Genomic DNA, 56237 nt, shown 5'->3' with positions numbered 1-56237 from the left:
TCGAGTTCTACCCGTTGGAGGTCGGGGCTCAGCACGTCGGCGCCACCTCCTTCTCGGTGTACAACACGCTGCCCGCCGACCAGCTCGGTCACCTGTTCGCCAACGCGGGCACCAAGGTGGTGATCTGCGAGCCGGCCTATGTCGAGACCATTCGTGCCAGTGGAGCGTCCATCGAACACATCGTGTGCCTCGACGGGCGCCCGGTCGGCACCCTGTCGATGGAGGATCTGCTGGCTGCTGCCGACGACGACTTCGACTTCGAATCCTCCTGGCGGGCAGTGCAACCCGATGACGTCGTCACGCTGATCTATACCTCGGGGACCACCGGACCGCCCAAAGGGGTGGAGATGACGCACACCAACCTGCTGTTCGAGGCGGCCGCCCTCGACGCGGTGCTCGGGGTGCGCTTCGGCGACCGGATCACCTCGTATCTGCCCTCGGCGCACATCGCCGACCGGGCGATGGCGCTCTACAACTCCGAGACCGCCGGCGTACAGGTCACGGTGGTGCCCGACGCCCGCCAGATCGGCGCGGCCCTGCCCGACGTGCGACCCACGATCTGGGCCGCGGTTCCGCGGATATGGGAGAAGCTGAAGGCCGCAATCGAATTCACCGTCGCGGGGGAGCCCGACGAGAACCGCCGTGCCGCCCTGCAATGGGCGCTGGCGGTCGGAGCGAAGCGTTCGGCGGCACTGATGGCCGGCGAACCGATTCCCGACGACGTGGCCTCGGAGTGGGCACAGGCCGATGAGCTGGTGCTCTCCAAGCTGCGGGCCAAGGTCGGGCTGGACGAATTGCGGTGGGCGGTGTCGGGCGCAGCGCCGATTCCCAAGGAGACGCTCGGTTTCTTCGCCGGGATCGGCGTTCCGATCTGTGAGGTCTGGGGTATGTCGGAGCTGAGCTGTGTCGCCTCGACTGCGCATCCGCGCGACGCCCGGCTGGGGACCGTAGGAAAGTTGTTGCCGGGACTGGAAAGTCGTATCGCCTCTGACGGTGAGTTCTTGGTGCGGGGGCCGCTGGTGATGCGCGGCTACCGCAGGGATCCGGCAAAGACCGCCGAGGCGATCGACCCCGACGGCTGGCTGCACACCGGCGACATCCTCGAAGAAGACGCCGACGGCTACCTGCGGGTGGTCGACCGCAAGAAGGAGCTGATCATCAACGCCGCGGGCAAGAACATGTCGCCGGCGAACATCGAGAACGCCATCCTCGCATCCTGCCCGATGATCGGGGCGATGGTCACCATCGGTGAGGCGCGGCCCTACAACACCGCGCTGATGGTGTTCGACGCCGACTCGGTCGGACCGTATGCCGCCGCGCACGGATTGGCCGAGGCGACACCGGCCGCGCTGGCCGCCGACCCGGGCGTGATCGGACAGATCGCCACCGGAGTGAGCGCCGGCAACGCCAGACTCTCCCGCGTCGAGCAGATCAAGCGTTTCCGGGTGCTGCCTACGCTGTGGGAACCCGGCGGCGACGAGGTGACGCTCACCATGAAACTGAAACGGCGGCCGATCGCCGCGAAGTACGCCGACGAGATCGACGCGCTCTACGCCGACCAGCCCGGACCGCACATCCACCAGCCGGCACCTTAGGGGAGAGGGCCACGACACCAACGGTTTTCACCTTCGGCCATGGCACCGCGGACGCAGCGGAGATCACGGCCCTGCTGACCGGTGCCGGGGTGGGACATCTCGTCGACGTGCGCACCGCGCCGGGCAGCCGGCACAATCCCGACACCGCCCGCGAGGCGATGCAGCACTGGCTGCCCGAAGCCGGCGTCGGCTACCGGTGGGAGCCGCGCCTCGGCGGTTGGCGACGGGTCCAAGGAGACAGTCCCGACGTCGGGCTGCGCAACGACTCGTTCCGCTCGTACGCCGGTTACATGCGTTCCGACGACTTCCGGGCCGGAATCGACGAGCTGCTGGCCGATGCGGCCCGTCAGCAGGTCGCGGTGATGTGCGCAGAGACCGTGTGGTGGCGTTGCCACCGCAAATTGATCGCGGACTACCTCACCCTGGTGCGCCAGGTGCCGGTACGTCACCTGATGCACGACGGGAAGCTGCGGGAGCATCGGCCGACAGCCGAAGCACGGATCGACGGAGACGTGCTGGTGTATGACGGCCCACCGCCCGAAACCGGCTGACCCCCGATCAGCGGCGCGACGGGAGCAGCGGGCCCAGGATCAGCCACACCGCGGTGCACACGGCGGCCGCGCTCAAGACAGCGGCCGCGGCACTGGCGGTGGCGGCGCCGACGCCCACCAGGGTCACCAGCCCGATTGCCAGCGCGACCACCTTGTAAGCCGGCCAGGGCACACCCGCGATCACTACCTGCTGCGGGGGACGCTCGGCGGTGGTCATAGCGTTAACGGTACGCGATAACCAATTGTTGGGCTAGCCGAAATCTCATGGTCGGGGCGTCGTGTCGGGGCATCCCGCTAGGCTGACGGCATGCCATTGAGCGGAGAATACGCACCCAGCCCGTGGGATTGGTCCCGGGAGAACGCCGAGCAGTACATGAACTCCGGCGGCACCGAGGGCACCACGATGAAAGGCATGCCCGTCGTGCTGCTGACCACGGTCGGCGCCAAGACCGGCAAGCTGCGCAAGACCCCGCTGATGCGGGTGGAACACGAGGGCCAGTACGCGATCGTCGCCTCACTCGGCGGCGCCCCGAAACACCCGGTCTGGTACCACAACGTCACCAAGAATCCGCGGGTCGAACTGCAGGACGGCACGGTCAGCGGGGACTACGACGCCCGTGAGGTGTTCGGCGATGAGAAAGCGCAGTGGTGGGAGCGTGCGGTGGCCGCCTACCCCGACTACGCCGACTATCAGAAGAAGACCAACCGCCAGATCCCGGTGTTCGTCCTGACCCCGGTGGGCTGAAGCCGCTGCTGGGTGGCACCATATTGCGGTGTCCGCCGAACTGCGCCAGAACCGCAATGGTCCCCACTCCGGCCCCTTGAAGGCGGCCGATGTCGACGCGGCGGCCAAGCGAATCGCCGGCGTGGTCGCACCCACCCCGCTGCAGTACAGCGACCGGTTGTCGAGCATCACCGGCGCGAACGTCTACCTCAAGCGCGAAGACCTGATGTCGGTGCGGTCCTACAAGCTGCGCGGCGCCTACAACCTACTGGTCCAGCTGACCGAGGCGGAGCTGGCCGCAGGCGTGGTGTGCTCGTCGGCCGGCAACCATGCGCAGGGGTTCGCCTACGCCTGCCGCTCGCTGGGCATCCGCGGCCGGGTCTATGTTCCCGCCAAGACGCCGAAGCAGAAGCGTGACCGGATCCGCTATCACGGCGGCGATTTCATCGAGCTGATCGTCGGAGGGGCGACCTACGACCTGGCCGCCGAGGCGGCACTGGCCGATGTGGCCCGCACCGGCGCCACCCTGGTGCCGCCCTACGACGACCTGCGGACGATGGCCGGTCAGGGCACCATCGCCGTCGAGATCCTCGACCAACTCGGCGGCGAACCGGATCTGGTGGTGGTTCCGGTCGGCGGCGGCGGCTGCATCGCCGGCATCACCACCTACCTGGCGGAGCGGACCACCGACAGCGCGGTGCTGGGCATCGAGCCCGCCGGAGCCGCCGCGATGATGGCCGCGCTGGCGGCCGGAGAATTGGTGACCCTCGACCACGTCGACCAATTCGTCGACGGCGCCGCCGTCAAGCGGGCCGGGGCACTGCCCTATGCCGCGCTGGCCGCCGCCGGCGACATGGTCTCGGTCACCACCGTCGACGAGGGCGCGGTCTGCACCGCCATGCTCGACCTCTATCAGAACGAGGGGATCATCGCCGAACCGGCGGGCGCGCTCTCGGTCGCCGGCCTGTTGGAGGCCGATATCACCCCCGGTTCCACGGTGGTGTGCCTGATCTCCGGCGGCAACAACGACGTCTCGCGTTACGGCGAGATCTTGGAACGCTCCCTGGTGCACCAGGGCCTCAAGCACTATTTCCTGGTCGACTTTCCCCAGGAGCCGGGTGCACTGCGGCGGTTCCTCGATGAGGTGCTCGGTCCCGGCGACGACGTCACCCTGTTCGAGTACGTCAAACGCAACAACCGCGAGACCGGCGAGGCCCTGGTCGGGATTCAGCTGGGGTCGGCGGCGGATCTGGACGGGCTGCTGGCCCGGATGCGCTCCTCGCAGGTCCACGTCGAGCCCCTGGAGCCGGGGTCGCCGGCGTATCGCTACCTGCTCTGAGCCCGGTTCGGCGCAACTGCACGGCGACGTGGCTCACCGGCTCTTGCACAAGATGATCAGCGAGCGTGCCGTCACGGTCACGGCCTGACCGGCTTCGACCTCGAGTTCGGTGCTGCCGGTGGGATCGGCGGTGTCGATCACCGCCTGCCAGCCTTGGGCGTATTCGGCGTTGGGGGTGACGAAGTCCAGCGGTGTCTCCCCGGCGTTGAAGCACAGCAGAAACGAGTCGTCGATGATGCGCCGGCCGTGGGCATCGGGTTCGGGCAGTGCCTCGCCGTTGAGGAAAACCATGACGCACCTGCCGAATTCGCTGTCCCAGTCCTGCCGGGTCATCTCCTGGGCGGCCGGCGTCAGCCAGGCGATGTCGCGCACTTCGTCGCCGCCGCGGATCGGCCGGCCGTCGAAGAACCGGCGCCGGCGGAACACCGGGTGTGCGGTGCGCAGGGCGGTCAGCGTCCGGGTGAACGCCAGCAGGTCGGCGTTCTTGTCGCTCAGCGACCAGTCCATCCAGGACAGCTCGGAGTCCTGGCAGTAGACGTTGTTGTTGCCGCGCTGGCTGCGGCCCATCTCGTCGCCGTGCGCGATCATCGGGGTGCCCTGGCTGATCAGCAGGGTGGCCATGATGTTGCGGACCTGGTGCGCGCGCAACGCCAGGATGGCGGGATCGTCGGTCGGCCCCTCGACACCGCAGTTCCACGACCGGTTGTAGCTTTCGCCGTCGCGGTTGTCCTCACCGTTGGCTTCGTTGTGTTTCTCGTTGTAGGACACCAGATCTGCCAGCGTGAAACCGTCATGGCAGGTGACGAAGTTGATGCTGGCGCTGGGCCGCCGGCCGGTCGCCTCGTACAAATCCGAGGAACCGGTCAACCGGGAGGCGAACTCGCCCAGGGTCTCCGGTTCGCCGCGCCAATAGTCGCGGACGGTGTCGCGGTACTTGCCGTTCCACTCTGTCCACAGGCCGGGGAAATTGCCCACCTGATAGCCGCCTTCACCGACATCCCACGGCTCGGCGATCAGCTTGACCTGGCTGACCACCGGATCCTGCTGCACCAGATCGAAGAACGCGGAGAGGCGATCGACGTCGTGCAGTTCCCGGGCCAGCGTCGAGGCGAGGTCGAAACGGAATCCGTCGACGTGCATCTCGGTCACCCAGTAGCGCAGTGAGTCCATGATCAGCTGCAGGGTGTGCGGGTGGCGGGCGTTGAGGCTGTTGCCGGTGCCCGTGTAGTCGGTGTAGTGCCGTAGATCGTCCTCATCGAGCCGGTAGTAGGCGGCGTTGTCGATGCCGCGGAAGTTGATCGTGGGGCCCAGGTGGTTGCCTTCGGCGGTGTGGTTGTAGACCACGTCGAGGATGACCTCGATGCCCGCCTGGTGGAAGGTTCGCACCATCGCCTTGAACTCTGCCACCGCCCCGCCGGCCTGGCGGCTGGCAGCGTAGGAGCTGTGCGGCGCGAAGAATCCGAATGTGTTGTAGCCCCAGTAGTTCCGCAGCCCCAACTGCAGCAGACGGTGATCGTGCAGGAACTGGTGCACCGGCATGAGCTCGATCGCGGTCACGCTCAGCGATTTCAGATGCTCGATGATCACCGGATGCGCCAGCCCGGCGTAGGTGCCGCGCAACTCTTCCGGTATCCCGGGGTGGGTCTGGGTCATGCCCTTGACGTGGGCCTCGTAGATGATCGTCTCGTGGTAGGGGGTGCGCGGCGAGCGGTCGGAGGCCCAGTCGAAGAACGGGTTGATCACCACGCTGGTCATGGTGTGCCCCACTGAATCGAGCGCCGGGGGAGGGCCGGAACTCTCGGGGTCGTTCAGGTCGTAGGAGAACAGCTCCGGACCGAAATCGAAATCGCCGTTGAAGGCCTTGCCGTACGGGTCCAGCAGCAGCTTGCCGGGGTCGCAGCGGTGCCCCGCGGCAGGGTCGAACGGCCCATGCACCCGGAACCCGTAATGCTGGCCCGGCCCGACACCGGGCAGATAAGCGTGCCAGATATAGCCGTCCACCTCGTCGAGACCGATCCGGGTCTCGGTGTTGTCGGTGTCGTCGATCAGGCACAGCTCGACGCGCTCGGCGACCTCGGAGAACACCGCGAAGTTGGTTCCGGCTCCGTCGTAGACAGCGCCAAGGGGGTAACTGTGGCCGGGCCAGACCGCGGGGACCGGGCTCACCACCATCCGGTGGCCGGACCCATCTGCCGGCCGAGTTCGCCGGTCATCGTGCGCATGTAGGTGGCCGACAGGTGGTGGGAATCGTGATAGATCAACACATTGCCCTCCACGGCGCGACAGATCTCTTTGTCGCACACCGCATCGGACAGATCCAGCGGCTTGAGCAGCGGGAACCGCTCGACGAAATCGAGGGTGGGATTGCGGTCGACGAGAACCTCGGAGCGTTTGATGCCGCAGGACACCGCGTCACCCCCGGAGGCCAGACAGTCCGCGGGCTGGAACGGTTGACCGTCACGCACCAGCCACGGTGTGTCACGCACCCCGAGAATCGGGATCTTGTGCTCCGACAACTTTTTCCAGATACCGATGTAGGTTCCCGGCATCACGTCGCCGGGTTTGATGTTCCACGGCCGGGTGGCGGTGGTGAACACGAAGTCCGGGTGGTCGGCGATCAACCTGTCCATCGTCTTGCCCACCCACTCGTAGCACTGCGGATAGGGCGCGTTGTTGCCCATGATCAGCGGCACCTTCTCGGTGGACAACGGGCAGCCCATCTTGAGGTAGGTCACCACCTTGAAGTGATGCTTCTGGCCCAGGATGTCCAGGGCGGGCAGCCAGTGTTCGGCATGCGATCCGCCGGCCAGCGCGACGGTTCGGGTGGCCTCCGGGTCACCGTAGGTGCAGTTGATCAAGGCCGGGTTGGTGAAGGTGCTGATGCACCCGTCCCGGGTGGAGCGCGGCAGATCCTTCTTGGCCTCCAGGATGGTGGGCCGCATCCGCAGCTTGGGCACTCGCTGATGCTTGATCAGAGCGCGGGCACCCGGGTAGTCGTCCTTGCTGAGCTTGGCCAGCTCCGTGCCGCTGGCGCGCTGAACGGTGACGTGTTCGCGCCAGGTGAACGAGGTTGCGGTCAGGGCCACACCCAGCAGCACCACCGTCGAACCCAGCGCCAGAGTCGGCCGTTTCCACCAGCCCGCCGACGGCTTGCGCCACGGAATGGTCAGCACCGGAGTCGGGCCGGCTCCGGCCGGCGCACGGTAGCGCAACGGGTCCTCGACCAGCCGGGTGGTCAGGTAGGCCAGCACGCCGGATAGCAGCAAAATGCCCGCGCCTTCGAGCACCGAGGCATGCCGGTGGCCGGTGTAGGACAACCAGAAGATCAGCAACGGCCAGTGCCACAGGTACAGCGAGTACGCCATCGCCCCCAGCGTCACCAGCGGCCCGGCGGCCAGCCACCGGTTGGGCCACGGCAGTTTTCCGTTGGTGCTCGGGTGGGCGTGCCGGTTGGCCCCGGCCAGGATGAGTGCCACCGTGGCGCCGACCGGCACCAGCGCCCAGGGGCCGGGGAACTCCTGCACGCCTTCGATCAGCGCGCCGCAGCTCAGGATCGCCGCCAGCGCCAGGGTGGCCACCGCGGTTCGCAGCCACATCGGCCAGCGGATGTAGGGGATGAGCGCCCCGGCCAGCACGCCCAGCAGCAGTTCCCAGGCGCGGGCGAAGCTGTTGTAGTAAGCCAGGGCCTGGTTGGACTGGTGCGCGACGATCGCGTACCAGAACGACGCCACGGTCAGCGCGGTGAGCAGCACCACGAAGGCGGAGCGCAGGCGGGTGCGCAGCAGGCGCCGGAAGGCGTACGCGAAGCCGAAGATCAGCAGCAGGAAGCTGAGGTAGAACTGGCCCTGCACCGACATCGACCAGATGTGCTGCAGCGGACTGACCGCCTCACCGGCGCGCAGGTAATCCGAGGCGGTGCGGGCCAATTCCCAGTTCTGGTAGTAGCCGAGGCTGGCCAGGCTCTGGTCGGCGAAGGTCTCCCAGCGGGTCTGCGGCTGAATCCAGATGGTCAGCGCCGCGCAGCCGGCCAGCACCACCACCAGGGCGGGCAGCAGCCGGCGAACCAGCCGGATCAGGTCCGGCACCGGTGACAGCGACGAGGACGGGTTCAGCGCGACCCGCAGCAGCTTGCCGCCGAAGAAGAATCCGGACAGCGCCAGGAAGACATCCACCCCGCCGGACACCCGCCCGAACCAGACATGGAACACCGCCACCAACGCGATCGCGATGCCACGCAGCCCGTCGAGGTCGTGGCGGTAGAACCCCGTTTTACGGGTTCCCATCGCGGCGACCGACCCCGGCGCCGGACCGGATCCGGAAGCGGGTGCCGCAGCAGGTGTTGCCGCCGGTCGCGGCGGGGACAGGGCAATCATGATCGCCCGATAATCTACCTAACGGGACTGGCGAAACCGCATTCCAATCGCTGTGACGTCGACCGGGTGTCTAGGGAATCACCCGGGTCAAATAGGGAACCATGTTGGAGGTGCGGGCCGGCGAGACCGTGACCGCGGGGCTGGTGCCCTCGATCATCTGGTTGTTGCCGAGGTACAGCGCGACACTCTGGCTGCCGCCCGGCCCGTAGCAGAGCAGGTCACCGGGACGGGCCTGCGCCGGCGGGACCTTCTGCCCGACGCTGCACTGCTCGCCGGAGGTGCGCGGCATCTTGATCCCGGCGCCGGCGAACGCGTACTGGATCAGGCCGGAGGCGTCGAATCCGACGGTGGTGGTGTCCGGGATGTCCGCGGTGGGCGCCATCGGCATTCCCGGCAGACCGGGAGCGGCGGCGGTGCCGCCCGGGAGGCCGGTGCGGCCCGAGACATCGGTCAGGGCGCTGCGGGTGGTGGCGGCCCTGGCCCGGGCACTGTTGGTGGGGCCGGAGACGTCCCCGCCGCCGTAGACGTAGGGCACCCCGCGCTGCGACAGCGCGCGCTGGATCACCCGGTCGATGAGTGGGCTTTGACCGGATTGCGAGATCGGGTCGGCGCCGGCGGGTCCGGCGGCGCTCAGCGCCGGGGCCAAGGCCGCAGCCAGTGCGATCGCGGTGGCACAGACGCGTTTCATCGGAACCCCCTTCTCGGGTCGTTTACCACAGCAGCATCATTCGCCACTTCTGTCACATAGCCTACCGGCGCTTACGCTGCTTGCGCCGCGGCTGGTGAGAAATTCCGCAACCTGTGACCGAACGGTTACGCCGTACCCGCCGGCATTACTGTCGTCAGTCATGGCCGCGTTGACTCCCGAGCAGATCAGCGCCATCGACACCGCCCACCTGTGGCACCCCTACAGCACGATCGGCACCCAGACGCTCGCCCCGACGGTGGCGGTGGCCGCCCGCGGCACATACCTGACCCTGATCGTCGACGACGCACCGGTCGACGTGATCGATGCCATGAGCTCCTGGTGGACCGCGATCCACGGCCACGGTCACCCGAGCCTGGACGCCGCGATGACCGCGCAACTGGCCACCATGAACCACGTCATGTTCGGCGGGCTCACCCACGAACCCGCCGCGCGGCTGGCCCGGCTGCTGGTCGACATCACCCCATCCGGGCTCGACACGGTGTTCTTCTCCGACTCCGGTTCGGTGGCGGTGGAGGTCGCGGTGAAGATGGCGCTGCAGTACTGGCGCGCCCGCGGACGTCCCGGCAAGCACCGGCTGATGACCTGGCGCGGCGGCTACCACGGCGACACGTTCACCCCGATGAGCATCTGCGACCCCGAGGGCGGCATGCATTCGCTGTGGCGCGACGTCTTGACCGCGCAGGTGTTCGCCCCGCAGGTGCCCCGCGACTACGACCCGGCCTACAGCGCCGCGTTCGAGGCGCAGCTGGAACAGCACCGCGATGAGCTGGCGGCGGTGGTCGTGGAGCCGGTGGTGCAGGGCGCCGGCGGGATGCGCTTTCATGACCCGCGCTACCTGGCGGATCTGCGCGAGGCCTGCACCCGCCACGGCGTGCTGCTGGTCTTCGACGAGATCGCCACCGGGTTCGGCCGCACCGGTGAGCTCTTCGCCGCAGACCATGTGGGCGTCAGCCCCGACATCATGTGCGTCGGCAAGGCCATGACCGGTGGCTACCTCAGCCTGGCCGCCACCCTGTGCAGCACCGAGATCGCCCACACCATCAGCGGCGGGGAGGCCGGCGCACTGATGCACGGCCCCACCTTCATGGCCAACCCGCTGGCCTGCGCGGTCTCGGTGGCCAGCACCGAACTGCTGCTGGGCCAGGACTGGCGCTCCTGCGTGGCCGGGATCGGTTCCGGGCTGGCCGCCGCCCTGGAGCCGGCCCGTGACCTGCCCGGCGTCGCCGACGTGCGAGTGTGCGGCGCCATCGGGGTCATCGAGTGCGACCGGCCGGTGGACCTGGCAGTGGCCACGCCCGCCGCGCTGGCGCAGGGGGTATGGCTGCGCCCGTTCCGCAACCTGGTTTATGCGATGCCGCCTTACATCTGTACCGCCGACGAGATCGCCCGGATCGGCGCCGCGATGGTCGGTGTGGTGCGTGCCTTAACCTGAACGGTGTTCAACCGTCGTCGAAGGAGCACAGCGTGACCCGCACGGAGCTGTCGCCGCTGGCCTGGCTGGCCGAGGTGGAACAGCGGCGTCTGCAGGCCGGGCTGCGGCGTTCACTGCGGGTGCGGCCGGCCGTCGCCACCGAGCTGGATCTGGCCTCCAACGACTACCTCGGCCTGTCGACACACCCCGCCGTCATCGCCGGTGGAGTCGAGGCGTTGCACACCTGGGGTGGCGGTGCCGGTGGTTCCCGGTTGGTGACCGGCAACACCGAGCTGCACCAGCACTTCGAGCAGCAGCTGGCCGACTTTGTCGGTGCCCCAGCCGGTTTGGTGTTCTCCTCGGGGTACACCGCCAACTTGGGTGCGGTCGTCAGCCTGTCCGGTCCGGGCTCGCTGCTGGTCTCCGACGCCTACTCCCACGCATCGCTGGTCGACGCCTGCCGGCTGTCCCGGGCGCGGGTGGTTATCACGCCGCACCGAGACCTCGACGCGGTCGCAGCGGCCTTGGCCGACCGCGATGAGGAGCGCGCCGTCGTACTCACCGAATCGGTGTTCAGCGCGGACGGCGCGCTGGCCCCGCTGCGCGAGCTGCACCAGGTGTGCCGCCGCCACGGTGCGCTGCTGATCGTCGATGAGGCGCACGGGCTCGGGGTGCGCGGTCAGGGCGGCCGCGGGCTGCTGCACGAGGCCGGGCTGGCCGGGGCCCCCGATGTGGTGATGACGACGACGTTGTCCAAGGCGCTGGGCAGCCAGGGCGGCGCGGTTCTGGGGCCGGCCGCGGTACGCGACCACCTGATCGACTCCGCACGGACCTTCATCTTCGACACCGGGCTGGCCCCCGCGGCCCTCGGCGCCGCGTCGGCCGCCCTAAACGTGCTGGCCAGCGAGCCGTCGCGCGCCACCGACGTGTTGCGCCATGCCCGCACGCTGGCCGGGATCTGCGGTGTGTCCGAACGGCCGGAGTCCGCTGTGGTCTCGGTGATCCTCGGCGACGCCGAGGTGGCGGTGGCCGCCGCGACCGCCTGCCTGGACGCCGGGGTGCGGGTGGGCTGCTTCCGGCCGCCCACGGTGCCAGCCGGAACGTCGCGCCTGCGCCTGACCGCGCGCGCGTCGCTGACCGCCGACGACCTCGAGCTGGCCGGCCGGGTGCTGACCGGGGTGTTGCGCGAGCACCGCGGCGCGGTCCGATGACCGTCCTGGTCATCACCGGCACCTGCACCGGTGTCGGTAAGACCATCGCCACCGCGGCGTTGGCCTGCTGCGCCCGGCAGGCCGGCCTGGACGTGGCGGTATGCAAGCCGGTGCAGACCGGCACCGCCGACGGCGACGACGACCTGGCCGAGATCGGCCGGCTCTCGGGGGTGACCGAGTTGTGCGGGGCGGCCCGCTACCCGGCGCCGCTGGCCCCGGCCGCCGCCGCCGAAGAGGCCGGGACGGTGTTGCCCTCCGGCGCCGAGCTGCTCGCGGCGATTCGCGCCGCAGACCGGCCCGGCCGGCTGACCCTGGTCGAGGGGGCCGGCGGGCTGCTGGTCGAGCTGGCCGCCGACGGTGTCACGCTGCGCGACCTGGCGGTCGCCCTGGACGCCGCCGTGCTGGTGGTGGTGAACGCCGAGCTGGGCACCCTCAACCACACCGCCCTGACCCTGGAATCACTTGGCGGGCAAGGGTTATCGTGCGCCGGGCTGGTGATCGGCAGCTGGCCCGGGCAGCCGGGTCGCGCCGCCGTCGGTAATCGGCCGGCATTGGCCCGGCTGGCGCCACTGCGCGCTGCGCTGCCGGCCGGTGCTGCGGCCCTGGACGGTGCGGCGTTCGCCGAGATGAGCCGCACCGCCTTCGACGACGGCTGGGTGCGCACACTGGTGGGCTGAGCGATGGTGCACTCGATCGAGCTGGTCTTCGACGCCGAGACCGAGACGACGATCCGGCGGATCTGGGCGGACCTGGCCGCGGCCGGCGTGCCCAGCCAGGCGCCGGCCAGCCGCCCGCACGTCACCCTGGTCGTCGCCCAGCGCATCGATCCCCGGGTCGACGCTGAGCTGGCCGCGGTCGCCGAGCGGCTGCCGCTGAGCTGCCTGCTGGGCGGAACGCTGATCTTCGGGCGTTCACACGGTGTGCTGGCCCGGCTGGTGGTGCCGACCATCGACTTACTGGAGTTGCATGCGCAGGTGCACCGGGCGTGTGCGCCGCACCTGATCCCCGGGCCGATGCCCAACGTGCTGCCCGGCCAGTGGACCGGCCACGTCACGCTGGCGCGCCGGGTGGGTCCGGCTCAGTTGGGCCGCGCCCAGCGCATCGCCGGGCGCTCCGATATCGTCGGCCGGTTTGTCGGCCTGCGCCGCTGGGATGGCAACGCCCGCAACGAATACCCGATCTAGACCGCGAGACCGGCTCGCACCGCCAGGCCGTCGATGAGCAGTCCCAGCCCGAAGGCGAAGGCGCCGCCCGGGTCGGTGTCGGGCGTTATCTCGGCTGCCCCGGCGGCGTCCCACTGCAGCCGGGATTGCTCGTCGGCGGTGAATCCCAGCACGTAGTACACGACGGTGCGCGCCACCTGTTGGGCCTGATCCGGGTGCACGCCCGCCGCGGTGGCGGCCTCTGCCAGCAGCGCGAGCACGTCCGCGGCGGCCTGCGATTGGCCCGCGGCCAGGCTGGCCGACACCAGCTCGGCGCCGTCGGTGTGGGACAGCAGCGCATTGCGTAGGCGTTCGCACACCGTCCGGATGCGCCACTGCCAGCTGCCCGGTCCCGGGTCCGCGCAGGCCGGCGCCAGCACCCGGTCGGCGACCGCTCCGAGCAGCTGCTGCTTGTTGGCGAAATGCCAGTACAGTGCGCTGGGGCTGACGTTCAGCTCGCGCGCCAAACGGCGCATCGTCAGGTCGGCGATGCCGTAGTTGTCCAAGATGGTGGCCGCCGCGGCGACCACGTCAGGTTTGTGCAGCTGCACCCCGCTAGCCTAACCTGAACACCGTTCAAGTCTTGAGGGGAGCACGTGTGACCGACGACATCCTGGCGCTGGCCCGTGAACAGGTACTGGAGCGCGGCGAGGCGTTGCGGCAGGAACAGGTTCTCGAGGTGCTGCAACTACCCGACGACCGGCTCGAGGAGTTGCTGGCGCTGGCCCACGACGTGCGGATGCGCTGGTGTGGTCCCGAGATCGAGGTCGAGGGCATCATCAGCCTGAAAACCGGTGGCTGCCCGGAGGATTGCCACTTCTGCTCGCAGTCCGGGCTGTTCTCCTCGCCGGTGCGCAGCGCCTGGCTGGACATTCCCAGCCTGGTCGAGGCGGCCAAGCAGACCGCCAAGACCGGCGCCACCGAATTCTGCATCGTCGCCGCGGTGCGCGGGCCCGACGAGCGGCTGCTCGCCCAGGTCGCCGCCGGTATCGAGGCGATCCGCAACGAGGTCGACATCCAGATCGCCTGCTCGCTGGGCATGCTGACCCAGGAGCAGGTGGATCAGCTGGCCGCCATGGGCGTGCACCGCTACAACCACAACCTGGAGACCGCCCGGTCGCACTTCCCCAATGTCGTGACCACCCACACCTGGGAGGAGCGCTGGGAGACCCTGCGGATGATCGGCGAAGCGGGCATGGAGGTGTGCTGCGGCGGCATCCTCGGCATGGGGGAGACGCTGGAGCAGCGCGCGGAGTTCGCCGCCGAGTTGGCCGAGCTCGGGCCCGACGAGGTGCCGCTGAACTTCCTGAACCCGCGCCCGGGCACGCCGTTCGGGGATCTGGAGGTGCTGCCGGCCGCCGACGCGCTGCGTGCCGTGGCCGCGTTCCGGCTGGCGCTGCCGCGCACCATGCTGCGGTTCGCCGGGGGCCGCGAGATCACGCTGGGCGACCTGGGTGCCAAGCAGGGCATCCTGGGCGGCATCAACGCCATCATCGTGGGCAACTATCTGACCACGCTGGGTCGTCCCGCCGAGACCGACCTGGAACTGCTGGACGATCTGCAGATGCCGATCAAGGCACTCAACGCCTCGCTGTAATGGTCCGCGATCTGCCGGTTGTCGGGGCCGGCGTCTACAACGTCTACACCGGCGTGCAGATCGAGGACCCCGCCGGTGAATCGGTCCCGACGGCCGCCCAGTTGGGCCTGGAGCCGCCACGGTTCTGCGCATCGTGCGGGCGCCGGATGACGGTGCAGGTCCGGCCGGATGGCTGGTGGGCCAAGTGTTCTCGGCACGGGCTGGTGGATTCGACGGATCTGGACACCCAGCGATGACGGCCACCGGAGCACGCGCAGAGCCGGCCGCCCCCCGGGTGACGCGGCGCCGCGCAGCCATGATCGTCGCCGGCGGTCTGGCCGCGGCCGGGCTACCGATCGGGGCGTTGTGGGCCTGGATCGCGCCCCCGATCCACGGCGTGGTGGCCCTGACCCGCGGTGGTGAGCGGGTGCAGGCCTACCTGGGCAACGAAGCCGACCATTTCTTCGTCGCACCTTTTCTGCTGCTGGGCATTCTGGGCGTGGTGGCGGTGGTGTCGGCCGCGCTGGCTTGGCAGTGGCGGGCACACCGGGGCCCGGGCATGGTCGCCGCCCTGTCGGTGGGCCTGACCGCCGGCGCGGGGCTGGCGGCGCTGACCGGCGCCGCGCTGGTGTATCGCCGCTACGGCACGATCGATGTGGACGGCGCGCCGGTGTCTCCCGAGCACCGGGTCCACTACGTCGCCGAGGGGCCGCCGGTGTTCTTCGGGCACACCCCGTTGCAGATCGCCGCCACGTTGCTGTTACCGGCGGCGACGGCAGCGCTGGTCTACGGCCTCTGCGCCACCTGGAGCAGCCACGATGACTTGGGCGGCTATCCGCCAGAGCCCGCCGACCGCCGAAACAATCCGGCGGTTCAGCGAGGCTCGACGGAGGAGAGCCGAAGCTGGGACCGCCGAAACAATCCGGCGGTTCAGCGAGGCTCGACGTAGGAGAGGCGAAGCTGGGACCGCCGAAACAATCCGGCGGTTCAGCGAGGCTCGACGGAGGAGAGCCGAAGCTGGGACGGCCGAATCGATCCGGCCGTCACAGCGGAAGACGGCGCATCGCCCCGCCGGTGAGGACCCGCGCGGCCACCAGGCCCAGCCGGGCCAGGCCCAGGTAGGTCTTGGGGTTCAGCAGTGCCGGCCACTGGCTCTGCACCGCGCCGTCGGGCAGCGGCCGGTCGGCGAAGCGGTCCCGCAACCAGTCCAGCACCATCGGAGTCGACAGCGGGTGCAGCAGGATGTGCTCGCTGAGCAGGTCGCGGTGATAGGTCAGCCGGGCGCCACCGGTCGCGTAGGTCTCGGCGAGCGTGTCGATGTCGTTGACGGAGATCACCTGGTCGTGGATGGCCTGCACCATCAGCACCGGGGGAGCCGGCACCGCGGTTCCCAACCGGGTGTCGTCGAACACGTGCTGCACCGCGGGGTGCTCGATGAGCTCGTCCAGCGGCCTGTCGATGTAGGAGTCCAGGGAGCGGTAGCGCAGGCGCAGCACCGCCGCGGCGGTCGACGCAGACTCCAAGGAGTGCAGCAGCGCACGGCCGCTGACCGTGGCGTGTTCCTCGATGACCTTGTCGAGTTCGGGATAGACCCGCGCCAGCGCGGCGATCATGATGGCCGGCAGGCCTGACCAGAACGAGCCGTTCAGCCGTTGCAGGGTGTTGCCTAGATCGCCCACCGGTGAGCCGAGCGCGACGCCGACGAGGTTGAGTTCGGGGGCATAACCGCCGGAGACCTCGGCAGCCCAGGCGGTGGCCAGGCCGCCGCCGGAGTAACCCCACAGTGCGACCGGGTCCGCGGGGGACAGGTCCAGCTGTTCGGCGCCCTGCGCGGCGCGCACCCCGTCGAGCACGTAGTAACCCGGCTCGTAGGGCGCCCCCCAGTGCCCGTCTCGGCCCTCGTGGTCGGGGATCGACACCGCCCAGCCCTGCGCCAGGATGGCGGCGATCAGGACGAATTCGAGCTGGGTGAACGAGCCGTGCGCCTTGGCGCGTCGGCGCAGTGCGTAGGACGGGAAGCAGCGGCCGTCCACCGCGTCGATCGCGCACTGGTAGGACACGATCGGGCACGGGCGGCTGCGGTCACGGTCGCCGGGGGCCAGCACCGTCGTCACCGCCGCCTGCGGCACGTTGTTGCGGTCGACGGTGCGGTACAGCAGCTGGGTGGCGACCAGCTGCTGGGGAATCAGCCCCAAAAAGGCCAGTTCGACCTCGCGAGAGCGCAGCACGGTGCCCGGAACGGCGTGCTGGAAGCCGGCCGGCGGCTCATAGAACGGGTCCTCGGCCGGCTGCAGCGGGCGCTGGCCGGATTGCAGTGGCTGGTGGGGGGCTTGCCCGATCCACTCGACAGAGGTTTCGCGGGCCAAGCTGTCCAGGTCCATCCAGGCATTGTGGCTTAAGAAGGCGTTAAGAATCCAGTCCGACTCACCCTGGAGGCCGCAGCGCCGCGAATTCGTCGGTGACCCGCAGTTCGGCGTCGGTGAACCGGTAGCGGGCAGCCGGGCGCCCCCCACTGCGTCCGGAGCGGGCGGTGGTGCCGGTGCGGGTGATCACGCCGCGCCGAACCAGGACCCGCTGCAGGTTGGTGGCATCGACCTGGTACCCGAGTACCACGCTGTAGATGTCGCGCAGCGTGGAGAGAACGAATTCCGTTGGTGCTAAGGCGAACCCGATATTCGTATAGGACATCTTGGCGACCAGCCGGCTGTGGGCGTGCGCCACCATGGTTGCGTGATCGAACGCCATCTCGGGGAGATCGTCGACCGGATGCCAGTGGGTGTCGGCCGGCAGCTCGGGATCGGCCGGGGAGGGCACCAGGCCCAGAAACGTGGAGGCGATGGTGCGCACCCCCGGAACCCGGCCTGGGTCGGAGAACACAGCCAGTTGCTCAAGGTGGGCGATCTCACGTAGGTCGACCTTCTCGGCCAGCTGGCGGCGGGCGGACGCCGTCACATCCTCGTCGTTCCGCAACAGTCCACCCGGAAGGGACCATCTTCCGAGCTGGGGTTCTCGCGCGCGCTGCCAGAGCAAGACATTGAGCCGGGGGTGGCGCCGGTCGAGGCCGCCAACCTGGAAGACCGCGGTGAGTACCTCGTGCGCGGTGCTAGTATGAACCATGTTTTCGATTGTAAGTCGAAAACCTAATCCGCGAGAGGAGTCGCGCATGACCACCCTCACCGACACCGGTGTGCAGGCGGGCAGCCTGGCCGACCGGATCATCAATTCCCCGGCCGGCTACAGCGGTATCGAGCCCGACGAAGAGTGGGTGGCCGAGATCCTCCGGCTCAAAAAGGAACGCAACGCCACGATCCTGGCGCACAACTACCAACTGCCGCCGATCCAGGACATCGCCGACCACGTCGGGGACTCCCTGGGCCTGGCCCGCATCGCCGCCGACACCGACGCGGACACCATCGTGTTCTGCGGCGTGCACTTCATGGCCGAGACCGCCAAGATCCTCTCCCCGGACAAGACGGTGTTGATCCCCGACGCGCGAGCCGGCTGCTCGCTGGCGGACTCGATCTCCGCCGAGGACTTGCAGGCCTGGCGCGACGACCACCCCGGCGCGGTGGTGGTGTCCTACGTGAACACCACCGCGGCGGTCAAAGCGCTCACCGATTACTGCTGCACCTCGTCGAACGCCGTCGACGTGGTCAACGCGATCGACCCGGACCGCGAGGTGCTTTTCTTGCCCGACCAGTTCCTGGGTCAGCACGTCCAGCGGGTCACCGGACGCAAGAACATGCACGTCTGGGCTGGCGAGTGCCACGTGCACGCGGCGATTAACGGTGACGAGCTCGAGGAGAAGGCGCGGGCGAATCCGGATGCCGAGCTGTTCGTGCACCCCGAGTGTGGATGTGCGACGTCGGCGCTGTACCTGGTCGGCGAGGGCCACTTTCCCGAGGAGCGGGTCAAGATCCTGTCCACCGGTGGGATGCTCGAGGAGGCTCGGCGCACCCAGGCGCGAAAGGTGTTGGTGGCCACCGAGGTCGGCATGATCTACCAGCTGAGCAAGGCCGCGCCGCAGGTCGACTTCGAGGCGGTCAACTCCAAGGCGGCCTGCAAATACATGAAGATGATCACCCCGGCGGCCCTGCTGCGCAGCCTGACCGAAGGCGCCGACGAGATCCACGTCGACCCCGAGACCGCGCGTCTGGCGGCGCGTAGCGTGCAGCGCATGGTCTCGATCGGACACTCCGCGCCGGTCAGCAAGTGACAGGTGGTCGCGGCTGGCAGCAGCGGACCGATGTCGTCGTCATAGGCACCGGGGTCGGCGGGCTGGCCGCGGCCCGCGCCGCGCGCCGCGCCGGACGGGACGTGGTGGTGCTCAGCAAGGCCGACACCGGTTATGCGGTGACCGCGACGCATTACGCCCAGGGCGGGATCGCGGTGGTGCTGCCGGGCACCGACGACTCGGTGGAAGCCCACGTCGCCGACACGATCGCCGCCGGGGGAGGATTGTGCGACGCCGACGCGGTGACCTCGATCGTGGCCGACGGCTATCGCGCGGTCGCCGAATTAGCCGGTGCCGGTGCGCAATTCGATCGCGCACCGGACGGCAGCTGGGCGCTCACCCGCGAGGGCGGGCACTCGCGGCGCCGCATCATTCACGCGGGCGGGGATGCGACCGGAGCCGAGGTGCAGCGAGCACTTGATCACGCCGCGGCCGGCCTGGACATCCGTTGGGGCCAGGTGGTGCTGCAGATCCTGCGCGATGCCGACACGGTCACCGGGGTGCTGGTGGCCAATGCCGACGGGATCGGGGTGATCCACGCCCCGTCGGTGGTGCTGGCCACCGGCGGTGTGGGCCACCTGTACCGGGCGACCACCAATCCCGGCGGCGCTACCGGCGACGGGCTGGCGCTGGCGCTACGGGCCGGGGTCGCGGTCAGCGACCTGGAATTCATCCAGTTCCACCCGACGATGCTGTTCGCCGGCGGAAACGGCGCCACCGGCGGACGCCGCCCGCTGGTCACCGAGGCGGTGCGCGGCGAGGGCGCGCGGCTGATCGACTCCAGGGGTGCCTCGGTCACCGCCGGGGTGCACCCGATGGGCGACCTGGCGCCGCGCGACGTGGTGGCCGGCGCCATCGACGCCAGGCTGCGCGAGACCGGGGACCCCTGCGTCTTCCTCGACGCTCGCGAGATCGCCGGCTTCGAGGGCCGGTTTCCGACCGTCACCGCGGCCTGCCGGGCCGCCGGCATCGACCCGGCCAGCCAACCGATCCCGGTGGTCCCGGGCGCGCACTACAGCTGCGGCGGGGTCGTCACCGACATCCATGGTCGCACCGAGCTGCCCGGCCTGTTCGCCGCCGGCGAGGTGGGCCGCACCGGCATGCACGGCGCCAACCGGCTGGCCTCCAACAGCCTGCTGGAGGGCCTGGTGGTGGGCGACCGCGCCGGATCGGCGGCGGCCGCGCACGCCGTCTCGGCCGGGCGCGTGCAAGCCGGTGCCCCCGAGCGGGGCGGGCACGCCGTGCTGGATCGGCCGATCCTGCAGCAGGCGATGTCGCGCGATGCCTCGGTAGTCCGCGACGCACCCGGGCTGCAGCGGCTGACCGACCTGTTGTCGACCGCGCAGGAACGCATCATCACCGACCGGACCGGCTTCGAGGACGCCGCGTTGATGTTGGTGGCTCAGGTCGTCGCCGGCGCCGCCCTGGCCCGCACCGAAAGCCGGGGTTGTCACCACCGGGCCGAGTTCTCCGGCGCCGACCCCGGTCAGGCCCGCAGCGCCACCGTCCGGCTGCGCGGCGGCGCGGTGGCGCTCGAAACGCCGGCGGGGGCGGCCTCATGACCCGCTCGGTGACCCTGTCGGAGACCGAACTCGACGAGGTGCGCGCGGTCATCGCCCGGGCGCTCGACGAGGACCTGCGCTACGGACCCGATGTCACCACCGCGGCGACGGTACCGGCCGACGCGGTGACCGAGGCCGCGCTGGTGCCGCGGGTGGCCGGCGTGATCGCCGGGGTCGACATCGCCCTGCTGGTACTCGATCACGTACTCGGGCCCGAGGGCTACCGGGTGCTGGACCGGGTGGCCGATGGAGCCCGGCCGGAGGCCGGCACACCGGTGCTGAGCCTGCAGGCCCAGACGCGCGGGCTGCTGACCGCCGAACGCACCATGCTCAACCTGATCTGTCATCTGTCCGGGATCGCCACCGCCACCGCGGCCTGGGTGGACGCGGTGGACGGCACGTCGGCGCGGATCCGCGACACCCGCAAGACCCTGCCGGGACTGCGGGTGCTGCAGAAATACGCGGTGCGGGTCGGCGGCGGGGTGAACCACCGGATGGGGCTCGGCGACGCCGCGCTGATCAAGGACAACCATGTCGCCGCCGCGGGATCGGTGGCCGCGGCGCTGCGCGCGGTCCGTGCCGCCGCCCCCGACGTGCCCTGCGAAGTCGAGGTCGATTCGCTGGAGCAGTTCGACGAAGTGCTCGCCGAGGGGCCCGAACTGGTGCTGCTGGACAATTTCGAAGTCTGGCAGACCCAGATCGCCGCTCAGCGCCGCGACTCCCGGGCACCCGGGGTGCTGCTGGAGTCCTCCGGCGGGCTGACGCTGGGCAGCGCTGCCGCCTACGCCGCCACCGGCGTCGACTACCTGGCCGTGGGCGCCCTCACTCACTCGGTCCAGGTGCTCGACATCGGCCTGGACATGTAGGACTGAAGGCTGTTGCGGCTCAGGCGATGTCGGCGACCAATACCGCCACTTTGCGGTTCTGCAGCCGCACCGCAAGCGGCAGGGAGTGGTCCGCGGCCCCGGCCGGCACGACCCGCGGATTGGTGAGATGCACTTCGCGGCGGAACAGTCGCACGTCGGCCTCCCCGGCGGCCAGCACGTTCTTGACCCAGTCGGCCTTGCCGTGTCCGAGCGCGATCGCCAGCAGTTTGCCCTTGCGGTAGGTCGTCACCACCGTCTCGTAGGGCTTGCCGGACTTGCGGCCCCGGTGCTTGATCACCGACGTGCCCGGAAGGAACCGGGACAACGGCTTGACCACCGGGTTCATGTATTTGATCTGCAGCCTGTCCAGCCACGGCGGGAAGATTACCGGCAGCTTGGAGGTGTCATCGGCACCCTTATCGACAGCCATCGCGACTCCGTTTCTCGTGGTGTTTCAGATGATGTCTGCGACCAGTATCCCGACCCACCGGGAGCCCACCCGGGTGATCCACGGCAGGCCGCTGGTGTCGCCGCCGACCGGCACGATCCGCGGGTTGGTGATGCGCACGTCGCGCCGGAACAGGTGCACGTCCGCTTCGCCGGCGGCCAGCACGTTCTTGACCCAGTCGGCCTTTCCGTGGCCGAGCATCACCGCCAGTCGCGGGCCCTTGCGGAACGCGCGTACCACGGTCCGGTACGGGGTGCCGGACTTGCGGCCGCGATGGTCGATCACCGCGAAGGTGGGGAGGTGGAATCGTTTGACCACCGGGCTTTCGATCGTGCGCTGCAAGTAATCCAGCCAGTCCGGGAAGATGTAGGGCACGCCGGGCACGCTCTTGGGGTGGTCCTTGGTGGGCATGCCGGCGGCTCCGTTCGCGAGGTCACAGCTGTGCACCACCCTAGCCGTGAGCCCGCGGCCGGCCCTGCCCGCACCACCCCCGCGAGGCCGCAGCGGCGGGTCTGCCGAGCGCGGCAATATTGACTTGGACCGCTCTGGGACAATGGACGACGTGAACACCGCCCTGCTGGCACGCATCGACCTGCGTGGCACCGATCAGTCGAACCTTTCCAGGGCTCGGCTGCGCGCCGCCCTTCCGCGCGGCGGTGTCGACGTCGAGGCGGTGTTGGCGCGGGTTCGCCCGATCGTCGAGGCGGTCGCCGAGCGCGGGGCCGCCGCAGCGCTGGAATTCGGGGAATCGTTCGACCAGGTGCGCCCGGCAGCGGTGCGGGTGCCGGCAGCGGCGCTGGAGACCGCCCTGGCCGGCCTGGACCCCGTCGTGCGCACCGCGCTGGAGGTGGCGATCGGCCGCGCCCGCGCGGTGCACGCCGACCAGCGGCGCACCGACACCACCACCACACTCGGTCCCGGTGCGGCCGTCACCGAACGCTGGATTCCGGTCGAGCGGGTCGGGCTCTACGTTCCGGGCGGCAACGCCGTCTACCCGTCCAGTGTGGTGATGAACGTCGTCCCGGCCCAGACCGCCGGGGTGGACTCACTGGTGATCGCCAGTCCGCCGCAGGCCGCCTTCGGCGGGCTGCCACACCCGACGATCCTGGCCGCAGCCCGGCTGCTCGGTGTCGGCGAGGTGTGGGCGGTCGGAGGCGCCCAGGCGGTGGCGCTGCTGGCCTACGGCGGCACCGACACCGATCAGGCCGAGCTGGCCCCGGTCGACATGATCACCGGGCCCGGCAACATCTACGTGACCGCCGCCAAACGGCTGTGCCGTTCGCAGGTCGGTATCGACGCCGAAGCCGGCCCCACCGAGATCGCCATCCTCGCCGACCACACCGCCAACCCGGTGCATGTGGCCGCCGACCTGATCAGCCAGGCCGAGCACGATGAACTGGCCGCCAGCGTGCTGGTCACCAGCAGCCCCGAGCTGGCTGACGCCACCGACCGGGAGGTGACCGCGCAGCTGGAAACCACCGTGCACCGCCAGCGGGTGGCGACGGCGCTGGGCGGGCGCCAGTCGGCGATCGTGCTGGTCGACGACATGGACGCCGGGATCCGGGTGGTCAACGCCTACGCCGCCGAGCACTTGGAGATCCAGACCGCCGACGCTGCCGCGGTTGCGGCCCGGATCCGTTCGGCCGGAGCAATTTTCGTCGGGCCGTATGCGCCGGTCAGCCTCGGCGACTACTGCGCGGGCTCCAACCACGTGCTGCCCACCGCGGGTAGTGCGCGCTACTCCAGCGGGCTGTCGGTGCAGACCTTCCTGCGCGGTGTCCACGTCGTGGAGTACACCGAGGCCGCCCTGAAGGATGTCAGTGGGCATGTGATCGCACTGGCCGGAGCCGAGGATCTGCCCTCGCACGGCGAAGCGGTCCGGCGGAGGTTCGAGCAGTGAGCGACAACAACCGGCGGCCGGGCTGCGACATCACCCTGGCCGACCTGCCGCTGCGTGATGACCTGCGCGGTAAATCGCCCTACGGCGCACCGCAACTGGTGGTGCCGGTGCGGCTGAACACCAACGAGAATCCGCACCCGCCGAGCGCGGCGCTGGTCGACGACGTGGCGCGCTCGGTGCGCGACGCCGCGGCCGATTTGCACCGCTATCCCGACCGCGACGCGGTGGCGCTGCGCACCGACCTGGCCGGCTACCTGAGCACCCAGACCGGTGTCGAAGTGGGGCCGGAGAACGTGTGGGCGGCCAACGGCTCTAACGAAGTTCTGCAGCAGCTGCTGCAGGCGTTCGGCGGGCCCGGCCGCAGCGCGCTCGGATTCGTCCCGTCGTATTCGATGCACCCGATCATCTCCGACGGCACCCAGACCCAGTGGCTGGCCGCGAACCGGGCTGAGGACTTCGGGCTGGACGTCACTGTCGCAGTCGCGGCCATTGACGATCGCCGACCCGACGTGGTGTTCGTCGCGAGCCCGAATAACCCTTCCGGGCAGAGTATTTCACTCGATGATCTGCGCAGTGTGCTCGACGCCGCGCCGGGGATCGTCATCGTCGACGAGGCCTACGGCGAATTCTCGTCGCAGCCCAGCGCTATCGCGCTGATCGCCGACTATCCGACGAAGCTGATCGTCACCCGCACGATGAGCAAGGCGTTCGCGTTCGCCGGCGGCCGGCTCGGATACCTCATCGCCGCCCCGGCGGTGATCGAGGCGATGCTGTTGGTGCGGTTGCCCTACCACCTGTCGGTAGTCACCCAGGCGGCCGCACGTGCCGCGCTGAGACACGCCGACGAGACGCTGGGGAGCGTCGCCCAGCTCATCGCCGAACGCGAACGGGTCTGCGCCGCGCTGACCGCCATGGGATTTCGGGTCATCCCCAGCGACGCCAATTTCGTGCTGTTCGGTGAATTCGCCGACGCACCCGCGACCTGGCAGCGCTACCTGGACGCCGGCATCCTCATCCGCGACGTCGGCATCCCCGGCTACCTGCGGGCTACCACCGGACTTCCGGAGGAGAACGACGCACTGCTCGCCGCCAGCAAGCAGCTTGCGGCCACTGAACTCGCCCAACCCTCATTAGGAGCATCATGACCCGCCGCGCCCGGGTGGAACGTGCCACCCGCGAATCCGACATCACGGTCGAACTCGACCTGGACGGCACCGGCATCGTCGACATCGAGACCGGCGTGCCGTTCTTCGATCACATGCTGACCGCGCTCGGCAGCCACGCCAGCTTCGACCTGACGGTCCGTGCCAAAGGCGATGTCGAGATCGAAGCGCACCACACCGTCGAGGACACCGCGATCGTGCTCGGCCAGGCCCTGGACCGGGCACTCGGCGACAAGAAGGGCATCCGCCGCTTCGGTGACGCGTTCATCCCGATGGACGAGACGTTGGCGCACGCCGCCGTCGACGTGTCCGGGCGGCCTTACTGTGTGCACACCGGCGAGCCGGATCACTTGACGCACACCACCATTGCCGGATCGCAGGTGCCCTACCACACCGTCATCAACCGCCACGTGTTCGAGACGCTGGCGTCCAACGCCCGTATCGCGCTGCACGTGCGGGTGCTCTACGGACGCGACCCCCACCACATCACCGAGGCGCAGTACAAAGCGGTCGCCCGCGCCCTGCGCCAGGCGGTGGAGCCGGACCCGCGGGTGACCGGTGTTCCCTCCACCAAAGGCGCCCTGTGAGCAGATCCGGCAAACCCGCGGTGGTGATCCTGGACTACGGCTCGGGCAACCTGCGTTCAGCCCAGCGTGCCCTGCAGCGGGCCGGCGCGGCAGTCGAGGTGACTTCTGACGCCGAGGCCGCGGCCTCCGCCGATGGTCTGGTGGTTCCGGGTGTCGGAGCGTTCGCGGCGTGCATGGCCGGACTGCGCAAGGTGCACGGGGAGAAGATCATCGCCGAACGGGTGGCGGCCGGCCGCCCGGTGCTGGGGGTCTGCGTCGGGATGCAGATCCTGTTCGCCCGCGGCGTGGAGTTCGGGGTGGAGACCGCCGGCTGCGGGCAATGGCCGGGTGCGGTCACCCGGCTCGACGCCCCGGTGATCCCGCACATGGGCTGGAACGTCGTCGACGCCGCCCCCGGCAGCACGCTGTTCGCCGGGTTGGACGCCGACACCAGGTTCTACTTCGTGCACTCCTACGCCGCGCAGCGGTGGGAGGGCCGTCCGGAGGCTTTGGTGACCCGCGCGACCCATCAGGTACCGTTCCTGGCGGCTGTCGAGGACGGGCCGTTGGCCGCCACCCAGTTTCACCCTGAAAAGAGCGGGGATGCCGGGGCGACACTACTGAGCAACTGGGTGGAGGCACTGTGAGTACATCGTTGGTCTTGTTGCCCGCCGTCGATGTGGTCGACGGGCGTGCGGTGCGACTGGTGCAGGGCAAGGCCGGCAGCGAAACCGAATACGGCTCGGCTCTGGAGGCCGCACTGGGCTGGCAGCGCGACGGTGCGGAGTGGATTCACCTCGTCGATCTGGATGCCGCATTCGGCCGCGGCTCCAACCGCGAACTGCTCGCCGATGTGGTTGGCCGCCTTGAGGTGAAGGTCGAACTGTCCGGTGGCATCCGCGACGACGACTCGCTGGCGGCGGCGCTGGCCACCGGCTGCACCCGGGTGAACCTGGGCACGGCCGCCCTGGAGAACCCGCAGTGGTGTGCCCGGGCGATCGCCGAACACGGGGACCGGATCGCTGTGGGCCTGGACGTGCAGCTCGACAACGGGGCGTACCGGCTGCGGGGGCGCGGCTGGGAGACCGACGGCGGTGAGCTGTGGCCGGTTCTGGAACGTCTTGACCGCGAAGGATGTTCACGTTTCGTCGTCACCGATGTGACCAAGGACGGCACCTTGGGCGGGCCCAACCTCGAGCTGCTCGGTGAGGTCGCCGACCGCACCGAGGCGCCGGTGATCGCCTCCGGCGGGGTGTCCAGCCTCGATGATCTGCGGGCCATCGCCACCCTGGTGGACCGCGGGGTCGAGGGCGCGATCGTCGGAAAAGCGCTCTACGCGGGGCGGTTCACCCTGCCCGAGGCGCTGACCGCGGTGCAAGGCTAGGCGCGCACGTGGCGCTGGACACCGCGGATCTGGACGCTCTGGTCGCCGAGGCGTCGAAAATCCTGGATGTCGCGGCGCAGCCCTTTCTCGACGGCCACCGCGCCGATTCAGCAGTCCGCAAGGGCGGCAATGATTTCGCAACCGAGGTGGACCTGGCACTGGAGCGCCAGATCACCGACGGGCTGGTCTCGGCGACCGGGATCGGCGTACACGGCGAAGAGTTCGGCGGTCCGCCGATCGACTCGCCGCTGGTGTGGGTGCTCGATCCGATCGACGGCACGTTCAACTACGCGGCCGGGTCCCCGATGGCAGCGATTCTGCTGGGCCTGCTGCGCGACGGTGAGCCGGTGGCCGGTCTGACCTGGCTACCGTTCACCGACCAGCATTATACCGCGGTGGCGGGCGGACCGCTGCTGCGCAACGGGGTGGTGCAGCCGGAGCTGAGTCCGACGGCGCTTTCGGACTCGCTGGTGGGCATCGGCACGTTCAACGTCGACTGGCGGGGCCGTTTCCCGGGCCGCTATCGGCTTGCGGTGCTGAAGGGCCTGAGTCGGGTGACCTCGCGGCCGCGGATGCACGGCGCCACCGGAATCGACCTGGCCTACGTCGCCGACGGCACCCTCGGCGGCGCGCTCAGTTTCGGCGACCACATCTGGGACCACGCCGCCGGGGTGGCACTGGTGCGTGCGGCCGGCGGAATCGTCACCGACCTGACCGGAGCGCCCTGGACGTCGCAGTCGCGCTCGGCGCTGGCGGCCGCACCGGGAGTGCACAGCGAAATCCTCGACATCCTGACCGCGGCCGGCGTACCGGAGGACTACTGAGATGGGCCAAGCAAGCGATGTGGCGGTGCGGGTCATCCCGTGCCTGGACGTCGACGGCGGCCGGGTGGTCAAGGGCGTTAATTTCGCGAACCTGCGCGACGCCGGCGATCCGGTCGAGCTCGCCGCCGCCTACGACGCCGAGGGCGCCGACGAACTGACCTTTCTCGACGTCACGGCCTCCTCATCGGGCCGGGCCACCATGTTGGACGTGGTCGCCCGCACCGCCGATCAGGTGTTCATTCCGCTCACCGTCGGCGGCGGGGTGCGCACCGTCGCCGACGTCGACGTGTTGCTGCGGGCCGGCGCCGACAAGGTCTCGGTGAACACCGCCGCGATCGCCCGACCGGAACTGCTGGCCGAACTGGCCCGCCAATTCGGCTCCCAGTGCATCGTGCTGTCGGTCGACGCCCGCACCGCGCCCCTGCGCCCTGATGGGTCCAAGCCCACACCCTCCGGGTGGGAGGTCACCACCCACGGCGGCCGGCAGGGCACCGGTATCGACGCGGTGGAATGGGCGGTCCGAGGTGTCGAACTCGGTGTCGGGGAGATCCTGCTGAACTCGATGGACGCCGACGGCACCAAAGCCGGTTTCGACCTGCCGATGCTGCGCGCGGTGCGTGCGGCGGTGAACGTCCCGGTGATCGCCAGCGGGGGAGCGGGCGCGGCGGAGCATTTCGCCCCGGCGGTGGCCGCGGGCGCCGATGCGGTGCTGGCGGCCAGCGTCTTTCACTTCCGCGAACTGACGATCGGGCAGGTCAAGTCGGCGATGGCGGCCGAAGGGATCACAGTGCGATGACTGCGATGGAGCTCGACCCGGCGATTGCGGCCCGGCTCAAGCGCAACGCCGACGGCCTGATCGCCGCGGTCGCGCAGGAACGGGGCAGCGGCGACGTGCTGATGGTCGCCTGGATGGACGACGACGCCTTGGCGCGCACCCTGGCAACCCGTGAGGCGACCTATTTCTCGCGGTCCCGGGGTGAGCAGTGGATCAAGGGTGCGACCTCCGGACACACCCAGTATGTGCACTCGGTGCGGTTGGATTGCGACGGTGACACCGTGTTGCTGGAGGTCGACCAGACCGGCGGGGCCTGCCACACCGGCGACCACAGCTGCTTCGATGCCGAGGTGTTACTGGGTCCCGCGGATTGATTCGCAGCGGGGTGTCGAGCGGTATGCTGGCCGACTGTGAACTCCGACGAACCGGACGACTCGTACCCGTTGGACCACACCTCTTCGGGTTGGGAGTTGGAGCGGGTTTCCCAGCAGATCGACGCCCACTACGCCCAGGGCACTGTCAGCGATATCGAGGCACACCTGCCGCGCGCCGGGTCGCGGATCGTCGCGCTCACCAAGCAGTTGAGCGAGTCGCAGGCTACCTTGGAGTCGACATCGGTGCGGTTCAACGAGTTGGCCTCGGCCATCCCGGGAGACATCGTGGATCTCAGTGACCGGCTCTCCGGAATTCTCAACGGCGCCACGGCCGAAGCCGACGACATCCGGGCCGAAGCCCAGCGCTTCGCCGATGAATTGCGCGGCGCCGCCGAGAAGGAAGCCGCCGCGATTCTCGACGACGCCGAAGCGCAGCGCCGGGAGGCGGCGGAATTGCGGGCCGAGTTGGAGACTCAGCACAAGCAGCTGCGGCTGCATGCCGCACAACTGCGTCGACAGGCCGTGATGAGCGCCGCCGAGATCATGAAGGAAGCCGAGAACCACGCCTCGGAGATATTGACCGAAATGAACAAGGCGATCAATACACACGTGGCCGACGCGCAGCTTCGCCTGACCGAACTCATGGATGCACGCGCAAAAATCGTCGACCAGATTCAGCGTTCGACCACCCAGGTTAAACGCGAATCCCTGCCCCCGGCCAAAGAGTCCTGGTTTCGCGAAAATCGTCCACGCTGACCTGGCGTCAGGCCATAATGCGAGCCGGTGACAGTGCACCGCAGGTCTGGTACGCTGCGTCGCACGGCAACTTGGGTGAACCGGTCCATTTAGCCTCGCGCACAAGCCAACTCGGGCTAGCGTGGTTGCCCGTCGAACCAATGCCCGACCCAGTCAGGTGCTAGGAGCAAATCGGTGGCGCTAGAGATTCCGGAATTCGAAACGCAGATGCGCGGATTCGACCGCAACGAGGTTTCCGACTACATCGCACGCCTGCATCATGAAATCGAGATCCTGCAGGAGCGAACAAAATCCCTCGACGCGGTCAAGGCGCAGACGCGATTTGATCGCGAACAACTCACCGCTGAGGTCACGCGACTGCAGAACGACATCGTGCGTATGACCGCCGAGGCCGAGGCCGAGCGTCAACGCCTGACGGCCGAACTGGCCGAATTGCGGACGCAATTCGAGCAGGTCACCGGTCCGGTCGATTCCGTCGAGGGCATGTCGGATCGCATTGCGCGGATGATGCGCATCGCCTCCGAGGAGGCGCGGCGCACCAAGGAACTGGCTCGCCAGGACGCCGAGGCGCTGACCGGAGAACTCCGCGAGCAGCTGGAGGCCGCCCGCCAGGACCGGGCCGCCGCCAGTGAGGCCCTGGCGGAGTTCCAGGCCTCCACCAATGCGCGCCGGGCCAAGATTCTCGAGACCGCGACGGCCGAGGCGGAGGAGATCCTTCGGATCGCCCACGAGGAGCGCAGCCGGATCGCCCAGGAGATCGAGGACGCCGAACGCAGTCGCCGCGAGGTCTACCAGCGCCTCGCCGAGGAGGACGAGCGCAACCGCCGGGCAGCACAGGAATCCCTCGACGAGCAGATCAAGCTGGCCTGGGAAGAGGACGAGCGCAACCGCCGGGAGGCCCAGCGCCGCCTGGACCAGAAGATGCAGGCGGCCTGGGAACAGGCCGAGGCCAACATCGCCAAGCTCGACAAGGAGGCCCGCCTGGAGGCGTCGACGCTGATCGCCACCACCAAGCGTGAAGCGAAATTGATCACCGAGCGCACCCAGGCCGAGGTGGATCTGTTGGTGCGGGAGCGTTCCGGGATCGTCACCCACCTCAACGAGATCCGGAACTGGATCGACACCGCCGTCGGCGAGCACCGCAAGGTGGCCGAGGACGTCCCGGCGGAGGAGGCGGCCGCGGCCGAGGACGAAGCCCCCGACACCGAGCCGGACAACGAGCAAGACGCCGACTAAGGACGCACCGGGGCTTGTCCGCGGCTCCTAAGCCGACGAACGGGCGCGCAGCACCTCCAGCGCCTTGTCGGCGTGGGTGTCCATCGAGAATTCGCTGGCGATCACCTCGAGCACGGTGCGGTCGGTGTCGATGACGAAGGTGGTCCGTTTCACCGGCATCAACTTGCCGAGTAGGCCGCGTTTGACGCCGAACCGGGCAGCCACCGTGCCATCGGTGTCGGACAACAGCGGGTAGTCGAAGCCCTGCTGGTCGGCGAACTTGGCCTGCTTGGCCACCGGGTCGACGCTGATCCCCACCCGCTGGGCCCCGACCGCGGCGAACTCGCCGGCCAGGTCACGGAAGTGGCAGGACTCCTTGGTGCAGCCGGGCGTCATCGCCGCCGGATAGAAGAACAGCACCACCGGCCCGTCTGCCAGTAATGCGCTGAGCTTGCGTGGTGTTCCGGTCTGGTCGGGCAGTTCGAAATCGGCCACGGTGTCGCCAGTTTTCATGGCCGCCAGGCTACTCCTGGCCCGATCGCCCCATCTGGGAAGATCATGAACGTGCACACCGCTAGCTCTTCCCCTGCCGGCACCGCGTCGCGGGCGGATTTCCGGGCCCTGGCTGCCGAGCACCGGGTGGTTCCGGTGACCCGCAAGGTGCTCGCCGACGCCGAGACCCCGCTGTCGGCCTACCGCAAGCTGGCGGCCAACCGGCCCGGAACCTTCCTGCTGGAGTCCGCGGAGAACGGGCGGTCCTGGTCGCGGTGGTCGTTCATCGGCGCCGGGACCTCCTCGGCGCTGACGGTGCGGGACGGTGAAGCGGTGTGGCTGGGCGCGGCCCCGCAGGGCGCCCCGACCGGCGGGGACCCGCTGGCGGCCCTGCGCGAGACCCTGACGCTGCTGGAGACGGCCGCCATTCCCGGGCTGCCGCCGCTGTCCAGCGGCCTGGTGGGCTTCTTCGCCTACGACATGGTGCGCCGCCTGGAGCGCCTGCCCGAGCTGGCCGTCGACGACCTGGCGCTGCCCGACATGCTGCTGTTGCTGGCCACCGACATGGCCGCGGTCGATCACCACGAGGGCACCATCACCTTGATCGCCAACGCGGTCAACTGGAACGGCACCGACGAGCGCGTCGACGAGGCCTACGACGACGCGATCGCTCGGCTCGACGTGATGACCGCGGCGCTGAGTCAGCCGCTGGAGTCCAGCGTCGCCACGTTCGACCGGCCCGAGCCGGTCTACCGAAGCCAGCGCACCCCCGAGGAGTACGGGGCGATCGTCGAGCGGCTGGTCGGTGAGATCGAGGCCGGCGAGGCGTTTCAGGTGGTGCCGTCCCAGCGTTTCGAGATGGACACCGATGTGGATGCGATCGATGTCTACCGGATGCTGCGGGTGTCCAATCCGAGCCCGTACATGTATCTGCTTCAGGTGCCCGACGATGGTGGGGGACTGGCTTTTTCGATCGTGGGTTCCAGCCCGGAGGCGTTGGTGACGGTCCAGGACGGCCGCGCGACCACCCATCCGATCGCCGGAACGCGGTGGCGCGGCGGGACCGAGGAGGAAGACCAGCTGCTGGAAAAGGACCTGCTGAACGACGACAAGGAGCGCGCCGAGCACCTGATGCTGGTCGACCTGGGCCGCAACGACCTGGGCCGGGTGTGTGTTCCGGGAACGGTCCGGGTGGTCGACTACAGCCACATCGAGCGCTACAGCCACGTCATGCACCTGGTGTCCACGGTCACCGGAGAGCTCGCCGAGGACCGCTCCGCACTGGATGCGGTGACCGCGTGCTTCCCGGCCGGTACCTTGTCCGGCGCACCCAAGGTCCGCGCGATGGAGTTGATCGAAGAGGTCGAGAAGACCCGGCGCGGGCTGTACGGCGGCGTCGTCGGCTATCTGGACTTCGCCGGCAACGCCGACTTCGCGATCGCGATCCGTACCGCCCTGCTCGCCCGCGGCACCGCCTACGTGCAGGCCGGCGGCGGGGTGGTGGCCGACTCCAACGGCCCCTACGAGTACACCGAGGCCTCCAACAAGGCCCGCGCGGTGCTGGCCGCGATCGCCGCCGCCGAGACGCTGACGGCGCCGGGGTCCGATGACTGAGGTCCGGCCCCGTCGCGGCACCGTGGCGCTGCGGGTGGCACAACTGCTGCTGGTGGTGGCCGCCGGCGGCCTGTGGGGCGCATCCCGGCTGCCGTGGGTGCTGATCCGCTCGTTCGACGGGCTGGGGCAGCCCAGGCAGGTCGCGGTCACCGGGGCGTCGTGGTCGACGGCGCTGGTGCCGTTGGCATGGGTGTGCCTGGCCGCCGCCGTCGCCACGGTCGCGGTGCGAGGCTGGCAGCTGCGTGCGCTGGCCGTGTTGATGGCCGTGGTGAGCCTGGCGGCCGGATATCTGGCGCTGAGCATGTGGGTGGTGCGCGATATTGCGCTTCGGGCCCTCGACATCGCCGAGATCCCGCTGACCTCGCTGCTGGGAACCGACCGCCGCCTCGCCGGCGCGGTGTTGACCCTGCTCGCCGCCGTGGGTGTCCTGGCCGCTGCCGCGCTACTCATGCGCGCGGCGGCGCAGGACCGCGGCGGCGACACCAAATACGCGACGCCGGCGGCGCGCCGGGCGGCCGCCGCGGACGCCGGCTCCGGCCCGGCGGCCACTGCGGGTGCCCCGGAGATGTCGGAACGAATGATGTGGGACGCGCTCGACGAGGGTTGCGACCCGACAGAAGCGCCGCCCGGCGCCGACCCCGAGGGCCGGTGACATCCCGGACCGTGACGGTGGTTACCCTTCGAGGGAGGTCGATCAAGGTCCGAGACAAGCGGGAGAGGAACCGGCAGACATGAGTTCGGCAACCGTGCTCGACTCCATCATCGAGGGAGTCTGCGCCGACGTTGCCGCCCGGGAGGCCGTCGTCAGCCTGGCGGAAGTCAAGGCGGCAGCCGAGGCCATGCCCGCGCCGCGGGACGTCATGGCGGCACTGCGAGAGCCCGGCATCGCGGTCATCGCCGAGGTCAAGCGCGCCAGCCCGTCCAAGGGCCAGCTGGCGCCCATCGCCGACCCTGCCGAACTCGCCTGCTCCTACGCCGAGGGCGGTGCCCGCGCGATCAGCGTGCTGACCGAACAGCGCCGGTTCAACGGCTCGTTGGCCGACCTCGACGCCGTGCGCGCCGCGGTGTCGATCCCGGTGCTGCGCAAAGACTTCATCGTGCGGCCCTACCAGATTCACGAGGCCCGCGCTCACGGCGCCGACATGCTGTTGCTGATCGTCGCGGCGCTCGAGCAGCAGGCCCTGGTGTCGATGCTCGACCGCACCGAATCGCTGGGGATGACCGCGCTGGTGGAGGTGCACACCGAGGAAGAGGCCGACCGGGCCCTGACCGCCGGCGCGAAGGTGATCGGGGTCAACGCCCGCGACCTGACCACGCTGGAGGTCGACCGGGACTGTTTCGCGCGGATCGCGCCGGGACTGCCCACCGAGGTGGTCAAGATCGCCGAGTCCGGAGTGCGCGGCACCGCGGACCTGCTGGCCTACGCCGGAGCCGGTGCGGACGCCGTCCTGGTCGGTGAGGGACTGGTCACCAGCGGCGACCCACGGGCGGCCGTTGCCGATTTGGTCAGTGCGGGTAAGCATCCGTCCTGCCCGAAGTCGGCCCGCTAAATGTCGGACACCACGCAGCCGAATCTTCCGCGTGCCAGCGCCGGAGTGGCCGAACCGAGCGGGCACGACCCAGACGCCCGCGGGCACTTCGGCGTCTACGGCGGCCGGTACGTCGCCGAGGCGTTGATGGCGGTCATCGAGGAGGTCACCGCCGCCTACGACAAGGTGCGCAACGACCGCGAGTTCCTCGACACCCTCGACAACCTGCAGACGCACTACACCGGCCGCCCCTCACCCCTGTATGAGGCGCAGCGACTGACCGCCCACGCCGGCGGGGCACGCATCTTCCTCAAACGGGAGGACCTGAACCACACCGGCTCGCACAAGATCAACAACGTGCTCGGCCAGGCCTTGCTGGCCCGGCGCATGGGCAAGACCCGGGTGATCGCCGAGACCGGTGCCGGCCAGCACGGGGTGGCCACCGCCACCGCCTGCGCCCTGCTGGGGCTGGAGTGCGTGATCTACATGGGCGCCGTCGACACCCGCCGCCAAGCCCTCAATGTGGCCCGGATGCGGTTGCTGGGCGCGGAGGTGGTCTCGGTGGAATCGGGCTCGCAGACCTTGAAGGACGCCATCAACGAGGCGTTCCGGGACTGGGTGACCAACGCCGAGGCCACCTACTACTGCTTCGGAACTGCGGCCGGGCCGCACCCGTTCCCGACCATGGTGCGCGACTTCCAGCGGGTCGTCGGCATGGAAACGCGGGTGCAGATACAGCAGATGGCGGGCCGGCTGCCCGACGCCGTGGTGGCCTGCGTGGGCGGCGGGTCGAACGCCATCGGCATCTTCCACGCCTTCCTCGACGACCCGGCGGTACGGCTGATCGGCTACGAGGCCGCCGGTGACGGTGTGGCCACCGGTCGGCACGCCGCGACGTTCGCCGGTGGATCCCCCGGGGCGTTTCAGGGATCGTTCTCCTACCTGCTGCAGGACGAGGACGGTCAGACCATCGAGTCGCACTCGATCTCGGCGGGGCTGGACTACCCCGGGGTCGGCCCCGAACACGCCTGGCTGCGCGAGACCGGGCGGGCCGAGTACCAGCCCATCACCGACGCTGAGGCGATGGATGCATTCGGAATCCTGTGCCGCACTGAGGGAATCATTCCGGCGATCGAATCCGCGCACGCGGTGGCGGGCGCGCTGAAACTGGCCGCCGAGCTGGGCCCGGGCAAAATCGTCGTGGTGAACGTATCCGGGCGCGGCGACAAGGATGTCGAGACCGCCGCCAAGTGGTTCGGCCTGCTCGACGACGGCGGCCCGCAATGAGCGGTCACGCCGGCGACCGGCTGGCCTCGATGTTCGCCGAGTGCCGAGAGGAGGGCCGGGCCGCGCTGATCGGCTACCTGCCGACCGGCTACCCGGATGTGCCGGGCTCCATCGCCGCGATGACCACACTGGTCGAATCGGGTTGCGACCTCATCGAAGTCGGTGTGCCGTACTCGGATCCGGGCATGGACGGACCGACGATCGCGCGGGCCACCGAGACCGCCCTGCACGGGGGGGTCCGGGTGCGTGACACCTTGACCGCGGTCGAGGCGATCGCGAGTTCCGGTGGCCGCGCGGTGGTGATGACCTACTGGAATCCGGTGCTGCGCTACGGGGTCGACGCGTTCGCTCGCGATCTGGCATCGGCCGGCGGCCTGGGGCTGATCACCCCCGATCTGATCGTCGACGAGGCGGACGAGTGGCTGGCGGCATCCGAGCAGCATGCGCTGGATCGGATCTTTCTGGTGGCGCCGTCGTCGACGCCGCAGCGTCTGGCCGAGACGGCACACGCCTCGAGCGGATTCGTCTACGCTGCCTCCACGATGGGCGTCACCGGCGCCCGTGACACGGTGTCGAACGCGGCGCCGGAACTGGTCCGCCGGGTGCGGGAGGTCTCTGATATTCCGGTCGGGGTGGGCTTGGGTGTGCGGTCGGGTGCGCAGGCCGCCGAGATCGGCGCCTACACCGACGGCGTGATCGTCGGTTCAGCACTGGTCACCGCACTCGCCGGCGGCCTGGCCGCGTTGCGATCCCTCGGTGAGGAACTCGCGGCGGGTGTGCGTCAAAAGGATTCGTAGAGATGACATTGAACTGGCTGACGTACTTTCCCAGTCCCGCGCGTGGCGTCTGGCATCTCGGCCCGATCCCGATCCGTGCTTATGCCCTGTGCATCATCATCGGCATCGTCGTCGCCCTGCTGATCGGTGACCGGCGGTGGCGGGCACGCGGCGGTGAGCCGGGGGTCATCTATGACATCGCGCTGTGGGCGGTGCCGTTCGGGTTGATCGGCGGGCGGCTGTATCACCTGATGACGGACTGGCGGACCTACTTCGGTGAGGGCGGCGCCGGATGGGAAGCGACGCCGCGCATCTGGGACGGCGGCCTGGGGATCTGGGGTGCGGTGGCGCTCGGCGGTGTCGGCGCCTGGATCGGCTGCCGTCGTCGTGGAATTCCACTGCCCGCCTTCGGTGACGCCGTCGCGCCCGGCATCGTGCTGGCGCAGGCGATCGGGCGCATCGGCAACTACTTCAACCAGGAGCTCTACGGGCGGGAAACGACGCTGCCGTGGGGCCTGGAGATCTTCTGGCGCGAGGACGGCGCCGGGGTACGCGATCCGCACCTGCTTGACGGGATTTCGACCGGCGAACTGTACAAGATCGTCCAGCCGACGTTCCTGTACGAATTGCTCTGGAATCTCCTGGTGTTCGCCGTGCTGATCTACGCTGATCGGCGATTCCGCATGGGGCACGGTCGGCTTTTCGCGCTCTACGTCGCCGGTTACTGCATCGGGCGCTTCGGGATCGAACTGTTGCGGGACGACGCAGCCACCCACATCGCCGGGATCCGGGTGAACTCGTTCACCTCGACATTCGTGTTCATCGGCGCGGTGGTGTACATCCTGCTGGCAACCAAGGGCCGCGAGGATCCGGACGTCATCCGCCGCGCCTGGGAGCAGACGGCGCCCGAGGACCGGGAGGCCGTTGCCGCCGAACCGGAACCGGAGGCCGAAGAAGAGCTGGAGTTGGTGGCGGTCGCCCCCGCCAATGGCGTCGGGTCAGTGGTCCGGCTGCCGAAAAGGCTTACCGGTGAGGGCGAATCCGAGTCGGCGGTCGACGAGGTCGACGAGGCTGACGACGTTGTCGCCGAAGACACCGACATCGCCGAAGACACCGTAGACACCGACATCGCCGACGAGGCCGACGTCACCGCAGACACTGCAGCGGCCGACTCCGAGAACGAGGCCGCAACCGACGAGAACCCCGACGTCGACACCGACCAGGATAGCGACGCCGGCGAGGTCGAGGACGCCGACGAGAGCGAAGACGCTGACGAGGCCGACGAGGCCGAAGCACCCTCCGAGGAAGATCTTGAGCCCGCGTCGGAGGCCGACGAACCGGCGGATACCGATGCGGACGAGGCAGACCAGCCCGACGAGACCGCCACCGACACCGACGGCAACGACGACGAAGTCGAACCCGAGGCGGCACCAGAAGAAGACGTCGAAGCCGAGGTGGAGACCGACACCGAGCCCGGCGACGATGACATCGACGACTCAGGCCAGGACTCCGACGCCGGAACCGAGCCGGACTCCGAGCCCGAGCCCGAAGCGGACTCCGCCGAGGACTCTGACCAGGCCTGACAGCGGTCCCACCGCCCGGGTCGGCATTTCTGGCATCCTCGCAGACATGACCGAACCGTCCTGGCCTCCGGCCGGGCCACCGGGCAGCTGGCAGCCCTACCAGCAGCCCCCGGGCTTTCCGCCCCCGTATCCGGGCTACCCGGACATGTGGGCGCCCTTCGGCCGCCACCCGGTGACCGGGCAGCCGTACTCGGACAAGTCGAAAGTCACCGCGGCGCTGCTACAGCTGCTCGGGCTCTTCGGTTTTCTCGGGTTCGGCCGGATGTATCTGGGGCACACCGGTCTGGGTTTGATCCAGCTGTTGATCGGTGTGTTGGCCACCGTCACCACCTACGGTATCGGTATCGGCGTGCCGATCATCTCGAGCATCATCGAGGTGATCCTCATCTTCAGCGGGCGGGTGCACGACAAGCACGGTAGGACGCTGCGCGACGGTACGCCCTAACCCGTTGGCGCCAACCGTTCCTGAGGAAGGCGGCTCAGCCGGTCCGACTATGCTGACGGCGTGAATCGACGCGGCAAGATCGTCTGCACTCTCGGACCGGCGACCCACTCCGCGGAGATGGTCAGGGCGTTGGTCGACGCCGGCATGGACGTGGCCCGGCTGAACTTCAGCCACGGCGACCACGAAGACCACCAGGCCTCCTACGAGTGGGTGCGCCTCGCCTCGGACGCGACCGGGCGGGCGGTCGGCGTGCTAGCCGATCTACAGGGGCCCAAGATCCGGCTGGGGCGTTTCGCCGACGGGCCCACCTTCTGGGCGACCGGTGAGACGGTGCGGATCACCGTCGCCGACTGCCCCGGCGACCATGATCGCGTTTCCACCACCTACAGGCAGCTGGCCGCCGACGCCGCGCCCGGTGACCGGGTTCTGGTCGACGACGGCAAGGTGGGCCTGGTCGTCGAGCACATCGACGGCGACGACGTGGTGTGCACGGTCACCGAGGGCGGCCCGGTCAGCAACCACAAGGGCATGTCCCTACCGGGCATGAAGGTCTCGGCGCCCGCGCTGTCGGAAAAAGACATCGAAGACCTGGAATTCGCTCTGAAGCTCGGCGTCGACATGGTGGCACTGTCGTTCGTGCGCTCGCCGTCGGATGTCGAGTTGGTGCACGAGGTGATGGATCGGGTCGGGCGCAGGGTGCCGGTGATCGCCAAACTCGAGAAGCCCGAGGCGATCGACAACCTCGAAGCCGTGGTGCTGGCGTTCGACGCGGTGATGGTGGCCCGCGGTGACCTGGGGGTGGAGCTTGCCCTTGAAGAGGTGCCGCTGGTGCAGAAGCGTGCCATCCAGATGGCGCGGGAGAACGCCCGGCCGGTGATCGTGGCGACCCAGATGCTGGAGTCGATGATCGAGAACTTCCGGCCGACCCGCGCCGAGGCGTCCGATGTGGCCAACGCGGTGCTTGACGGCGCCGACGCGGTGATGCTCTCCGGTGAGACCGCAGTGGGTAAGTACGCCTTGGAGGCGGTGCGCACGATGAGCAGGATCGTGTGCGCAGTGGAGGAGAATTCCACTGCGGCACCACCGTTGACGCATGTGCCGCGCACCAAGCGCGGGGTGATCTCCTATGCCGCCCGCGAGATCGGCGAACGCCTCGACGCCAAGGCATTGGTGGCTTTCACCCAGTCGGGTGACACCGTGCGGCGGTTGGCCCGGTTGCACACCCCGCTGCCGTTGCTCGCCTTCACCGCGCTGCCCGAGGTGCGCAGTCAACTCGCAATGACCTGGGGCACTGAGACTTTCATCGTCCCGCAGATGCAGTCGACCGACGGGATGATCCGGCAGGTCGACAAGGCGCTCCTGGATCTGGGTCGCTACCAGCGCGGTGATCTGGTGGTCATCGTCGCGGGCGCCCCGCCGGGCACCGTCGGCTCGACCAACCTGATCCACGTGCACCGGATCGGGGAGGACGACGTCTAGTGCCGAACGAGCCGAACACGGACTTCGAAGAGTTGATGGCCGTCCTGGACCTCAACGCCACTGAAGACGACGTGTTCGTCGGATCGCACCCCAGCAAGACGCCGTTGCGTACCTTCGGTGGACAGCTGATGGCGCAGTCATTCGTCGCCGCGAGCCGCACCGTCGCCGGCCACCTGCCGCCCGGCGCGCTGTCGGTCCACTTCATCAATGGCGGAGATCCGTCCCGCGACATCGAATTCCGGGTGCACCGGCTCCGCGACGAACGCCGGTTCGCCAACCGCCGCGTCGACGCGCTGCAGGGCGACACCCTGATCGCCACCGCGATGGTCTCCTACCTGTCGGGTGGTCGCGGGCTCGAGCACGGGGTGGAAGCGCCCGCGGTCGCCGATCCGGAGACCCTGCCCAGGGTCCGCGAGGTGCTCGAGGGCTACGAGGAGGTCGTGCCCGGTTTCGTCAACGCGCCCCACCCCATCGAATGGCGCTACACCAATGATCCGGCCTGGGTGATGCGCGACAAGGGGGAGCGGCTCGACCACAATCGGGTCTGGATGAAGGCCGACGGGGAGCTGCCCGAGGATCCGGTGCTGCACACCGCGCTGATGGTGTATTCCTCCGACACCACCGTGCTGGATTCGATCATCACCACCCACGGGCTGTCGTGGGGCTTCGACCGGATCTTCGCGGCGAGCGCCAACCACACCCTGTGGTTTCACCGGCCGGTGCGTTTCGACGACTGGGTGCTGTACTCGACGTCATCACCGGTGGCCGCCGATTCACGCGGGCTGGGCACCGGACACTTCTTCGACCGATCCGGCCGGCTCGTCGCCACCGCCACCCAGGAGGGCGTGCTGATGTACTTCCCGAGCGCCAAGCGCTAGCCCGACGGCGCCCGGTTTCGCCGCGCTCGCCACCGCTGCTAGGCGGGCATCAGCGCCGAGTCGGAGGATTCCTGTACCAGGGGCGGCGCTTCGGCGGAGCCGAACTTGTTCTCGAAATGCTCACGGAACCGATCGGTGCACTGTTGCTGCGCGGCAGTATCCGAACCCGCCTTCGTCATGCAGTCCACGTAGTCCCCGCCGCCCGCTGTCCGCCAGATGCCGACGTAGACGAAGATGCAGCCGATTCCGGCCACCACGGCCAATACACCGAGCACGATGCCGGCGATAGCGACCCCGCCGTTGTCGGCTTCCCCGCGCTTGGCGCGGCTGTGACCGACGAATCCGAGCACGATCGCGACGATGCCCAGTAATACCCCGCCGACCACCGACAGCGCGGTCACGATTCCGGCGATCGCTACCACCAGGGCCGCGATGCCCGCACCGTTCCTGGGCGCGCCATGCGGGCCGGGCGGAGGGTAGCCGGGGTACTGCCCGGGCGCCGGGTAAGGGTAGGGGTAGCCCGGCGGGGGATAGCCACCGCCGGCCGGTGACCAGGACGGTCGAGACTCAGGTGACAGCGAGGGCATCCCGGACTCGGGCATTGCGCGGACTCCACATCAGAGCATCAGACAGGTGTCAAACGGGTTAGAACTCAGGGTACCCGCGTTGGTGTCGACGGGTCCTGGAGTTGCCGGGCCGGTTATCTGCCCACTGCCGCGTCGATCCTGCGGGACGCGCTCCGGATCTTGAAGGCCGCCACGATCTCGACGATCCCGATGACGATCAGCCAGCTGCCGACCACCAGCGCCAAAATCCACAGCGAAGTGAACGGCGCCGCCAACGTCACCAGCCCGGCCAGCAGGCTCAGGACGCCCATGAAGATCTGCCAGCCGCGGCCCGGCAACACCGGGTCGCTGATGGCCGCCACGGTGGTGGCCACACCGCGGAAGATGAAGCCGACCGCGATCCAGATAGCCAGCAGCAGCACCGCGAGGGCTTCCTCGTCGGAGTTGAAATGCCGGAAACACAACACCGCCAGAATCACCGCCGCGGTGCCACTGAGGAACAGCAGCACTCGTCCGCCCGCGGATATGACGGGCAGGCTGAACGCGAAGATCAGCTGGGCGACCCCGGTGATCAGCAGATAGATGCCGAACAACACGGCGGCAGCCAGGATGGTCCGGCCCGGCCAGGCCAGGATCAGCACACCCAGGGCCAGGGCCAGAACACCGGAGACCAGTGTCGACTTCCACAGATGTGGCAGCAGACCGGAGGGGGTTGTTTCCATGGCCGAAGTCTGGCACAAATGCCGCGCTGCGACCCGGGTATTCGGCCGCGACCGGCTTCTAGACGGCCGGCGCCACACGCGAGGCGTAGGTCTCGGCCAGGAATTGCTCGACGGCCAGTGCGGTGTGGGCGGCCCGGGGCGAGCCGAAGATGTCGAAGGCGTGCTGGGCCAACGGCAATTCCGCGTAGACCACGGGGCTGGTGCTGACCTCGCGCAACCGGGCGGTGAAGGCGCGCGCCTGCTCGACCGGCACCAGCGAGTCGTTGACCCCGTGCAGGACGAAAAACGGTGGGGCGTCAGCGGATATGTACGTCATCGGTGACGCGGCGCGGTAGGTGTCCGGGAATCGGCGCCGGCTCTGCTTGAACACGTAGGCGCTCAGCGCCGGCGTCAGCAGCGGATGCAGATCAGTGTCGCCGGTGAAGTCGTAGATGCCGTAGAAGGGAATCGCCGCCCGCACACTGGTATCGGCGTCGGCGAAACCCGGCTGGAAGCGCGGGTCGCCCGCGGTCAGCGCGGTCAGCGCGCACAGGTGCCCGCCCGCCGAGCCGCCGGTGACCGCGACCCAGTCCGGGTCGCCGCCGTAGTCGGCGATGTGGGCTTTGGTCCAGGCCAGGGCGCGTTTGACGTCGATGATGTGATCGGGCCAGGTGGAACGCGGGCTGAGCCGGTAGTTGATCGACACACACACCCAGCCCCGCTCCACCAGGTGAGTCATCAGCGGATGCGCTTGGCCGCGTTTACTTCCCACCATCCAGGCGCCCCCGGGGACCTGCAGCAGGACCGGCGCGCGGCCGTCGCGCGGCAGGTCACGATGCCGCCACACGTCGAGGGTGTTGCGGCCGCCGTATTCGCCGTAGGGAATGTCGGCGTCGGTGGCGTAGTCACGGTAGACCCGCATCATGCGCACCAGGCCGGGCGCCTTCGCGATGTCGCCGTCCGGGCCCGGCCGCTTCCAGAGGTCCGCGCCGTCGGTGCGCCGCCCGGCACCGAGTTCGGCATCCAGCGCCGCGGTCAACGGCCGGTTGGCGGTGCGCCCGGCATGATTGAGCCCGAGCAGGCCCAGCCAGGACAGCGCCGAAACCAGCCAATTGAACCGCCGTGCCCGCGGCGGCAACCACCGCGACACCGCTGCCAGGGCCGCGGATTGCCCGGCGATCAGTTGCAGCGGAAGCTCCGAGGCGAACAGACCGAACGCGAACGCATACAGCGACGGATAGCCGTGCTTGGTCAGCGGGCGGTAACCGTTGAGGGTGGTGGCGAGTCCGGCGAGCGAGCCGAGCACAGCCAGAAGCCTCGTCATTGCGCTCCTCTGCGTTGTGGGACAACCTGGTCCGGCACCCTACCCAAGCCGGCTCGGTGACTCGCTCAGCGTGCAGGGACCGACAGCAATGACCGGGGTGCCGGACCGCGGGAGGCAGGCGGACGCTCGCCGACTAAAAACCAGGTGTGCACGACACCCTTGCCCTTGACCTTGACGTCGCCGCGCTCCTCGAACACGAAGTCGTCGCGCAATCGGTCGTAGACCTCCTGCGGTACTTGAATCCGGTCCTGGGCGCCGGTCGACTCCATCCGAGAGGCCAGGTTGACCGCGTCACCCCACACGTCGTAGAAGAACCGGCGATTTCCGACCACACCGGCAACGACCGGGCCGGTGGCCAGGCCGATCCGCAACGACACCGGCCGGCCCCGCGGATCGCGCAGTTCGGCGACGGTGTCGGCGATGTCGAGCGCCAGCCGCGCCAGCGCATGCAGGTGATCCGGTCTGGGGTTGGGGACTCCGCTGACCACCATGTAGGAATCGCCGCTGGTCTTGATCTTCTCCAATCCGTGCCGGTCGACGAGCCGGTCGAGCCCGGAGTAGAGCTCATTGAGGAATTCCACCAGCGGGCCGGGTTCGGTCTGGCTGGCCCGCCGGGTGAAGTCGGCGATATCGGCGAACAGCACCGAGGCGTCCGGATAGCTGTCGGCGATCACGTCCACGGCCGGGTTCTTCAGCCGGTCGGCGACCGCCGTCGGCAAGATGTTGGCCAGCAGCGCTTCGGAGCGTTCGTACTCTGCCTCCATCGCCGCTTCGGCGTGGGCGATCTCGCGCAGCGCGAACCAGATGGTGGCGACCACCATGAAGCACGCCGAGACCACCACCAACACGAAGGACAGGTTGCGCAGCCAGGCCGGCTGATTCAGATTGTCGGGCGGGACCAGGAACTGCAGGGCGATGGTCAGGGCCGCACCGACGCCCGCCACCGCGGCGGCCAGCTTGATCCGGTCCACGCCGAGGATGAGCACGCTGATCGACGCCGAGGCCAAGAAATAGAACTGGATGCCCGATCCGGTCCCGACCACCCAACAGACCACGAAGGTCGTCAGGTAGGCGATGGCGACGAACGTCAGTGGCGCGATCAGCTCGCCGTAGTGGTAGAGCAGCGGGGTCAGCACGAAGGCGGCGGCGGCCAGCAGGTTCAGCGCGCCGATCCACCAGTAGGTCGGGTCGGCCCAGATCTCCAGCAGCCCGAAGCCCGCGCTGATGCACGCGGCCAGCCCGGCAGACACCTTGAGGATCCGCAGCCGCTGCGACAGCCGCGCCGCGTAATGCCGGGTGCGGGCCGGGATGCAGTGCGAGCGCCGGTAGGGGCTTGGGCCTCGGCCGGCACCGCGAGGAACCGCTTGACGGTCACAATCGACAGCCTAATCCGGTGAGCTGCGCCGTTGGCGGTTTCACCGGCGGCTAGGGTCGGTGGCCATGGTGCTGCGTTCGGTCGCCCTGTTCGTGCTGGCCGCCGTCGCGGAGATCGGCGGCGCCTGGCTGGTGTGGCAGGGCGTACGCGAGCATCGCGGCCTGCTGTGGGCCGGCGCGGGCGTGATCGCCCTCGGGTTGTACGGCTTTGTGGCGACGTGGCAGCCCGACGCACATTTCGGCCGGATTCTGGCCGCCTACGGCGGGGTCTTCGTGGCGGGCTCGCTGGCCTGGGGTATGGCGTTCGACGGATTCCGACCCGATCGCGCCGATGTCCTCGGTGCGCTGATCTGTCTGACCGGGGTCGCGGTGATCATGTATGCACCGCGCTGATCGTGGTGCCCTCGGTGAGATTCGAACTCACACTGTACGGGTTTTGAATCCGTTTCCTCTGCCAGTTGGGATACGAGGGCGTGGGCGCTTGCGCGCGGGTCTTTACCTTAGACGATGCCCCCGAAGGGTTGCCGCCGGCGGCCGCCACGACAGAATGGGGTGATGACTGCGTCGACATCCGAGAGCGCCCCGCGCCCTGCCCGCCGGGTTCTGATCGCCGAGGACGAGGCGCTGATCCGCCTGGATCTCGCCGAAATGCTGCGGGAAGAGGGCTACGAGGTGGTGGGCGAGGCCGGCGACGGGCAGGAGGCCGTCGAGCTGGCCGAGCTGCTGCGCCCGGATCTGGTGATCATCGATGTGAAGATGCCGCGCCGCGACGGCATCGACGCGGCCTCGGAGATCGCCGGGAAACGCATCGCGCCGATCGTCATGCTCACCGCGTTCAGCCAGCGCGAATTGGTGGAACGCGCCCGCGCCGCCGGGGCGATGGCCTACCTGGTCAAGCCGTTCTCGGCCAGCGACCTGGTCCCGGCGATCGAGCTGGCGGTCAGCCGGGCCGAGGAGATCACCGCGCTGGAACGCGAAGTCAGCACCCTGTCCGAGCAGCTGGAGACCCGCAAGCTCATCGAGCGGGCCAAGGGGCTGCTGCAGTCCAAGCAGGGCCTGAGCGAGCCCGAGGCGTTCAAGTGGATTCAGCGGGCGGCGATGGACAAGCGGACCACGATGCGGCAGGTCGCCGAGGTGGTGCTGGAAACCCTCGACACGGCGGCGAACCCTCCGGCCTGACCCCCGTTGCGGTTGCGCAACCAGTAGGCTCGATGACGTGCAGCGCAGAATCATGGGCATCGAGACCGAGTTCGGTGTCACCTGCACCTTCCACGGCCACCGGCGACTGTCACCCGACGAGGTGGCACGGTACCTGTTCCGCCGGGTGGTGTCATGGGGCCGTAGTTCGAATGTGTTCCTGCGCAACGGCGCTCGATTGTATCTGGACGTCGGCAGCCATCCCGAGTACGCCACCGCCGAGTGCGACAACCTGACTCAGCTGGTCACGCATGATCGGGCCGGGGAACGGGTGCTCGAAGACCTGCTGATCGATGCCGAGCAGCGGCTGGCCGATGAGGGCATCGGCGGCGACATCTACCTGTTCAAGAACAACACCGACTCGGCCGGCAACTCCTACGGCTGCCACGAGAACTACCTGATCGTGCGGGCCGGGGAGTTCTCCCGGATCTCCGATGTGTTGCTGCCGTTTCTGGTGACCCGCCAGCTGATCTGCGGCGCCGGCAAGGTGCTGCAGACTCCCAAGGCCGCAACGTTCTGCTTGTCGCAGCGCGCCGAGCACATCTGGGAGGGCGTGTCGAGCGCGACCACGCGCTCCCGCCCGATCATCAACACCCGCGACGAGCCGCACGCCGACGCCGAGAAGTACCGGCGGCTGCACGTCATCGTCGGCGACTCCAACATGTCCGAGACCTCGACACTGCTCAAGGTCGGCAGCGCTGCCTTGGTGCTGGAGATGATCGAGGCGGGGGTGCCATTCCGGGACTTCTCGCTCGACAACCCCATTCGAGCGATCCGCGAGGTCAGCCACGACGTCACCGGCCGCCGTCCGGTGCGCCTGGCCGGGGGCCGTCAGGCCGGCGCCCTGGACATCCAGCGTGAGTACTACGGGCGCGCGGTGGAGTACGTGCGGACGCGGGCCAGCAACCCGCAGCTCGAGCAGGTCATCGACTTGTGGGGCCGCCAGCTCGACGCGGTCGAAACCCAGGATTTCGCGAAGGTCGACACCGAGATCGACTGGGTGATCAAGCGAAAGCTGTTCCAGCGCTACCAGGACCGCTACGACATGGAGTTGTCCGACCCCAAGATCGCCCAGCTGGATCTGGCCTACCACGACATCAAACGTGGCCGCGGCGTGTTCGATCTGCTGCAGCGCAAAGGCCTGGCGGCTCGGGTCACCACCGACGAGGAAGTCGACGAGGCGGTCGACACCCCGCCGCAGACCACCCGCGCCAAGCTGCGCGGCGAATTCATCAGCGCCGCACAGGCGGCGGGGCGCGACTTCACGGTCGACTGGGTGCACCTCAAGCTCAACGACCAGGCTCAGCGCACCGTGCTGTGCAAGGACCCGTTCCGGTCGGTGGACGAGCGGGTCAAGCGGCTCATCGCCAGCATGTAGCCGGCCCCAGGTCACATACGCGCCGGCTGCCCACATCCGACCGACCCGGCACCCGGCACCGCCTATTGTCTATTTTCATGGCGACCGCCAAAGTCGAACGACTCCTGAACCTCGTGATCGCGCTGCTGTCCACCCGCGGTTACCTCACCGCGGAGAAGATCCGCGCCACTGTGATCGGCTACGGTGACAGCCCCAGCGACGACGCGTTCTCCCGGATGTTCGAGCGCGACAAGAACGAGCTACGTGACCTGGGCATACCGTTGGAGACCGGCAAGGTCTCGGGTCTGGACACCGTCGAGGGGTACCGCATCAACCCCGAGGCCTACGCGCTGCCCGCCATCGAGCTGACCCGCGAAGAGGCCGCCGCGGTCGCGGTCGCAGTCCAGCTGTGGCAGTCGCCGGAGCTACGCGCCAACGCCCAAGGTGCGGTGGGCAAACTGCAGGCCGCCGGAGTCGAAGTGGATCCGGATCGCGCCGACGTGCTGGTCGCCCCGCCGGCGGCACTGCCCGGTATCCACCGCGCCGAGCCGGTGTTGGAGGCGCTGACCGATGCCGTACAGGCGGGGCAGGCCGTCCAGTTCGGTCACCGCCCGTCACCGGTCGCGCCCTACGCCACCCGCACCGTGGAGCCGTGGGGTGTGGTCACCCACCGCGGCCGGTGGTATCTGGTGGGCCACGACCGCGACCGCGACGCGGTCCGCACCTTCCGGATGTCGCGCATCGCCGACGACGTCACGCCGATCGGGCCGCCGGGCGCGGTCACCCGCCCCGACTCCGTCGATCTGCGCCAGATCGTGGCGGCCGCCGTGGGGGAGGCGCCCAGCGGTCTCCAGGCCCGCATCTGGGTCGCCGACGGCCGGGCGGTGGCTCTGCGCCGGGCCGGCACGGTGCTGGGCCGCGAGTCCTCGGGTGGGCGCGACGGCGACGTCATCGGCGTCGACATCGGCACACACGACCGGCTGGCCCGGGAGATCGCCGGTTACGGGGCCGACGCCGTCGTCCTAGCCCCGCCTTCGCTGCGCGAGGACGTCGTAGCCCGGCTCACCGCCTGCGCCCGGGAGGTGCCGGCGTGAACAACCTGTCGCATCGGCTGGTCCGGCTGTTGAACATGGTGCCCTACCTGCAGGCCCGTCCCGGGATTACCAAGAAGCAGGCCGCCGCCGAACTCGGCGTGAGCCTCGCGCAACTGCAGGCCGATCTGCATCAGCTGGTGATGTGTGGCCTACCCGGCTACGGGCCCGGGGATCTGATCGACGTGACCTTCTACGAGGACCGGCTCGACGTCCACGAGTCCGCGGGAGTGGATCGGCCGTTGCGGCTGACCTCGCCGGAGGCCACCGCCGTGCTCATGGCACTGCGGGCGCTGGTGGACATGCCCGGCATCGTCGACCCCCGAGCGGCCCGCGCCGCGATCGCCAAGATCGAGAACGCCGCCGGTCAGGCCGCCCACCCGGCCGCCGAACCCGTGGCTGAGGATGACCCGGTCGCCGGGATCGTCCGCGACGCCGTGCACCGCCATCGGGCACTGGCCCTCGACTACTACGCCGCCTCGCGGGACAGCTCATCGCACCGGATCGTCGACCCGATCCGGGTGGTGCTGATCGCCAACCACAGCTACCTGGAGGCGTGGTGCCGAGAATCCGCGGGCGTGCGGCTGTTCCGCTTCGATCGCATCGACGGCGCCGAGGTGCTCGACGAGCCGTCCGCGCCGCCGGTACCGGCGCGGCAGGCCGAGACCGATACGTCGCTGTTCGACGCCGACCCGTCGATGCCGGTCGCGACGGTGCGGGTGGCGCCCTCGGTGGCCTGGATGTTCGAGTACTACCCGATGCGGCTGGTGGGTGAGTTGGCCGATGGTTGGCGAGAGGCCGAGATGACGTATGCCTCCGACGAGTGGTTGACGCGGCTGCTGCTGGGGATGGGCGACGAGGTGCAGGTCTTGGCGCCCGAGTCACTGGCGACCCGGGTGCGCGAGGCCGCGGTGGCCGCCCTTGCGGCCTATGCCGGGGCCGACAGCGGCTAGCGTCTCGGTGGCGCGCGGAGGCGGGCCGAGCTGGGGTGCTGCGGTAGCATCGAGGCGACGTCTGGAGGTAACCGAAGTGGGCAGTCTCAGTCCGTGGCACTGGGCGATCCTGTTGCTCGTAGTGGTCGTGCTGTTCGGCGCCAAGCGGCTTCCCGACGCGGCACGGTCGCTCGGCAAGTCGCTGCGAATCTTCAAATCAGAGATCCGCGAACTGCAGGGCGACAGCAAGTCGGAACCATCGGCCACGCCATCACCCGTACAGTCCGAACGCGTCGAGCCACCGGCTGACCCGCGGTCGGCCTAGGCTCTCGTCCCCGCAGCGCACGAGCGCCCCGTGATGGTGCGTGCCACCAGCTTCGTCAAGCGGCTTGACCCACGCCAACGGCGCAGCCGCACCAATCCCGACGGGACGATGTCGCTCGTCGAACACATCCGCGAACTGCGTACCCGGCTGTTGTTGTCGCTGGCCGGGATCGCCGTGACCACCGCCTTCGGGTTCGCCTGGTACTCGCACGGCTTCCTGGGGCTGGAGAGCCTCGGCGAGTGGCTACGACATCCCTATTGCGCGCTGCCCGACTCGGCGCGGGCGCAGATCGCTGCGGACGGGCACTGCCGATTGCTGGCCACCGGGCCGTTCGATCAGTTCATGCTGCGGCTCAAGGTCGCTGTCGCCGCCGGCGTGGTACTGGCCTGCCCGATCTGGTTCTACCAGCTGTGGGCCTTCATCACGCCGGGCTTGTACCGCAAGGAGCGGCGCTTCGCGGTGGTGTTCGTCGTATCGGCCGCCGTGCTGTTCGTCGCCGGCGCCGTCCTGGCGTATCTGGTGCTGGCCAAGGCGCTGGGTTTTCTGCTGACCATCGGCAGCGACGTCCAGGTGACCGCGCTGTCGGGTGAACGCTATTTCGGGTTCTTGATCAACCTGCTGCTGGTGTTCGGAATCAGTTTCGAATTCCCGCTGCTGATCGTGATGCTCAATCAGGTCGGCGTGCTCAGCTACGCCCGGCTGGCGGAGTGGCGGCGCGGGCTGATCTTCGCGGTGTTCGCCTTCGCCGCGGTCGCCACGCCGGGCTCCGATCCGTTCTCGATGACCGCGCTCGGCCTGGCACTGACGCTGCTGCTGGAGTTCGCGATCCAGATCGCCCGGCTGCACGACAAACGCAAGGCCAGGCGGGAGGCCGCCGCGCCGCTCGGCGACGATGAAGCCTCACCTATCGAGCCCCCCGCACCCGTCGCCGCGCCGCATGAGTAACCCCACGCCGCACCCGGGGCGAGCCCCAACCCCGCGAGCGTGCGTGTTTGCACCGCAACGCGCCGGTTTTGTTGTGCAACTGTGCACGCTCGCGCGGGTCGACAGCGACCACGACGGCGTGCCGGCATGACCGAGCTGAGCCTGTTCACCGAGCAACTGCCGTTCGGGCTGGACGACTTCCAGCGCAGGGCCTGTGCGGCCCTGCAGGAGGGTCGGGGCGTGCTGGTGTGCGCCCCGACCGGCGCCGGTAAGACCGTGGTCGGGGAGTTCGCGGTGCACCTGGCCCTGGCCGGAGGCGGAAAGTGCTTCTACACCACGCCGATCAAAGCGCTGAGCAACCAGAAGCACACCGACTTGGTCGCTCGCTACGGCAAAGAACGGGTGGGCCTGCTGACCGGTGACCTGTCGGTCAACGCCAACGCGCCGGTGGTGGTGATGACCACCGAGGTCTTGCGCAACATGCTCTACGCGAATTCCCCTGCTCTGCAAGGTCTTTCGCATGTAGTGATGGATGAGGTGCACTTCCTGGCCGACCGGATGCGCGGCGCGGTCTGGGAGGAGGTCATCCTGCACCTGGCCGACGAGGTGCGGCTGGTCAGCCTGTCGGCGACGGTCAGCAACGCCGAAGAGTTCGGCGGCTGGATCCAGACCGTCCGGGGGGACACCACCGTCGTCGTCGACGAACACCGGCCGGTGCCGCTGTGGCAGCACATGATGGTCGGCAAGCGACTGTTCGACCTGTTCGAATCCCGGCCCGACACCGACGGGCGGGGCGCCGCCGGCCGGCCCCGTGTCAATCCGCAACTGTTGCGCCACATCGCCCATCGCCGGGAGGCCGACCGGCTCACCGACTGGTCGCCGCGCCGCCACGGGGGACGGGGCGGCCCCGGGCGGCCGAGCTACCGGCCCCCGATGCGCCCCGATGTGATCGCCGTCCTGGAATCGGCCGGCCTGCTGCCGGCGATCACCTTCGTGTTCTCCCGGGTCGGCTGCGATGCCGCGGTCAAGCAGTGCCTGCGCTCACCGCTGCGGTTGACCAGCGAAGAGGAGCGGGCCCGCATCGCCGAAGTGATCGACCACCGCTGCGGCGACCTCGCCGACGACGACCTGGCCGTGCTGGATTACTACGAATGGCGGGAGGGGCTGTTGCGCGGACTGGCCGCCCACCACGCCGGGTTGCTGCCGGTGTTCCGCCACACCGTCGAGGAACTGTTCACCGCCGGCCTGGTCAAAGCCGTGTTCGCCACCGAGACCCTGGCGCTGGGCATCAACATGCCCGCCCGCACGGTGGTGCTCGAACGCTTGGTCAAGTTCAACGGCGAGCAGCACGCCGCCCTGACCCCGGGCGAGTACACCCAGCTGACCGGCCGGGCCGGCCGGCGCGGCATCGACGTCGAGGGCCATGCGGTGGTGTTGTGGCATCCGGGGGAGAGCACCGCCGATCCCGAACAGGTGGCCGGGCTGGCCTCCACCCGCACCTTCCCGTTGCGCAGCTCGTTTGCGCCGTCCTACAACATGACGATCAACCTGGCCCAACAGATGGGCCCCGAGCAGGCCCATCGGTTGTTGGAGCAGTCGTTCGCCCAGTATCAGGCCGACCGATCGGTCGTCGGCCTGGTGCGCGGCGCCGAACGCGGCGAACGGACCCTCGACGAGATCGCCGCGGAGCTCGGCGGCCGTGATTCGGCGGTACTGGACTACGCCCGGCTGCGGGCGCAGATCTCCGAACGTGAACGCGCCCAGGCCCGAGCCTCGCGGTTACAGCGCCGTCGCGCCGCCAGCGACGCCCTGGCGGCGCTGCGGAAGGGCGACATCATCACCCTCACCCACGGCCGCCGCGGTGGCCTGGCGGTGGTGCTGCAAGCCGACCGCGATTCGGACGAACCGCGGCCGCTGGTGCTCACCGAACACCGCTGGGCGGGCCGGATCTCCTCGGCGGACTACTCCGGTGCCGTGCCGCCGATCGGCACCATGAACCTGCCCAAGCGGGTGGAGCACCGTCAGCCCCGGGTCCGCCGCGATCTGGCCTCGGCGTTGCGGTCCGCCGCAGCCGGGCTGGTGGCACCGGGCCCGCGCGGGCGACGCGGCAGCGGGTCCCAGGACGACCCGGTGGACCCCGAACTGGCCGCGCTGCGGCAACGGATGCGTGACCATCCCACCCATGCGGAGCCGGATCGCGAGGTCAAGGTGCGCGCCGCCGAGCGCTACCTGCGGGTGGAGGCCGACAACGCGCAACTGCGCCGGAAGGTCGAAGCGGCGACCAACTCACTGGCCCGCACCTTCGACCGGATCGTCGGGCTGCTCACCGAGCGCGGCTTCATTCGCTCTGGCGACGGCGATCCGAAGGTGACCGCCGACGGCCGGATGCTGGCCCGGATCTACAGCGAGAGTGACCTGCTGGTGGCCGAGTGTCTGAGGACCGGGGCGTGGGACGGTCTCGGGCCTGCCGAACTGGCCGCGGTGGTCTCCGCGGTGCTCTACGAGTCACGCGGTGCGGACGGCCCCGGCGGACCGCCCACCCTGCAGCCGCCGACCGAGCCGGTGCGCCGCGCCCTGCATCAGACCCGCAAGCTCTCGGCGGTGCTGCGGGCCGACGAGCGCCGCCACGGCATCACCCCGAGCCGTGAACCCGACGACGGCTTCGTCGCCGCGGTGTATCGCTGGGCGCGCACCGGTGACCTGGCGTCGGCATTGGACGCCTCGGACGCCGCCGGCGCCGGCTCGCCGCTGTCGGCCGGGGACTTCGTGCGCTGGTGCCGTCAGGTCCTCGACCTGCTGGATCAACTGCGCAACGCGGCGCCCGGCGCCGAATTGCGGTCGACCGCGAAACAGGCCATCGACACGGTTTTGCGGGGAGTCGTCGCCGTTGACGCCGGGTAGGCTGGTCCGGGCGCTACGGTGGAGAGCCGGCGGTGATCAGCACCCGCTACGCGAGAGGACTTGAGGAACAACGATGAGCGGACCGCAGGGATACGACCCGACGCAGCCGTGGCAGCCTCAGCAGCCTGGACAGCCCGAAGAGCAGCCGGGCACCGGGGCGAGTCCGGCAGCCGGCGCCGAGCAACAGTGGCAGCCGCCGGCCTACACGCCGTCGCAGTACCCGCAGCAGACGTCATACCCGTCGACGCCGCAGTATCCCGGCTATCCGCAGCCCGAGCAGTACGGCCAGCCGGGCCAATACGGCCAACCCGCCCAGTACGGCCAACCCGCCCAATACGGGCAGCCGGGCCAATACGGCCAACCCGCCCAGTACGGCCAACCCGGTCAGTACGGGCAGCCGGGCCAGTACGGCCAACCCGGCCAGTACGGTCAGTACCCGCAGCAGCCGGGCCAGTACGGCCAGCCCGGGGCCGGGAGCAAGCGCCCGACCGCACTGGTCGGCACCGTGCTCGCCGCCTGCTTGGGGATCGCCGCCCTGGTGGTGCTGGTACTCGGGTTCTGGAAGCCCGGGTTCTTCGTGACGACCAAGCTCGACGTCGAAAAGGCGCAGCAAGGTGTGCAGCAGATCCTGGCCGATCAGACCAACGGCTACGGCGCCAAGAACGTCAAGGACGTCCGGTGCAACAACGGTGAGAGTCCGGTCGTCAAGCAGGGCGACACGTTCAACTGCGAGGTCAGCATCGACGGAACCAAGCGTCAGGTGACCGTCACCTTCCAGGACAACTCGGGCACCTACGAGGTCGGTCGGCCCAAGTAGTCCGGGCGAAGCTGGGACCGCCGCGTTAGCCCGCTCAGTCCGGCAGCGTGTCGAGGGCTCGCTGCAGCCGGGCGATCGAGGATCCGACGCCGAGGCGCTCGGCCAGTTCGGCGACCCGTTCCGGGTCGGCGGCAACCCGCGGCAGGGTGTCGGTCGGCGTCGACAACGTGACCGGGGCGTCGGTGGCCACCCGCACCACCGGGCCGGCAGCCTCGATGTAGTCCTGCCCGGCCCGCAGTTTGGCCCGAACCCCTTTGGCCATCGGCGATTTCGGGTCGGCGGCGGCGGCCAGCACCGCCACCAGTGAGCCGTACTGGGTCAGCAGACCGGCCGCCGTCTTTTCCCCGATCCCGGCCACTCCCGGCAACCCGTCGGAGGGGTCACCGCGCAGCAGCGCCATTTCGGCGTAGGCGGCGCCGGCCCGCTCGACCGGCAGGCGGTAGCGCTCGGCCACCTCGCCCGGGCCGAACAGCGTCGCTTTTGCCAGACCCTGCCCCAGATAGAGCACCGACACCGCGACGGGCTGATCGGCGACTACCTGCAGTAGGTCGCGGTCGCCGCTGACGACGATCACCGGGTCGCGGCGTTCGGCGGCCGCCAAGGTGCCCAGCACGTCATCGGCCTCGAAGTCGGGCGCGCCGGCGGTGGTGATGCCGAACGCGTCGAGCAGCTCGGCGATCATCTCCACCTGCGGGCTCAGCTCGTCGGGCACCTCTTCGACATCGGAATCGTCGGGCACCTCCTCGGCCACCCGGTGAGCCTTGTAGGACGGGATGAGGTCGACCCGCCACTGGGGCCGCCAGTCCAGATCCAGGCAGACCACCAGGCGGTCGGGCCGCTGCCGGGTGATCAGGGTGGCCACCGAGTCGAAGAAGCCGCGCACCGCGTTCACCGGCCGGCCGTCGGGAGCGGTGATCGAGGACGGCACCCCGAAGTAGGACCGGAACCACATACTGGCACCGTCGAGCAGCAGCACCGGAGCAGTCATGGGTCTCACCCTATTTGCCGCCGGTTAGCCTGACAGACGTGACTTCCCGGTTCGACAGCAGCGTCTATGCCCATCGCCTGACCGTCGCGGCCGCCGCCACCGCCGACGCGGGCCTGGCCGGCATGGTGATCACCCCGGGTTACGACCTGCGTTATCTGACCGGGTCACGCGCCCAGACCTTCGAACGGCTCACCGCGCTGGTGCTGCCCGTGTCCGGGCCGCCCACCATGGTCGTGCCGCGGCTGGAGTTGGCGGCGCTACGCGAATCCGCCGTAGCCGACCTGGGTATTGCGGTGCAGGCCTGGGTCGACGGGCAGGACCCCTACCGCCTGGTGGGCGAGGCGCTGGGGGCCTCGCCGGTGGCCGCCGCGGTCACCGATTCCATGCCGGCCCTGCATCTGCTGCCGTTGATCGACGTGCTCGGGAACACCCCGGTGTTGGCCACCGAGGTGCTGCGCGAGCTTCGAATGATCAAGGACCCCAGCGAGATCGACGCACTGCGTACGGCCGGTGCGGCGATCGACCGGGTGCACGCTCGGGTGCCGGAGTTTCTGGTGCCCGGCCGCACCGAAGCCGACGTGGCCGCAGACATCGCCGAGGCGATTGTCGCCGAGGGCCATTCGGAGGTGTCCTTCGTCATCGTGGGTTCCGGGCCACACGGGGCCGACCCGCACCACGAGTGCTCAGACCGCAAGCTGCGGGCCGGTGACATCGTCGTCGTGGACATCGGCGGCCCGGTCGAGCCCGGATACCATTCCGACTCGACCCGAACCTACAGCCTGGGAGAGCCCGATGCGCAAGTGGCGCAGCGGTATTCGGTACTGCAACGAGCGCAGCGCGCGGCGGTCGACAGTGTTCGCCCCGGGGTGACGGCACAGCAGATCGACGCAGCGGCGCGC

At 69.2% G+C, this 56237-nt stretch carries 58 protein-coding genes and 1 tRNA gene (2 of these 59 cut by a window edge); 43 read left to right on the top strand and 16 right to left on the bottom strand.

Going from position 1 to position 56237, the window contains the following annotated elements:
• Nucleotides 1-1595: the 3' portion of a fatty acid--CoA ligase FadD11 gene (gene fadD11, locus BST28_RS00530; RefSeq protein WP_083079409.1), read on the top strand. 211 nt of this gene lie to the left of the window's left edge; 1595 of the gene's 1806 nt are visible here — the last part of the coding sequence; its start codon lies off the left edge, out of view; it ends in the stop codon at nt 1593-1595.
• Nucleotides 1596-1657: 62 nt separating this feature from the next.
• A complete protein-coding gene (locus BST28_RS00525; protein WP_083079553.1) occupies nt 1658-2146 on the top strand; it encodes a DUF488 domain-containing protein in 489 nt (162 codons plus the stop codon).
• A 7-nt stretch (nt 2147-2153) separates the two neighbouring features.
• On the opposite strand, the gene BST28_RS00520 is transcribed toward BST28_RS00525, so the two are convergent.
• Nucleotides 2154-2363 carry a hypothetical protein gene (locus BST28_RS00520; RefSeq protein WP_019738190.1) on the bottom strand — a complete coding sequence of 70 codons (210 nt, stop codon included), beginning with the start codon at nt 2361-2363 and terminating at the stop codon, nt 2154-2156.
• 90 nt (nt 2364-2453) lie between these two features.
• Between BST28_RS00520 and BST28_RS00515 the strand changes: the two genes are divergently transcribed.
• Together BST28_RS00515 and ilvA are read left to right on the top strand one after the other, a co-directional pair.
• Complete coding sequence (locus tag BST28_RS00515) at nt 2454-2891, top strand: nitroreductase family deazaflavin-dependent oxidoreductase (RefSeq protein ID WP_083079407.1); 438 nt, start codon at nt 2454-2456, stop codon at nt 2889-2891.
• Between the two features lie 28 nt (nt 2892-2919).
• Nucleotides 2920-4209 (top strand): threonine ammonia-lyase IlvA, encoded by a 1290-nt coding sequence (ilvA, locus tag BST28_RS00510; protein ID WP_083079405.1) that lies wholly within the window; start codon nt 2920-2922, stop codon nt 4207-4209.
• Between the two features lie 33 nt (nt 4210-4242).
• Here ilvA and glgX read toward each other — a convergent pair whose 3' ends face one another.
• From glgX to ripD, 3 genes are all read right to left on the bottom strand, one after another.
• Complete coding sequence (gene glgX / locus BST28_RS00505; protein WP_083079404.1) at nt 4243-6381, bottom strand: glycogen debranching protein GlgX; 2139 nt, start codon at nt 6379-6381, stop codon at nt 4243-4245.
• Nucleotides 6372-8582: an acetyltransferase SucT gene (gene sucT / locus BST28_RS00500; RefSeq protein WP_420093414.1), complete on the bottom strand. Its 2211-nt coding sequence runs from the start codon at nt 8580-8582 to the stop codon at nt 6372-6374. The genes glgX and sucT overlap by 10 nt, the downstream gene beginning before the upstream one ends.
• Before the next feature lie 70 nt (nt 8583-8652).
• Nucleotides 8653-9270 (bottom strand): NlpC/P60 family peptidoglycan-binding protein RipD, encoded by a 618-nt coding sequence (gene ripD, locus BST28_RS00495; protein ID WP_083079400.1) that lies wholly within the window; start codon nt 9268-9270, stop codon nt 8653-8655.
• 160 nt (nt 9271-9430) lie between these two features.
• On the opposite strand from ripD, the gene bioA reads away from it, so the two are divergent.
• Genes bioA through BST28_RS00475 form a run of 4 tightly spaced genes read left to right on the top strand, consistent with a single transcriptional unit; the run spans nt 9431 to nt 13097 of the window.
• The gene (gene bioA / locus BST28_RS00490) at nt 9431-10723 is read left to right on the top strand and encodes an adenosylmethionine--8-amino-7-oxononanoate transaminase (RefSeq protein WP_109560601.1); all 1293 of its coding nucleotides are present in this window, start codon (nt 9431-9433) and stop codon (nt 10721-10723) included.
• A gap of 32 nt (nt 10724-10755) precedes the next feature.
• Entirely contained in the window at nt 10756-11913 is a 1158-nt protein-coding gene (gene bioF / locus BST28_RS00485) for an 8-amino-7-oxononanoate synthase (RefSeq protein WP_083079398.1), read from the top strand.
• Nucleotides 11910-12590 (top strand): dethiobiotin synthase, encoded by a 681-nt coding sequence (gene bioD, locus BST28_RS00480; RefSeq protein WP_083079396.1) that lies wholly within the window; start codon nt 11910-11912, stop codon nt 12588-12590. Before bioF ends, bioD begins: the two co-directional genes overlap by 4 nt.
• Nucleotides 12591-12593: 3 nt before the next feature.
• The gene (locus tag BST28_RS00475; protein WP_083079394.1) at nt 12594-13097 is read left to right on the top strand and encodes a 2'-5' RNA ligase family protein; all 504 of its coding nucleotides are present in this window, start codon (nt 12594-12596) and stop codon (nt 13095-13097) included.
• On the opposite strand, the gene BST28_RS00470 is transcribed toward BST28_RS00475, so the two are convergent.
• Nucleotides 13094-13666, bottom strand: coding sequence for a TetR/AcrR family transcriptional regulator C-terminal domain-containing protein (locus BST28_RS00470; RefSeq protein WP_083079392.1), 573 nt, complete (start codon nt 13664-13666; stop codon nt 13094-13096). The two genes, BST28_RS00475 and BST28_RS00470, sit on opposite strands and share 4 nt — an antisense overlap.
• Nucleotides 13667-13698: 32 nt before the next feature.
• On the opposite strand from BST28_RS00470, the gene bioB reads away from it, so the two are divergent.
• The 3 genes from bioB to BST28_RS00455 are packed head-to-tail and all read left to right on the top strand — an operon-like array spanning nt 13699 to nt 15640.
• Nucleotides 13699-14712, top strand: coding sequence for a biotin synthase BioB (bioB, locus tag BST28_RS00465; RefSeq protein ID WP_029249634.1), 1014 nt, complete (start codon nt 13699-13701; stop codon nt 14710-14712).
• The gene (gene bsaP, locus BST28_RS00460; protein WP_083079390.1) at nt 14712-14948 is read left to right on the top strand and encodes a biotin synthase auxiliary protein BsaP; all 237 of its coding nucleotides are present in this window, start codon (nt 14712-14714) and stop codon (nt 14946-14948) included. Before bioB ends, bsaP begins: the two co-directional genes overlap by 1 nt.
• A complete protein-coding gene (locus BST28_RS00455; protein WP_083079388.1) occupies nt 14945-15640 on the top strand; it encodes a DUF2567 domain-containing protein in 696 nt (231 codons plus the stop codon). The genes bsaP and BST28_RS00455 overlap by 4 nt, the downstream gene beginning before the upstream one ends.
• Before the next feature lie 94 nt (nt 15641-15734).
• Here BST28_RS00455 and BST28_RS00450 read toward each other — a convergent pair whose 3' ends face one another.
• Together BST28_RS00450 and BST28_RS00445 are read right to left on the bottom strand one after the other, a co-directional pair.
• Nucleotides 15735-17072: a lipase family protein gene (locus BST28_RS00450; RefSeq protein ID WP_083079386.1), complete on the bottom strand. Its 1338-nt coding sequence runs from the start codon at nt 17070-17072 to the stop codon at nt 15735-15737.
• Nucleotides 17073-17115: 43 nt separating this feature from the next.
• A complete protein-coding gene (locus tag BST28_RS00445; protein WP_019734643.1) occupies nt 17116-17808 on the bottom strand; it encodes an NUDIX hydrolase in 693 nt (230 codons plus the stop codon).
• Between the two features lie 46 nt (nt 17809-17854).
• Between BST28_RS00445 and nadA the strand changes: the two genes are divergently transcribed.
• Genes nadA through nadC form a run of 3 tightly spaced genes read left to right on the top strand, consistent with a single transcriptional unit; the run spans nt 17855 to nt 21353 of the window.
• Nucleotides 17855-18907, top strand: a complete 1053-nt coding sequence (gene nadA / locus BST28_RS00440) for a quinolinate synthase NadA (protein WP_083079385.1) — start codon at nt 17855-17857, stop codon at nt 18905-18907.
• Nucleotides 18904-20487 carry an L-aspartate oxidase gene (locus BST28_RS00435; protein WP_083079383.1) on the top strand — a complete coding sequence of 528 codons (1584 nt, stop codon included), beginning with the start codon at nt 18904-18906 and terminating at the stop codon, nt 20485-20487. Before nadA ends, BST28_RS00435 begins: the two co-directional genes overlap by 4 nt.
• Nucleotides 20484-21353 carry a carboxylating nicotinate-nucleotide diphosphorylase gene (nadC, locus tag BST28_RS00430; RefSeq protein WP_083079381.1) on the top strand — a complete coding sequence of 290 codons (870 nt, stop codon included), beginning with the start codon at nt 20484-20486 and terminating at the stop codon, nt 21351-21353. Before BST28_RS00435 ends, nadC begins: the two co-directional genes overlap by 4 nt.
• A 19-nt stretch (nt 21354-21372) precedes the next feature.
• Here nadC and BST28_RS00425 read toward each other — a convergent pair whose 3' ends face one another.
• A complete protein-coding gene (locus tag BST28_RS00425) occupies nt 21373-21783 on the bottom strand; it encodes a nitroreductase family deazaflavin-dependent oxidoreductase (protein ID WP_083079379.1) in 411 nt (136 codons plus the stop codon).
• Nucleotides 21784-21807: 24 nt separating this feature from the next.
• Nucleotides 21808-22212 (bottom strand): nitroreductase family deazaflavin-dependent oxidoreductase, encoded by a 405-nt coding sequence (locus BST28_RS00420; protein ID WP_043335000.1) that lies wholly within the window; start codon nt 22210-22212, stop codon nt 21808-21810.
• A 142-nt stretch (nt 22213-22354) separates the two neighbouring features.
• On the opposite strand from BST28_RS00420, the gene hisD reads away from it, so the two are divergent.
• From hisD to BST28_RS00370, 10 genes are all read left to right on the top strand, one after another.
• Nucleotides 22355-23701, top strand: a complete 1347-nt coding sequence (hisD, locus tag BST28_RS00415) for a histidinol dehydrogenase (RefSeq protein ID WP_083079377.1) — start codon at nt 22355-22357, stop codon at nt 23699-23701.
• The gene (locus BST28_RS00410) at nt 23698-24846 is read left to right on the top strand and encodes a histidinol-phosphate transaminase (protein ID WP_083079376.1); all 1149 of its coding nucleotides are present in this window, start codon (nt 23698-23700) and stop codon (nt 24844-24846) included. The genes hisD and BST28_RS00410 overlap by 4 nt, the downstream gene beginning before the upstream one ends.
• The gene (gene hisB, locus BST28_RS00405; protein ID WP_019734679.1) at nt 24843-25451 is read left to right on the top strand and encodes an imidazoleglycerol-phosphate dehydratase HisB; all 609 of its coding nucleotides are present in this window, start codon (nt 24843-24845) and stop codon (nt 25449-25451) included. The genes BST28_RS00410 and hisB overlap by 4 nt, the downstream gene beginning before the upstream one ends.
• A complete protein-coding gene (gene hisH / locus BST28_RS00400; RefSeq protein WP_083079374.1) occupies nt 25448-26077 on the top strand; it encodes an imidazole glycerol phosphate synthase subunit HisH in 630 nt (209 codons plus the stop codon). The genes hisB and hisH overlap by 4 nt, the downstream gene beginning before the upstream one ends.
• Nucleotides 26074-26814, top strand: a complete 741-nt coding sequence (priA, locus tag BST28_RS00395) for a bifunctional 1-(5-phosphoribosyl)-5-((5-phosphoribosylamino)methylideneamino)imidazole-4-carboxamide isomerase/phosphoribosylanthranilate isomerase PriA (RefSeq protein WP_207569996.1) — start codon at nt 26074-26076, stop codon at nt 26812-26814. Before hisH ends, priA begins: the two co-directional genes overlap by 4 nt.
• An 8-nt stretch (nt 26815-26822) precedes the next feature.
• Nucleotides 26823-27638, top strand: a complete 816-nt coding sequence (locus BST28_RS00390) for an inositol monophosphatase family protein (protein ID WP_083079372.1) — start codon at nt 26823-26825, stop codon at nt 27636-27638.
• Nucleotide 27639: 1 nt separating this feature from the next.
• Complete coding sequence (gene hisF, locus BST28_RS00385) at nt 27640-28434, top strand: imidazole glycerol phosphate synthase subunit HisF (protein WP_083079371.1); 795 nt, start codon at nt 27640-27642, stop codon at nt 28432-28434.
• Nucleotides 28435-28439: 5 nt separating this feature from the next.
• Complete coding sequence (hisI, locus tag BST28_RS00380) at nt 28440-28787, top strand: phosphoribosyl-AMP cyclohydrolase (RefSeq protein WP_019737750.1); 348 nt, start codon at nt 28440-28442, stop codon at nt 28785-28787.
• 36 nt (nt 28788-28823) lie between these two features.
• Entirely contained in the window at nt 28824-29543 is a 720-nt protein-coding gene (locus tag BST28_RS00375; protein ID WP_019737749.1) for a V-type ATP synthase subunit E family protein, read from the top strand.
• A 174-nt stretch (nt 29544-29717) separates the two neighbouring features.
• Nucleotides 29718-30779: a coiled-coil domain-containing protein gene (locus BST28_RS00370; RefSeq protein WP_020425499.1), complete on the top strand. Its 1062-nt coding sequence runs from the start codon at nt 29718-29720 to the stop codon at nt 30777-30779.
• A gap of 27 nt (nt 30780-30806) precedes the next feature.
• Here BST28_RS00370 and BST28_RS00365 read toward each other — a convergent pair whose 3' ends face one another.
• Nucleotides 30807-31271: a peroxiredoxin gene (locus tag BST28_RS00365; RefSeq protein WP_083079369.1), complete on the bottom strand. Its 465-nt coding sequence runs from the start codon at nt 31269-31271 to the stop codon at nt 30807-30809.
• A 45-nt stretch (nt 31272-31316) separates the two neighbouring features.
• Between BST28_RS00365 and BST28_RS00360 the strand changes: the two genes are divergently transcribed.
• The 9 genes from BST28_RS00360 (at nt 31317) to BST28_RS00325 (ending at nt 40841) form a co-directional block, all read left to right on the top strand.
• Nucleotides 31317-32864, top strand: coding sequence for an anthranilate synthase component I (locus tag BST28_RS00360; RefSeq protein WP_083079368.1), 1548 nt, complete (start codon nt 31317-31319; stop codon nt 32862-32864).
• Nucleotides 32857-33516 (top strand): TIGR02234 family membrane protein, encoded by a 660-nt coding sequence (locus BST28_RS00355; RefSeq protein WP_019737745.1) that lies wholly within the window; start codon nt 32857-32859, stop codon nt 33514-33516. Before BST28_RS00360 ends, BST28_RS00355 begins: the two co-directional genes overlap by 8 nt.
• Before the next feature lie 79 nt (nt 33517-33595).
• Nucleotides 33596-34414 carry an indole-3-glycerol phosphate synthase TrpC gene (gene trpC / locus BST28_RS00350; protein ID WP_019737744.1) on the top strand — a complete coding sequence of 273 codons (819 nt, stop codon included), beginning with the start codon at nt 33596-33598 and terminating at the stop codon, nt 34412-34414.
• On the top strand, nt 34415-35680 hold the full coding sequence (gene trpB, locus BST28_RS00345; RefSeq protein ID WP_083079366.1) for a tryptophan synthase subunit beta: 1266 nt from the start codon (nt 34415-34417) through the stop codon (nt 35678-35680).
• Nucleotides 35677-36477 (top strand): tryptophan synthase subunit alpha, encoded by an 801-nt coding sequence (gene trpA / locus BST28_RS00340; protein ID WP_083079364.1) that lies wholly within the window; start codon nt 35677-35679, stop codon nt 36475-36477. The genes trpB and trpA overlap by 4 nt, the downstream gene beginning before the upstream one ends.
• A gap of 2 nt (nt 36478-36479) precedes the next feature.
• Nucleotides 36480-38039: a prolipoprotein diacylglyceryl transferase gene (gene lgt / locus BST28_RS00335; protein WP_109560600.1), complete on the top strand. Its 1560-nt coding sequence runs from the start codon at nt 36480-36482 to the stop codon at nt 38037-38039.
• 46 nt (nt 38040-38085) lie between these two features.
• Nucleotides 38086-38484, top strand: a complete 399-nt coding sequence (locus BST28_RS23080; RefSeq protein ID WP_109560599.1) for an NINE protein — start codon at nt 38086-38088, stop codon at nt 38482-38484.
• Nucleotides 38485-38544: 60 nt separating this feature from the next.
• Nucleotides 38545-39963, top strand: a complete 1419-nt coding sequence (gene pyk, locus BST28_RS00330; protein WP_083079363.1) for a pyruvate kinase — start codon at nt 38545-38547, stop codon at nt 39961-39963.
• Nucleotides 39964-39998: 35 nt separating this feature from the next.
• Complete coding sequence (locus BST28_RS00325) at nt 39999-40841, top strand: acyl-CoA thioesterase II (protein WP_083079548.1); 843 nt, start codon at nt 39999-40001, stop codon at nt 40839-40841.
• Nucleotides 40842-40879: 38 nt separating this feature from the next.
• Here the strand turns inward: BST28_RS00325 and BST28_RS00320 are convergent, their stop codons facing one another.
• The 4 genes from BST28_RS00320 to BST28_RS00305 all read right to left on the bottom strand — a co-directional run bounded on the left by BST28_RS00320 (nt 40880) and on the right by BST28_RS00305 (nt 44682).
• Nucleotides 40880-41443, bottom strand: coding sequence for a DUF4190 domain-containing protein (locus BST28_RS00320; protein WP_019738695.1), 564 nt, complete (start codon nt 41441-41443; stop codon nt 40880-40882).
• Nucleotides 41444-41541: 98 nt separating this feature from the next.
• Nucleotides 41542-42147: an HdeD family acid-resistance protein gene (locus tag BST28_RS00315; protein WP_029249537.1), complete on the bottom strand. Its 606-nt coding sequence runs from the start codon at nt 42145-42147 to the stop codon at nt 41542-41544.
• 40 nt (nt 42148-42187) lie between these two features.
• On the bottom strand, nt 42188-43432 hold the full coding sequence (locus tag BST28_RS00310; RefSeq protein WP_083079361.1) for an alpha/beta hydrolase: 1245 nt from the start codon (nt 43430-43432) through the stop codon (nt 42188-42190).
• A gap of 65 nt (nt 43433-43497) precedes the next feature.
• The gene (locus BST28_RS00305) at nt 43498-44682 is read right to left on the bottom strand and encodes an adenylate/guanylate cyclase domain-containing protein (RefSeq protein WP_234808148.1); all 1185 of its coding nucleotides are present in this window, start codon (nt 44680-44682) and stop codon (nt 43498-43500) included.
• A gap of 190 nt (nt 44683-44872) precedes the next feature.
• On the opposite strand from BST28_RS00305, the gene BST28_RS00300 reads away from it, so the two are divergent.
• A complete protein-coding gene (locus tag BST28_RS00300; protein ID WP_019736816.1) occupies nt 44873-45199 on the top strand; it encodes a YnfA family protein in 327 nt (108 codons plus the stop codon).
• A 3-nt stretch (nt 45200-45202) separates the two neighbouring features.
• Here the strand turns inward: BST28_RS00300 and BST28_RS00295 are convergent.
• Nucleotides 45203-45279: transfer RNA gene (locus tag BST28_RS00295), tRNA-Leu, on the bottom strand.
• Between the two features lie 82 nt (nt 45280-45361).
• On the opposite strand from BST28_RS00295, the gene BST28_RS00290 reads away from it, so the two are divergent.
• The 8 genes from BST28_RS00290 (at nt 45362) to BST28_RS00255 (ending at nt 54350) form a co-directional block, all read left to right on the top strand.
• A complete protein-coding gene (locus BST28_RS00290) occupies nt 45362-45985 on the top strand; it encodes a two-component system response regulator PdtaR (RefSeq protein ID WP_083079358.1) in 624 nt (207 codons plus the stop codon).
• A 37-nt stretch (nt 45986-46022) separates the two neighbouring features.
• Nucleotides 46023-47381: a Pup--protein ligase gene (gene pafA, locus BST28_RS00285; RefSeq protein ID WP_019736814.1), complete on the top strand. Its 1359-nt coding sequence runs from the start codon at nt 46023-46025 to the stop codon at nt 47379-47381.
• Nucleotides 47382-47458: 77 nt separating this feature from the next.
• Nucleotides 47459-48454, top strand: a complete 996-nt coding sequence (locus BST28_RS00280; RefSeq protein ID WP_083079357.1) for a helix-turn-helix transcriptional regulator — start codon at nt 47459-47461, stop codon at nt 48452-48454.
• Complete coding sequence (locus BST28_RS00275) at nt 48451-49404, top strand: helix-turn-helix transcriptional regulator (protein ID WP_109560598.1); 954 nt, start codon at nt 48451-48453, stop codon at nt 49402-49404. Before BST28_RS00280 ends, BST28_RS00275 begins: the two co-directional genes overlap by 4 nt.
• Before the next feature lie 76 nt (nt 49405-49480).
• Nucleotides 49481-49708, top strand: a complete 228-nt coding sequence (tatA, locus tag BST28_RS00270; protein WP_019736811.1) for a Sec-independent protein translocase subunit TatA — start codon at nt 49481-49483, stop codon at nt 49706-49708.
• A gap of 33 nt (nt 49709-49741) precedes the next feature.
• Complete coding sequence (tatC, locus tag BST28_RS00265; protein ID WP_043336397.1) at nt 49742-50653, top strand: twin-arginine translocase subunit TatC; 912 nt, start codon at nt 49742-49744, stop codon at nt 50651-50653.
• Between the two features lie 126 nt (nt 50654-50779).
• The gene (locus BST28_RS00260) at nt 50780-53533 is read left to right on the top strand and encodes a DEAD/DEAH box helicase (protein ID WP_083079355.1); all 2754 of its coding nucleotides are present in this window, start codon (nt 50780-50782) and stop codon (nt 53531-53533) included.
• 73 nt (nt 53534-53606) lie between these two features.
• Nucleotides 53607-54350 carry a DUF4333 domain-containing protein gene (locus BST28_RS00255; RefSeq protein WP_065287399.1) on the top strand — a complete coding sequence of 248 codons (744 nt, stop codon included), beginning with the start codon at nt 53607-53609 and terminating at the stop codon, nt 54348-54350.
• Nucleotides 54351-54384: 34 nt separating this feature from the next.
• Here BST28_RS00255 and BST28_RS00250 read toward each other — a convergent pair whose 3' ends face one another.
• Entirely contained in the window at nt 54385-55338 is a 954-nt protein-coding gene (locus BST28_RS00250; RefSeq protein ID WP_083079354.1) for a 5'-3' exonuclease, read from the bottom strand.
• A gap of 38 nt (nt 55339-55376) precedes the next feature.
• On the opposite strand from BST28_RS00250, the gene BST28_RS00245 reads away from it, so the two are divergent.
• Nucleotides 55377-56237: the 5' portion of a M24 family metallopeptidase gene (locus BST28_RS00245; RefSeq protein WP_413784768.1), read on the top strand. It continues 261 nt past the right edge of the window; 861 of the gene's 1122 nt are visible here — the first part of the coding sequence; the start codon lies at nt 55377-55379; its stop codon lies off the right edge, out of view.

It is taken from the genome of Mycolicibacter kumamotonensis (genome assembly GCF_002086285.1).
GTDB classification, from domain to species: Bacteria; Actinomycetota; Actinomycetes; order Mycobacteriales; family Mycobacteriaceae; genus Mycobacterium; species Mycobacterium kumamotonense.
This window is presented reverse-complemented; position numbering and strand designations above follow the sequence as displayed.

Coding starts and splice junctions, on each gene's coding strand:
- BST28_RS00520 (WP_019738190.1), bottom strand. CDS start 2,363: ATGACCACCGCCGAGCGTCCCCCGCAGCAGGTAGTGATCGCGGGTGTG.
- BST28_RS00515 (WP_083079407.1), top strand. CDS start 2,454: ATGCCATTGAGCGGAGAATACGCACCCAGCCCGTGGGATTGGTCCCGG.
- glgX (WP_083079404.1), bottom strand. CDS start 6,381: ATGGTGGTGAGCCCGGTCCCCGCGGTCTGGCCCGGCCACAGTTACCCC.
- sucT (WP_420093414.1), bottom strand. CDS start 8,582: ATGATTGCCCTGTCCCCGCCGCGACCGGCGGCAACACCTGCTGCGGCA.
- ripD (WP_083079400.1), bottom strand. CDS start 9,270: ATGAAACGCGTCTGTGCCACCGCGATCGCACTGGCTGCGGCCTTGGCC.
- bioA (WP_109560601.1), top strand. CDS start 9,431: ATGGCCGCGTTGACTCCCGAGCAGATCAGCGCCATCGACACCGCCCAC.
- bioD (WP_083079396.1), top strand. CDS start 11,910: ATGACCGTCCTGGTCATCACCGGCACCTGCACCGGTGTCGGTAAGACC.
- BST28_RS00475 (WP_083079394.1), top strand. CDS start 12,594: ATGGTGCACTCGATCGAGCTGGTCTTCGACGCCGAGACCGAGACGACG.
- bsaP (WP_083079390.1), top strand. CDS start 14,712: ATGGTCCGCGATCTGCCGGTTGTCGGGGCCGGCGTCTACAACGTCTAC.
- BST28_RS00455 (WP_083079388.1), top strand. CDS start 14,945: ATGACGGCCACCGGAGCACGCGCAGAGCCGGCCGCCCCCCGGGTGACG.
- BST28_RS00450 (WP_083079386.1), bottom strand. CDS start 17,072: ATGGACCTGGACAGCTTGGCCCGCGAAACCTCTGTCGAGTGGATCGGG.
- BST28_RS00445 (WP_019734643.1), bottom strand. CDS start 17,808: ATGGTTCATACTAGCACCGCGCACGAGGTACTCACCGCGGTCTTCCAG.
- nadA (WP_083079385.1), top strand. CDS start 17,855: ATGACCACCCTCACCGACACCGGTGTGCAGGCGGGCAGCCTGGCCGAC.
- nadC (WP_083079381.1), top strand. CDS start 20,484: ATGACCCGCTCGGTGACCCTGTCGGAGACCGAACTCGACGAGGTGCGC.
- BST28_RS00425 (WP_083079379.1), bottom strand. CDS start 21,783: ATGGCTGTCGATAAGGGTGCCGATGACACCTCCAAGCTGCCGGTAATC.
- BST28_RS00420 (WP_043335000.1), bottom strand. CDS start 22,212: ATGCCCACCAAGGACCACCCCAAGAGCGTGCCCGGCGTGCCCTACATC.
- hisD (WP_083079377.1), top strand. CDS start 22,355: ATGGACGACGTGAACACCGCCCTGCTGGCACGCATCGACCTGCGTGGC.
- hisB (WP_019734679.1), top strand. CDS start 24,843: ATGACCCGCCGCGCCCGGGTGGAACGTGCCACCCGCGAATCCGACATC.
- hisF (WP_083079371.1), top strand. CDS start 27,640: ATGGGCCAAGCAAGCGATGTGGCGGTGCGGGTCATCCCGTGCCTGGAC.
- hisI (WP_019737750.1), top strand. CDS start 28,440: ATGGAGCTCGACCCGGCGATTGCGGCCCGGCTCAAGCGCAACGCCGAC.
- BST28_RS00365 (WP_083079369.1), bottom strand. CDS start 31,271: ATGAAAACTGGCGACACCGTGGCCGATTTCGAACTGCCCGACCAGACC.
- BST28_RS00360 (WP_083079368.1), top strand. CDS start 31,317: ATGAACGTGCACACCGCTAGCTCTTCCCCTGCCGGCACCGCGTCGCGG.
- BST28_RS00355 (WP_019737745.1), top strand. CDS start 32,857: ATGACTGAGGTCCGGCCCCGTCGCGGCACCGTGGCGCTGCGGGTGGCA.
- trpC (WP_019737744.1), top strand. CDS start 33,596: ATGAGTTCGGCAACCGTGCTCGACTCCATCATCGAGGGAGTCTGCGCC.
- trpB (WP_083079366.1), top strand. CDS start 34,415: ATGTCGGACACCACGCAGCCGAATCTTCCGCGTGCCAGCGCCGGAGTG.
- trpA (WP_083079364.1), top strand. CDS start 35,677: ATGAGCGGTCACGCCGGCGACCGGCTGGCCTCGATGTTCGCCGAGTGC.
- lgt (WP_109560600.1), top strand. CDS start 36,480: ATGACATTGAACTGGCTGACGTACTTTCCCAGTCCCGCGCGTGGCGTC.
- BST28_RS23080 (WP_109560599.1), top strand. CDS start 38,086: ATGACCGAACCGTCCTGGCCTCCGGCCGGGCCACCGGGCAGCTGGCAG.
- BST28_RS00325 (WP_083079548.1), top strand. CDS start 39,999: ATGGCCGTCCTGGACCTCAACGCCACTGAAGACGACGTGTTCGTCGGA.
- BST28_RS00320 (WP_019738695.1), bottom strand. CDS start 41,443: ATGCCCGAGTCCGGGATGCCCTCGCTGTCACCTGAGTCTCGACCGTCC.
- BST28_RS00310 (WP_083079361.1), bottom strand. CDS start 43,432: ATGACGAGGCTTCTGGCTGTGCTCGGCTCGCTCGCCGGACTCGCCACC.
- BST28_RS00300 (WP_019736816.1), top strand. CDS start 44,873: ATGGTGCTGCGTTCGGTCGCCCTGTTCGTGCTGGCCGCCGTCGCGGAG.
- BST28_RS00290 (WP_083079358.1), top strand. CDS start 45,362: ATGACTGCGTCGACATCCGAGAGCGCCCCGCGCCCTGCCCGCCGGGTT.
- BST28_RS00280 (WP_083079357.1), top strand. CDS start 47,459: ATGGCGACCGCCAAAGTCGAACGACTCCTGAACCTCGTGATCGCGCTG.
- tatC (WP_043336397.1), top strand. CDS start 49,742: ATGGTGCGTGCCACCAGCTTCGTCAAGCGGCTTGACCCACGCCAACGG.
- BST28_RS00260 (WP_083079355.1), top strand. CDS start 50,780: ATGACCGAGCTGAGCCTGTTCACCGAGCAACTGCCGTTCGGGCTGGAC.
- BST28_RS00255 (WP_065287399.1), top strand. CDS start 53,607: ATGAGCGGACCGCAGGGATACGACCCGACGCAGCCGTGGCAGCCTCAG.
- BST28_RS00250 (WP_083079354.1), bottom strand. CDS start 55,338: ATGACTGCTCCGGTGCTGCTGCTCGACGGTGCCAGTATGTGGTTCCGG.